This is a genomic window from Allobosea sp. NPDC055594 (assembly GCF_053618995.1).
In genome coordinates, this window is the sequence record NZ_JBSHIO010000001.1 from 1 (window position 1) to 54,422 (window position 54,422).

At 67.6% G+C, this 54,422-nt stretch carries 58 protein-coding genes and 1 tRNA gene (1 of these 59 running past the window's edge); 32 read left to right on the forward strand and 27 right to left on the reverse strand.

The genetic code is table 11. From position 1 onward, the window contains the following. The 4 genes from ACWGRX_RS00005 to ACWGRX_RS00020 all read left to right on the forward strand — a co-directional run. Positions 1 to 1,056: biotin/lipoyl-containing protein (locus ACWGRX_RS00005; RefSeq protein ID WP_452115908.1), on the forward strand; the 1,056-nt coding region annotated here is incomplete at its 5' end. Positions 1,057 to 1,264: 208 nt separating this feature from the next. After that, the gene (locus tag ACWGRX_RS00010; protein ID WP_291648794.1) at positions 1,265 to 1,885 is read left to right on the forward strand and encodes a glutathione S-transferase family protein; all 621 of its coding nucleotides are present in this window, start codon (positions 1,265 to 1,267) and stop codon (positions 1,883 to 1,885) included. A 47-nt stretch (positions 1,886 to 1,932) separates the two neighbouring features. Beyond that, the gene (locus tag ACWGRX_RS00015) at positions 1,933 to 2,445 is read left to right on the forward strand and encodes a hypothetical protein (protein WP_452115909.1); all 513 of its coding nucleotides are present in this window, start codon (positions 1,933 to 1,935) and stop codon (positions 2,443 to 2,445) included. Between the two features lie 307 nt (positions 2,446 to 2,752). Continuing rightward, the gene (locus ACWGRX_RS00020) at positions 2,753 to 3,541 is read left to right on the forward strand and encodes a YdcF family protein (RefSeq protein WP_291640786.1); all 789 of its coding nucleotides are present in this window, start codon (positions 2,753 to 2,755) and stop codon (positions 3,539 to 3,541) included. Here the strand turns inward: ACWGRX_RS00020 and ACWGRX_RS00025 are convergent. Together ACWGRX_RS00025 and ACWGRX_RS00030 are read right to left on the reverse strand one after the other, a co-directional pair. Continuing rightward, entirely contained in the window at positions 3,511 to 3,819 is a 309-nt protein-coding gene (locus tag ACWGRX_RS00025) for a DUF3253 domain-containing protein (protein ID WP_452115910.1), read from the reverse strand. The two genes, ACWGRX_RS00020 and ACWGRX_RS00025, sit on opposite strands and share 31 nt — an antisense overlap. Then, entirely contained in the window at positions 3,816 to 4,577 is a 762-nt protein-coding gene (locus tag ACWGRX_RS00030; RefSeq protein ID WP_452115911.1) for a DUF599 domain-containing protein, read from the reverse strand. The genes ACWGRX_RS00025 and ACWGRX_RS00030 overlap by 4 nt, the downstream gene beginning before the upstream one ends. Positions 4,578 to 4,873: 296 nt before the next feature. Between ACWGRX_RS00030 and ACWGRX_RS00035 the strand changes: the two genes are divergently transcribed. From ACWGRX_RS00035 to ACWGRX_RS00045, 3 genes are all read left to right on the forward strand, one after another. Then, positions 4,874 to 5,284, forward strand: coding sequence for a rhodanese-like domain-containing protein (locus ACWGRX_RS00035; RefSeq protein WP_327520648.1), 411 nt, complete (start codon positions 4,874 to 4,876; stop codon positions 5,282 to 5,284). A gap of 19 nt (positions 5,285 to 5,303) precedes the next feature. After that, positions 5,304 to 5,480 (forward strand): hypothetical protein, encoded by a 177-nt coding sequence (locus ACWGRX_RS00040; protein ID WP_291640793.1) that lies wholly within the window; start codon positions 5,304 to 5,306, stop codon positions 5,478 to 5,480. Positions 5,481 to 5,824: 344 nt separating this feature from the next. Further along, entirely contained in the window at positions 5,825 to 7,621 is a 1,797-nt protein-coding gene (locus tag ACWGRX_RS00045) for an ABC transporter ATP-binding protein (protein ID WP_452115912.1), read from the forward strand. 256 nt (positions 7,622 to 7,877) lie between these two features. Here the strand turns inward: ACWGRX_RS00045 and ACWGRX_RS00050 are convergent, their stop codons facing one another. Further along, positions 7,878 to 8,396 carry a gamma-glutamylcyclotransferase family protein gene (locus tag ACWGRX_RS00050; protein ID WP_452115913.1) on the reverse strand — a complete coding sequence of 173 codons (519 nt, stop codon included), beginning with the start codon at positions 8,394 to 8,396 and terminating at the stop codon, positions 7,878 to 7,880. Between the two features lie 190 nt (positions 8,397 to 8,586). Then, entirely contained in the window at positions 8,587 to 9,759 is a 1,173-nt protein-coding gene (locus ACWGRX_RS00055; RefSeq protein ID WP_452115914.1) for an isovaleryl-CoA dehydrogenase, read from the reverse strand. A gap of 259 nt (positions 9,760 to 10,018) precedes the next feature. Here ACWGRX_RS00055 and ACWGRX_RS00060 point away from each other — a divergent pair, with 259 nt between their 5' ends. Beyond that, on the forward strand, positions 10,019 to 10,981 hold the full coding sequence (locus tag ACWGRX_RS00060; RefSeq protein ID WP_452115915.1) for a hypothetical protein: 963 nt from the start codon (positions 10,019 to 10,021) through the stop codon (positions 10,979 to 10,981). Positions 10,982 to 11,277: 296 nt separating this feature from the next. Here ACWGRX_RS00060 and ACWGRX_RS00065 read toward each other — a convergent pair whose 3' ends face one another. Together ACWGRX_RS00065 and ACWGRX_RS00070 are read right to left on the reverse strand one after the other, a co-directional pair. Beyond that, positions 11,278 to 12,279: a helix-turn-helix transcriptional regulator gene (locus ACWGRX_RS00065; protein ID WP_452115916.1), complete on the reverse strand. Its 1,002-nt coding sequence runs from the start codon at positions 12,277 to 12,279 to the stop codon at positions 11,278 to 11,280. Then, positions 12,272 to 12,589 (reverse strand): hypothetical protein, encoded by a 318-nt coding sequence (locus tag ACWGRX_RS00070; protein ID WP_452115917.1) that lies wholly within the window; start codon positions 12,587 to 12,589, stop codon positions 12,272 to 12,274. The genes ACWGRX_RS00065 and ACWGRX_RS00070 overlap by 8 nt, the downstream gene beginning before the upstream one ends. Here ACWGRX_RS00070 and ACWGRX_RS00075 point away from each other — a divergent pair. Together ACWGRX_RS00075 and ACWGRX_RS00080 are read left to right on the forward strand one after the other, a co-directional pair. Then, positions 12,579 to 13,406, forward strand: coding sequence for an acid phosphatase (locus ACWGRX_RS00075; RefSeq protein WP_452115918.1), 828 nt, complete (start codon positions 12,579 to 12,581; stop codon positions 13,404 to 13,406). The genes ACWGRX_RS00070 and ACWGRX_RS00075 overlap by 11 nt on opposite strands. 74 nt (positions 13,407 to 13,480) lie before the next feature. Then, positions 13,481 to 14,515 (forward strand): DUF1254 domain-containing protein, encoded by a 1,035-nt coding sequence (locus ACWGRX_RS00080; RefSeq protein WP_452116497.1) that lies wholly within the window; start codon positions 13,481 to 13,483, stop codon positions 14,513 to 14,515. Between the two features lie 133 nt (positions 14,516 to 14,648). Here the strand turns inward: ACWGRX_RS00080 and ACWGRX_RS00085 are convergent, their stop codons facing one another. From ACWGRX_RS00085 to ACWGRX_RS00115, 7 genes are all read right to left on the reverse strand, one after another. Continuing rightward, a complete protein-coding gene (locus ACWGRX_RS00085) occupies positions 14,649 to 15,518 on the reverse strand; it encodes an SDR family oxidoreductase (protein WP_452115919.1) in 870 nt (289 codons plus the stop codon). A gap of 92 nt (positions 15,519 to 15,610) precedes the next feature. Further along, positions 15,611 to 16,612, reverse strand: a complete 1,002-nt coding sequence (locus ACWGRX_RS00090) for a CorA family divalent cation transporter (protein WP_452115920.1) — start codon at positions 16,610 to 16,612, stop codon at positions 15,611 to 15,613. Positions 16,613 to 16,860: 248 nt separating this feature from the next. Then, positions 16,861 to 17,802: a glycoside hydrolase family 25 protein gene (locus ACWGRX_RS00095; RefSeq protein WP_452115921.1), complete on the reverse strand. Its 942-nt coding sequence runs from the start codon at positions 17,800 to 17,802 to the stop codon at positions 16,861 to 16,863. 151 nt (positions 17,803 to 17,953) lie between these two features. Continuing rightward, the gene (locus ACWGRX_RS00100) at positions 17,954 to 18,886 is read right to left on the reverse strand and encodes a glycoside hydrolase family 25 protein (protein ID WP_452115922.1); all 933 of its coding nucleotides are present in this window, start codon (positions 18,884 to 18,886) and stop codon (positions 17,954 to 17,956) included. Positions 18,887 to 18,980: 94 nt separating this feature from the next. Beyond that, the gene (gene mgtE / locus ACWGRX_RS00105; protein WP_452115923.1) at positions 18,981 to 20,387 is read right to left on the reverse strand and encodes a magnesium transporter; all 1,407 of its coding nucleotides are present in this window, start codon (positions 20,385 to 20,387) and stop codon (positions 18,981 to 18,983) included. 176 nt (positions 20,388 to 20,563) lie between these two features. After that, positions 20,564 to 20,648 (reverse strand) — tRNA-Leu (locus ACWGRX_RS00110). A gap of 274 nt (positions 20,649 to 20,922) precedes the next feature. Further along, positions 20,923 to 21,192, reverse strand: a complete 270-nt coding sequence (locus ACWGRX_RS00115) for a FliM/FliN family flagellar motor switch protein (protein WP_291640819.1) — start codon at positions 21,190 to 21,192, stop codon at positions 20,923 to 20,925. Between the two features lie 129 nt (positions 21,193 to 21,321). On the opposite strand from ACWGRX_RS00115, the gene lipB reads away from it, so the two are divergent. Next, positions 21,322 to 22,026 (forward strand): lipoyl(octanoyl) transferase LipB, encoded by a 705-nt coding sequence (gene lipB / locus ACWGRX_RS00120; protein ID WP_291640822.1) that lies wholly within the window; start codon positions 21,322 to 21,324, stop codon positions 22,024 to 22,026. A 102-nt stretch (positions 22,027 to 22,128) separates the two neighbouring features. Next, complete coding sequence (locus ACWGRX_RS00125; protein ID WP_452115924.1) at positions 22,129 to 22,314, forward strand: hypothetical protein; 186 nt, start codon at positions 22,129 to 22,131, stop codon at positions 22,312 to 22,314. Between the two features lie 66 nt (positions 22,315 to 22,380). On the opposite strand, the gene ACWGRX_RS00130 is transcribed toward ACWGRX_RS00125, so the two are convergent. Both ACWGRX_RS00130 and ACWGRX_RS00135 read right to left on the reverse strand, forming a co-directional pair. Next, positions 22,381 to 22,698, reverse strand: a complete 318-nt coding sequence (locus ACWGRX_RS00130; RefSeq protein ID WP_452115925.1) for a YciI family protein — start codon at positions 22,696 to 22,698, stop codon at positions 22,381 to 22,383. A gap of 42 nt (positions 22,699 to 22,740) precedes the next feature. After that, positions 22,741 to 23,322, reverse strand: coding sequence for a TetR/AcrR family transcriptional regulator (locus tag ACWGRX_RS00135; RefSeq protein ID WP_452116498.1), 582 nt, complete (start codon positions 23,320 to 23,322; stop codon positions 22,741 to 22,743). 211 nt (positions 23,323 to 23,533) lie between these two features. Here ACWGRX_RS00135 and ACWGRX_RS00140 point away from each other — a divergent pair, with 211 nt between their 5' ends. Then, positions 23,534 to 25,141, forward strand: a complete 1,608-nt coding sequence (locus ACWGRX_RS00140) for a carboxyl transferase domain-containing protein (protein ID WP_452115926.1) — start codon at positions 23,534 to 23,536, stop codon at positions 25,139 to 25,141. 52 nt (positions 25,142 to 25,193) lie between these two features. Here the strand turns inward: ACWGRX_RS00140 and ACWGRX_RS00145 are convergent, their stop codons facing one another. Beyond that, entirely contained in the window at positions 25,194 to 26,159 is a 966-nt protein-coding gene (locus ACWGRX_RS00145; protein WP_291648832.1) for a tripartite tricarboxylate transporter substrate binding protein, read from the reverse strand. A 272-nt stretch (positions 26,160 to 26,431) separates the two neighbouring features. Between ACWGRX_RS00145 and ACWGRX_RS00150 the strand changes: the two genes are divergently transcribed. The 3 genes from ACWGRX_RS00150 to ACWGRX_RS00160 all read left to right on the forward strand — a co-directional run bounded on the left by ACWGRX_RS00150 (position 26,432) and on the right by ACWGRX_RS00160 (position 28,844). Next, entirely contained in the window at positions 26,432 to 26,806 is a 375-nt protein-coding gene (locus tag ACWGRX_RS00150; RefSeq protein WP_452115927.1) for a hypothetical protein, read from the forward strand. Between the two features lie 42 nt (positions 26,807 to 26,848). Further along, positions 26,849 to 27,229 (forward strand): SpoIIAA family protein, encoded by a 381-nt coding sequence (locus ACWGRX_RS00155; RefSeq protein WP_452115928.1) that lies wholly within the window; start codon positions 26,849 to 26,851, stop codon positions 27,227 to 27,229. Between the two features lie 175 nt (positions 27,230 to 27,404). Further along, positions 27,405 to 28,844 (forward strand): FAD-binding oxidoreductase, encoded by a 1,440-nt coding sequence (locus ACWGRX_RS00160; RefSeq protein ID WP_452115929.1) that lies wholly within the window; start codon positions 27,405 to 27,407, stop codon positions 28,842 to 28,844. A gap of 76 nt (positions 28,845 to 28,920) precedes the next feature. Here the strand turns inward: ACWGRX_RS00160 and ACWGRX_RS00165 are convergent, their stop codons facing one another. Next, positions 28,921 to 30,006 (reverse strand): Kelch repeat-containing protein, encoded by a 1,086-nt coding sequence (locus tag ACWGRX_RS00165; protein ID WP_452115930.1) that lies wholly within the window; start codon positions 30,004 to 30,006, stop codon positions 28,921 to 28,923. A gap of 157 nt (positions 30,007 to 30,163) precedes the next feature. Between ACWGRX_RS00165 and ACWGRX_RS00170 the strand changes: the two genes are divergently transcribed. From ACWGRX_RS00170 to ACWGRX_RS00190, 5 genes are all read left to right on the forward strand, one after another. After that, positions 30,164 to 30,925 (forward strand): SDR family oxidoreductase, encoded by a 762-nt coding sequence (locus ACWGRX_RS00170; protein WP_452115931.1) that lies wholly within the window; start codon positions 30,164 to 30,166, stop codon positions 30,923 to 30,925. 111 nt (positions 30,926 to 31,036) lie between these two features. Next, positions 31,037 to 31,747, forward strand: coding sequence for a cation efflux transmembrane domain-containing protein (locus ACWGRX_RS00175; protein WP_452115932.1), 711 nt, complete (start codon positions 31,037 to 31,039; stop codon positions 31,745 to 31,747). Between the two features lie 466 nt (positions 31,748 to 32,213). Further along, positions 32,214 to 33,149 carry a sulfurtransferase gene (locus ACWGRX_RS00180; RefSeq protein ID WP_291648839.1) on the forward strand — a complete coding sequence of 312 codons (936 nt, stop codon included), beginning with the start codon at positions 32,214 to 32,216 and terminating at the stop codon, positions 33,147 to 33,149. A gap of 19 nt (positions 33,150 to 33,168) precedes the next feature. Further along, a complete protein-coding gene (locus tag ACWGRX_RS00185; RefSeq protein ID WP_452115933.1) occupies positions 33,169 to 34,422 on the forward strand; it encodes a YeeE/YedE family protein in 1,254 nt (417 codons plus the stop codon). Between the two features lie 246 nt (positions 34,423 to 34,668). Then, positions 34,669 to 36,654: an acetyl/propionyl/methylcrotonyl-CoA carboxylase subunit alpha gene (locus ACWGRX_RS00190; protein WP_452115934.1), complete on the forward strand. Its 1,986-nt coding sequence runs from the start codon at positions 34,669 to 34,671 to the stop codon at positions 36,652 to 36,654. Positions 36,655 to 36,887: 233 nt separating this feature from the next. Here the strand turns inward: ACWGRX_RS00190 and ACWGRX_RS00195 are convergent, their stop codons facing one another. Together ACWGRX_RS00195 and ACWGRX_RS00200 are read right to left on the reverse strand one after the other, a co-directional pair. Then, positions 36,888 to 37,733 (reverse strand): aminoglycoside phosphotransferase family protein, encoded by an 846-nt coding sequence (locus tag ACWGRX_RS00195; protein WP_452115935.1) that lies wholly within the window; start codon positions 37,731 to 37,733, stop codon positions 36,888 to 36,890. A 3-nt stretch (positions 37,734 to 37,736) separates the two neighbouring features. Next, positions 37,737 to 38,519: an SDR family NAD(P)-dependent oxidoreductase gene (locus ACWGRX_RS00200; RefSeq protein WP_452115936.1), complete on the reverse strand. Its 783-nt coding sequence runs from the start codon at positions 38,517 to 38,519 to the stop codon at positions 37,737 to 37,739. Positions 38,520 to 38,767: 248 nt separating this feature from the next. Between ACWGRX_RS00200 and ACWGRX_RS00205 the strand changes: the two genes are divergently transcribed. Together ACWGRX_RS00205 and ACWGRX_RS00210 are read left to right on the forward strand one after the other, a co-directional pair. Then, positions 38,768 to 39,205 carry a DUF1489 family protein gene (locus ACWGRX_RS00205; protein ID WP_452115937.1) on the forward strand — a complete coding sequence of 146 codons (438 nt, stop codon included), beginning with the start codon at positions 38,768 to 38,770 and terminating at the stop codon, positions 39,203 to 39,205. Positions 39,206 to 39,350: 145 nt separating this feature from the next. Beyond that, complete coding sequence (locus ACWGRX_RS00210; RefSeq protein ID WP_452115938.1) at positions 39,351 to 39,830, forward strand: hypothetical protein; 480 nt, start codon at positions 39,351 to 39,353, stop codon at positions 39,828 to 39,830. A 52-nt stretch (positions 39,831 to 39,882) separates the two neighbouring features. Here ACWGRX_RS00210 and panC read toward each other — a convergent pair whose 3' ends face one another. Continuing rightward, a complete protein-coding gene (gene panC / locus ACWGRX_RS00215; protein WP_452115939.1) occupies positions 39,883 to 40,731 on the reverse strand; it encodes a pantoate--beta-alanine ligase in 849 nt (282 codons plus the stop codon). 276 nt (positions 40,732 to 41,007) lie between these two features. On the opposite strand from panC, the gene ACWGRX_RS00220 reads away from it, so the two are divergent. Both ACWGRX_RS00220 and ACWGRX_RS00225 read left to right on the forward strand, forming a co-directional pair. Continuing rightward, a complete protein-coding gene (locus ACWGRX_RS00220; RefSeq protein ID WP_291648852.1) occupies positions 41,008 to 41,757 on the forward strand; it encodes a VWA domain-containing protein in 750 nt (249 codons plus the stop codon). Beyond that, complete coding sequence (locus ACWGRX_RS00225) at positions 41,754 to 42,482, forward strand: J domain-containing protein (protein WP_452115940.1); 729 nt, start codon at positions 41,754 to 41,756, stop codon at positions 42,480 to 42,482. Before ACWGRX_RS00220 ends, ACWGRX_RS00225 begins: the two co-directional genes overlap by 4 nt. Positions 42,483 to 42,500: 18 nt before the next feature. On the opposite strand, the gene ACWGRX_RS00230 is transcribed toward ACWGRX_RS00225, so the two are convergent. Continuing rightward, positions 42,501 to 44,165 (reverse strand): SPOR domain-containing protein, encoded by a 1,665-nt coding sequence (locus tag ACWGRX_RS00230; RefSeq protein ID WP_452115941.1) that lies wholly within the window; start codon positions 44,163 to 44,165, stop codon positions 42,501 to 42,503. Between the two features lie 327 nt (positions 44,166 to 44,492). On the opposite strand from ACWGRX_RS00230, the gene ACWGRX_RS00235 reads away from it, so the two are divergent. The 7 genes from ACWGRX_RS00235 to rpiB all read left to right on the forward strand — a co-directional run bounded on the left by ACWGRX_RS00235 (position 44,493) and on the right by rpiB (position 50,189). After that, positions 44,493 to 44,837: a phasin family protein gene (locus tag ACWGRX_RS00235; RefSeq protein WP_291639296.1), complete on the forward strand. Its 345-nt coding sequence runs from the start codon at positions 44,493 to 44,495 to the stop codon at positions 44,835 to 44,837. A 217-nt stretch (positions 44,838 to 45,054) separates the two neighbouring features. Continuing rightward, positions 45,055 to 45,471: an ATP-dependent Clp protease adapter ClpS gene (gene clpS, locus ACWGRX_RS00240; RefSeq protein WP_291639370.1), complete on the forward strand. Its 417-nt coding sequence runs from the start codon at positions 45,055 to 45,057 to the stop codon at positions 45,469 to 45,471. A gap of 46 nt (positions 45,472 to 45,517) precedes the next feature. Then, positions 45,518 to 48,034, forward strand: a complete 2,517-nt coding sequence (gene clpA / locus ACWGRX_RS00245; protein ID WP_452115942.1) for an ATP-dependent Clp protease ATP-binding subunit ClpA — start codon at positions 45,518 to 45,520, stop codon at positions 48,032 to 48,034. Between the two features lie 67 nt (positions 48,035 to 48,101). Then, positions 48,102 to 48,317 carry a hypothetical protein gene (locus ACWGRX_RS00250; protein ID WP_291639300.1) on the forward strand — a complete coding sequence of 72 codons (216 nt, stop codon included), beginning with the start codon at positions 48,102 to 48,104 and terminating at the stop codon, positions 48,315 to 48,317. A 210-nt stretch (positions 48,318 to 48,527) separates the two neighbouring features. Continuing rightward, positions 48,528 to 49,274, forward strand: a complete 747-nt coding sequence (locus ACWGRX_RS00255; RefSeq protein ID WP_452115943.1) for an AzlC family ABC transporter permease — start codon at positions 48,528 to 48,530, stop codon at positions 49,272 to 49,274. Beyond that, entirely contained in the window at positions 49,271 to 49,627 is a 357-nt protein-coding gene (locus ACWGRX_RS00260) for an AzlD domain-containing protein (protein WP_291639305.1), read from the forward strand. Before ACWGRX_RS00255 ends, ACWGRX_RS00260 begins: the two co-directional genes overlap by 4 nt. A 112-nt stretch (positions 49,628 to 49,739) precedes the next feature. Continuing rightward, entirely contained in the window at positions 49,740 to 50,189 is a 450-nt protein-coding gene (gene rpiB, locus ACWGRX_RS00265) for a ribose 5-phosphate isomerase B (RefSeq protein ID WP_452115944.1), read from the forward strand. A 133-nt stretch (positions 50,190 to 50,322) separates the two neighbouring features. Here rpiB and ACWGRX_RS00270 read toward each other — a convergent pair whose 3' ends face one another. The 6 genes from ACWGRX_RS00270 to ACWGRX_RS00295 form a co-directional block, all read right to left on the reverse strand. After that, positions 50,323 to 51,213, reverse strand: coding sequence for a sigma-70 family RNA polymerase sigma factor (locus tag ACWGRX_RS00270; protein ID WP_452115945.1), 891 nt, complete (start codon positions 51,211 to 51,213; stop codon positions 50,323 to 50,325). A 14-nt stretch (positions 51,214 to 51,227) separates the two neighbouring features. Continuing rightward, entirely contained in the window at positions 51,228 to 51,686 is a 459-nt protein-coding gene (locus ACWGRX_RS00275; protein ID WP_452115946.1) for a carboxymuconolactone decarboxylase family protein, read from the reverse strand. A gap of 71 nt (positions 51,687 to 51,757) precedes the next feature. Beyond that, a complete protein-coding gene (locus ACWGRX_RS00280; protein ID WP_452115947.1) occupies positions 51,758 to 52,225 on the reverse strand; it encodes a carboxymuconolactone decarboxylase family protein in 468 nt (155 codons plus the stop codon). Between the two features lie 81 nt (positions 52,226 to 52,306). Further along, positions 52,307 to 52,735: an HIT family protein gene (locus tag ACWGRX_RS00285; RefSeq protein WP_291639315.1), complete on the reverse strand. Its 429-nt coding sequence runs from the start codon at positions 52,733 to 52,735 to the stop codon at positions 52,307 to 52,309. A 54-nt stretch (positions 52,736 to 52,789) separates the two neighbouring features. Beyond that, the gene (locus ACWGRX_RS00290) at positions 52,790 to 53,545 is read right to left on the reverse strand and encodes a 2'-5' RNA ligase family protein (protein ID WP_452115948.1); all 756 of its coding nucleotides are present in this window, start codon (positions 53,543 to 53,545) and stop codon (positions 52,790 to 52,792) included. Beyond that, on the reverse strand, positions 53,535 to 54,422 hold the 3' portion of the coding sequence (locus ACWGRX_RS00295; RefSeq protein WP_452115949.1) for a GNAT family N-acetyltransferase. Its footprint extends 354 nt past the window's final position; the window shows 888 of its 1,242 coding nt (coding positions 355-1,242); its start codon lies off the right edge, out of view — the gene reads right to left on this strand; the stop codon is at positions 53,535 to 53,537. Before ACWGRX_RS00295 ends, ACWGRX_RS00290 begins: the two co-directional genes overlap by 11 nt.

Genomic DNA, 54,422 nt, shown 5'->3' on the forward strand with positions numbered 1-54,422 from the left:
GCCTATGGCGAGAAGCTGGCGATCAGCCAGGCCGATGTGAAGCTGAATGGCTGGGCGGTCGAATCCCGGGTCTATGCCGAGGACCCGACCCGCAATTTCCTGCCCTCGACCGGGCGACTGGTGACCTATCGCCCGCCGGCCGAGGGGCGCGACGGCGACGCCACGGTGCGCAACGACACCGGCGTCTATGAGGGCGGCGAGATCTCGATCTATTACGACCCGATGATCGCCAAGCTGGTGACGCATGCGCCGACGCGGGAGGCGGCGATCAGGGCGCAGGCGCGGGCGCTCGACGCCTTCGCCATCGACGGCATCCGCCACAACATCCCCTTCGTCTCGGCGCTGATGCAGCATAAGCGCTGGATCGCCGGCGAGCTCTCGACCGGCTTCATCGCCGAGGAGTTCCCGGAAGGGTTCGCGCTGCCGCAGCCCCAGGGCGAGGTCGCCTTGCGCATGGCGGCGATCGCGATCGCCTGCGACCACCGGATGAACCAGCGCAAGCGCAACGTCTCGGCGCAGATGCAGGGCTGGCGCAAGGTCGAGTTCGAGCGCGCCCGCATCGTCGAGCTCGGGGGCGAGCGTTTCGCGGGCGAGGTCTCCGAAGAAGGCGGGGCGATCGTGATCGCCTTCGGCGAACGTCGCGTCAGCCTCGCCAGCGACTGGCGCCCGGGCGAGCCGGTCTGGCAGGGCACGCTCGACGGTATCGCGATCGCGGCGCAGGTCCGGCCGATCCTCAACGGCTTCGCGCTCGGCCATGCCGGCGCCTATGCCAATGCCCATGTCTACACGGCGCGCGAGGCGCAGCTTGCGGCGCTGATGCCGGAAAAGGCCGCTGCCGACACCGGAAAATTCCTGCTCTGCCCGATGCCCGGACTGGTCAAGGCGCTCTTCGTCAGCCTCGGCCAGGAGGTCAAGGCCGGCGAGCCGCTCGCCATGGTCGAGGCGATGAAGATGGAAAACGTCCTGCGCGCCGAAAAGGACGTCACCATCGCAAAGATCCTCGCCAAGGAAGGTGACTCACTCGCCGTCGACGCCGTCATCATCGAATTCACGTGAGCGCTTCGTCATTGCGAGCCCTCGGGTCTTGCCTTCGGCAAGCCCGAGAACAGGCTCCGCGAAGCAACCCAGAAGCATAAAGCTCTGCCGCCTCTGGATCGTTCGTCGGCTGACCCTCCTCGCAATGACGGGGGCGCCTGACCGCGCCGCTTGCCTTCGTTCGTTCGCCGTCTGATTGTCGCGCCCCCATGAGGCGAAGGTGACGAACATGCTGACGATCTTCGGGCGGATCAGCTCGATCAATGTGCAGAAGGCGGTATGGGCGGCGGGCGAGGTCGGCCAGCCCTTCGAGCGGATCGATATCGGCGGGGCGTTCGGTGGCAACAAGGAGCCGGCCTATCTCGCCAGGAATCCGAACGGCCAGATCCCGACCCTGGAGGATGGCGAGGTCTGCATCTGGGAATCGAACAGCATCGTGCGCTATCTCGCCGCCCGCTACGGTGCCGGCTGGATCTGGGAGGAGGACCCGGCCCGCCGCGCCGATGCCGATCGCTGGATGGACTGGATGCTGGCCGAATTGCAGCCGGCGATGACGCCGGCCTTCTGGGGGCTGATCCGCAAGACGCCGGGCTATACCGAGGCGGCGGTGATCGAGGCCGCGATCGGCCGGACCGAAGCCAAGCTCGACATCCTCGAAGCGCATCTGGCGGGCCGCACCTATCTCGCCGGCGAGCGCTTCGGCATGGCCGACATCACGGTCGCGCCGGGCGCGCATCGCTGGCTGCATATGCCGGTGCCGCAGCGGGAAAGACCCAATCTGGCGCGCTGGTATGCCCAGGTCGCGGCGCGTCCGGCCGCGCGCCCGGCGCTGCCGCTGCCGGTCACGTGAAGTGTCGCGGCCTTGACCGCGCCGCGCCGCCCGTCATGATCGTGACGATGCGTCAGACGACACTCCCCGCCACCGCGTTCCTGCTGGTCTCCGCTGTGCCGGTCCTGGCGCAGGCTCCGGGCAACACTGTGCAGCCGGCCGACCGGCTGCAGATCGCTTCCTGCATGCGCCGAGGCGCGGCAACGACCGCCGCCTGCATCGGTTCGATCGCCGTGCCTTGCGTGCGCGCCGCCAGCGGCGACCGTCGCGATGCCGAGATCGTCTGCGCGAGGCGCGAGGAGGCGGTCTGGCGCGAGCGTCTGACGCTGGCGACGCAGATGCTGGGCCGCTCGCTCGACGCCGGCGGGCGCAGCCAGTTTACAGCACTGCAGCTCGCCTGGGAGGGCTTTGCCGTGCAGAAATGCGCCTTCTATGGCAGCGTCCAGCAGGCGGCCCGCTCGGCCGGGCTGCAGGCCGGCTGCGAATTGCGCGAGGTCGCCCAGCGGGCCCTCGAAGTCGAGCGCTTTGCAGCCGGACGCGGGCGCCGCGTCCCGGCGAGTCCACCGCAGATCATCCGATAGGCCCCCTGCGGAAGGCGGCTACCGCGCCCGCGGAAGCAAGAAATCCCGTAGGCGTCGCTGCCAATGCTCCCTGGTCGTCCCGGGCGTAGCGCAGCGGAGACCCGGGACCCATGCCAGAACCTTCATGGCGAGTGCTCCGGCATGGATCCCGGATCGGCGCGGCTTTGCCGCTCGTCCGGGATGACGCCGTTTCATGTGTGAACGGCGTTGCCATGCGGTCGAGGCGAGGGGGGCGAATATTGGCGCATCGCCATAACCTCCCGTCAGCTTTCATCGGCTATGGAAAGGCCCGCGCAGAAAGGCCGCCATGTTCTTCGCCCTCTCCAAGATCGTCTGGTTTCTGGCTTCGCCGGTGAACCTCGCCATTGGCGGGCTCGCGCTCGCTAGCCTGCTCGCCTTCACGCGTTTCGCCCGGCCGGCGCGCTGGCTCGGGCTGTTCTGCGCCGCGGTTCTGGTCGCGCTCGCCTTCAGCCCGCTGCCGCGCATCCTGATGCGGCCGCTGGAGGACCGCTTCCCGCAGCAGGCGGTGCATTCCGGCAAGGTCGACGGCATCATCGTGCTCGGCGGGGCGATCGGCGTCGCGCGCGAGGACATCGTGCTCAACAATGCCGCGGCGCGGATGACCAAGGCGGTGGAGCTGGCCCGCGCGCATCCCGAGGCGAAACTGGTCTTCACCGGCGGCGGCGCCAATCTGCTCTCGCCGGTGGTCCGGACCGAGGCCGATGGGGCGCGCCTGCTCTTCCTGGCGCTCGGGCTGCCGGAGACCCGCCTCGTCCTCGAGGACAAGTCGCGCAACACGCTGGAGAACGCGGTCTTCACGCGCAGGCTCGTCGATCCCAAGCCCGGGGAGCGCTGGCTGCTGGTGACCTCGGCCTGGCACATGCCGCGCGCCATGGGCGTCTTCCGCCAGGCGGGTTTCGACGTCGAGGCCTTTCCGGTGGATTTCCTCACCGGCGGCGAAAGAGCCGATTTCTTCCGGCCCTATCGCAAGGCGGCGCGCGGGCTCGACATCGCCGACGACGCCTTCAAGGAATGGGTCGGCCTCGTGGTCTATCGCCTCGCCGGCTATTCCAACGCGCTGTTCCCGGGGCCGTAATCCTCGCCCGCTTCCGGCAGGCGCAGACGGTAGACGCCGCGGAAATCTTCGGGATCGACCGGCTTGCCCTTGCGGATGATGACGAGCCTGCCTTCTTGCATCAGGCGAATGGCGAGATGGCGGATCGGCTGCATCAGCGGTCCCCAGCCGTCGGGATGGTCGCCGCCGACAGCGCGCGCCGCATCGGTGGCGGAGATCGTCCGGCCGGAGCCGCGCTCGCCAAGGAGGGTGAAAATCGCCGCTTCCAGGGCGGCGTCGCGGTCCTCGCGCGGGCTCATCGACCGGTCTCCGCATTCGGGGGCTGCGACGGCGCTGGCCGCCGGAAGACGCGGGTGGCGTCGGAAGCGAACTGGCGCCGCCACATCGCCGTCAATACCGCTCCGGTGAAGCCGATGAAGGCGACCGGGCCGAGAAACCAGCCGAGATAGGCGAGGGCGAAGAAGAAGGCGCGCTGGCCGCGGTTGAAATGCCGGCCGGCGGCGATGTTCATCTGGGTGGTCTCGTGCACCGCCTGTTCGATCTCGTCCGGTGTTGCCTGGCGCGGCGAGGGCAGGGCGCCGAGCAGGATCACGCAGTAATTGAACAGCCGGTAGCTCCAGGCGAATTTGAAGAAGGCATAGCCGAAGATCGCGGAAAGGCCGATCACCTTGATCTCCCAGACTGCCGCCGTGGTGGTGCCGGCGAAGGGCAGATCGGCGAAGAGCGCGACGACGCGGTCGGTCGACTGCAGCAGGGTCAGCGAGCCACCGATGGCGATTAGCGAGGTCGAGGCGAAGAAGGCGGTGCCGTTCTGCAGCCCGCCCATCACCTGCGTGTCGACGATGCGGTTGTCGCGCTCCATCGCCTCGCGGATCCAGCGGGCGCGGCGCGAATTCATCACCACATTGAGGCTCCGGCCGGAATGCGGCCCGATCTCGACGGCGTAATGATAGCCGAGCCAGGACAGCAGGAAGAAGGCGAGGGCGATGGTGTCGAGCGTGGTGAAGCCGGCCATGGGTTCTCCCAGATCGCCGCGCATCCGTTCGGACGCGGTCACGGTGATCTATCTCATTGTTATCGCATCGGAGTTTTCCGAGAAGTGGATTCCACTCTTCGGTCCGATGCCGTAGAGCCGGATCCGATCAGACTGAATCGATCTGATCGGTGAATCCGGCTCTCACTTCAAGATCGAGGCCGTTCTGCCGATCAGCTTGCCGTGCACACTGATCGTAACGGGCTCCAGCGGTGCGCAGATTGGCTGCGGGGCCGGCCTGCGGCAAGTGCGATTGACGCGGCCCTGCACAGGCGCCACCTTGCGCGCCGCGCCGGAGACGGGCGCATGGGGAGGCCGGGATGCCGCAGACGATCACCAAGGGCTACAAGGCGCTGCTGGCCGAGGCCGAAGCCAAGGTGAAGACGCTCTCGGTCGAGGAGGCGCAGGCGCTGTCCGGGCGCGACGACACGGTGTTCGTCGATCTGCGCGATCCGCGCGAGCGCGAGCGCGAAGGCAAGATGCCCGGCGCCTTCCATTGCCCGCGCGGCATGCTCGAATTCTGGATCGACCCGGAAAGCCCTTATGCCAAGCCGGTCTTCCAGGAGGACAAGCAGTTCGTCTTCTTCTGCGCCGGCGGCTGGCGCTCGGCGCTGGCGGCGCAGGTGGCGCAGGAGATGGGGCTGAAGCCGGTCGCGCATATCGCCGGCGGATTCGGCGCCTGGAAAAAGGCCGGTGCGCCCTTCGAGGAGCCCGAGCCCAGAAAGGGCTGAGAAGGGCTGAGCGGGCGTCTTGTCGCATTTCCTGATCGTCCTGGCGGTCGTCGCCTTCCTGTTCCGCAAGCCGCTCGGCCGGCTGATCGCCCGGAAGTTTCCGGATCGGGCGAAGCGGCAGCGCGTGCTCGGCACGATCATCGCAGGTTTCCTGCTGGTGATCGGCATCAGGCTGCTCGCACTGTTCTGGAAATAGGCATCTCTCGCGAATCGTCGCGCGCGGGTGACGGTTCATTTCGGCGGGAATGCGAGCGCTTCCTTCCCATGGGCTGCAACCACCCCATGCATCACACGCCGCTTGCACAATAAGCGGGCATGCGGCATTCTGTCTTTCTGGCTCCAACTCATGAAAGGGAGGGCTGAATGCAATTCTTCATCACCGCCACTCCCCCAAAGCGGTCCTTCCACTAGGTCGGACTCGCCCGTGGCCCGCCTCTCCGGCGGCCCGAGCCAATATTTCCATCGATTTTTCTGAAGCCCGCGGCCGCGGTCGCGCTTTATCTTGATTTGGAGCCGGTCTCTCGCTGACCGGATGCTTTCATGTCTCTTTCCTCGAAACCGGGGCGGCGGGAGCCGTTCCGTGCCGTTCTCGGCTTCACTTTTTCACATTGGGCCCGCCAGCCCTGGCGGGTTGCGGGAGTCGTCTTGACGGTGATGGCGGCGACGGCCGCCGATCTGTTCATGCCGCTCTATGTCGGGCGGCTGGTCGATGCCGTCTCGGGCGAGCGCGCGGCCGGACTCGATCTGGCGCTCTGGGCGCTCGGCATGATGATCGCGCTCGGCGCCGGCACGGTGTTCTTCCGGCACCTGTCCTTCGTCGGCATCACCGAGATGACGCTGCGCACCATGGCGGACGTTGCCGGCGAGGCCTTCGCGCGTCTGCAACGCTTCTCGACCGACTGGCACGCCAACAACTTCGCGGGCTCGACGGTGCGCAAGATCACGCGCGGCATGTGGGCGCTCGACCTGCTGACCGATACCGTGCTGATCGCGCTGCTGCCTTCGCTGGTGGTGCTGCTCGGCACCACGGTGCTGCTCGCCTGGCACTGGCCGGCGATGGGCGCGGTCGTACTCGCCGGCGCGGTGATCTACATCGCGGTGACGGTGGCGCTCTCGCTCGGCTATGTCGCGCCGGCGGCGACGCTCGCCAACAGCTGGGATACGAGGCTCGGCGGCGCGCTGGCCGATGCGATCTCGTGCAATCCGGTGGTCAAGGCCTTCGGTGCCGAAGGCCGCGAGGACAGCCGGCTCGGCGGTGTGGTGGCGAAATGGGCGCAGCGTACGCGGCGCACCTGGCTGCGCGGCACGACCTCGGGCACGGCTCAGCAGATCGTGCTGCTGGCCTTGCGCGCGGCGGTGATCGGCCTCGTGATCTGGCTCTGGGCACAGGGGCAGGCGAGCCCGGGCGACGTCGCCTTCGTGCTGACCAGCTATGCGGTGGTGCATGGTTATCTGCGTGATGTCGGCCAGCACATCCACAACCTCCAGCGTTCGGTGAACGACATGGAGGAGCTGGTCGCGATGCACGAGCTGCCCTTCGGCGTGCCGGATCGTCCCGGTTCGACGGCGATGGACGTGACGGCCGGCGAGATCGCCTTCGAGCGCGTGACCTTCCACTATGGGGGCCATGTCGAGCCGCTTTATCGCGACTTCTCGCTGACGATCAAAGCCGGCGAGAAGGTCGGCCTCGTCGGGCGCTCCGGCTCCGGCAAGACGACCTTCGTCAAGCTGGTGCAGCGGCTCTACGACGTCACGGGCGGGCGCATCGCCATCGACGGGCGCGACATCGCGACGGCGACGCAGGCCTCCCTGCGCGCGCAGATCGCGATCGTGCAGCAGGAACCGGTGCTGTTCCACCGCTCGCTGGCCGACAACATCGCCTATGGCAGGCCGGGCGCCTCGCAGGCCCAGATCGAGCAGGCGGCGAAGCTCGCCAATGCGCATGAGTTCATCATGCGCCTGCCCAAGGGCTACGGCACGCTCGTCGGTGAGCGCGGCGTCAAGCTTTCGGGCGGCGAGCGGCAAAGGGTGGCGCTGGCCCGGGCCTTCCTGGCCGATGCACCGATCCTGATCCTGGACGAGGCGACGTCGAGCCTCGACTCGGAATCGGAGGCATTGATCCAGGAGGCGATGGAGCGGCTGATGGAAGGCCGCACCACCATCGTCATCGCGCACCGGCTCTCGACGGTGCGCGCCATGGACCGGATCCTCGTCTTCGACCGCGGCACGGTCGTGGAGGAGGGGCCGCACGAGGCGCTGCTGACGCGGCAGGACGGGGCCTACCGGGCGCTGTTCGAGAAGCAGGTCAGCGAGCTGGCGAAAGGGCTGGTGGCGTAGTGCCTTCCTTCTCCCTCTGCGGGAGAAGGTGGCCCGAAGGGCCGGATGAGGGGTCGCACAGGTCTTCCGTCATGCTCGCCCTTGTGGCGAGCATCCATGTCTTGAACACGGCGTTCGATCCGTGACGTGAAGACGTGGATGGCCGGGACAAGCCCGACCATGACGCGGAAGCGTCGCGCGACCCCTCACCCCAACCCTCTCCCGCAAGGGGAGAGGGGGGCAGCGCGCAGCTGATCCGGCAGGCAGCCTCACTCTCTCACTTCGGCGCGACGGCCCGCGGGCGAACGCCCGGAACTGGGCCGGGCGGCAGCGCCGCGCTGGCATCCTGATTCAGGGACTTCAGATCGAGATTCGGCTTGCTCAGGAACTGAGTCATGCCGGCGACGTAAGTCTCTGGCAAAGCCCAGTCTTTCGCTGCGGCGACGACTTGTTCGAGATAGCCGGGCCTGGGCTTTCCGGGCGAGCCGCTGCGTCCGATATAGATCAGCGCGCGCTTCGCCCCGCCCTCGACGATGACCGGTTGGCTGATCTTGACGTAGAGCCCGCTGGCGAGGTCCTCGAACTTGTCGAGCGTGCGGATATCGCCGAGCGCGCAATCCCAGAGCACGCCATGGACGCTCTCGCGGGGATCGCGGATCACCGTCGCGTAGCCATCCGTGTTGACGATGAAGCGGTGGCGCGGCAACCGGGCGAGGCCGAGCGGTTTTGCGCGCGGGCAGCGCTGCGCCATGCCGGCGACGTCCATATTGAGGCCATAGGCGAAATAGAGGGGCATCGTCCTGTCCGCTCATCATGGAGCGCGGGGAACCCCTCTCCCGGATGGGAGAGGGGCAGGGGTGAGGGACCGCCGCTGGTTGGCGTGGCGATGCGGAACCGTTGCGCCTTCTACTGAGAGGGCAGGCCCTCATCCGGCGCTCCGCGCCACCTTCTCCCATCCGGGAGAAGGAAGAAAGCGTCGAGCCCCGTCATTTCGTCTTGTTGAACAATTCCCGCCCGATCAGCATGCGGCGGATCTCGCTGGTGCCGGCGCCGATCTCGTAGAGCTTGGCGTCGCGCAGCAGGCGGCCGGTCGGGTAGTCGTTGATGTAGCCGTTGCCGCCGAGCAACTGGATCGCGTCGAGGGCGAGCTGCGTCGCCTTCTCGGCCGCGATCAGGATGGCGCCGGCGGCGTCCTCGCGGGTGGTTTCGGCCCGGTCGCAGGCCTTGGCGACGGCGTAGACATAGGCCTTGCAGGAGTTCATCGCGACATACATGTCGGCGACCTTGCCCTGGACGAGCTGGAACTCGCCGATCGACTGGCCGAACTGCTTGCGCTCGTGGATATAGGGCAGGACGATGTCCATCGCCGCCTGCATGATGCCGAGCGGACCGGCCGAGAGCACGACGCGCTCATAGTCGAGCCCGCTCATCAGCACGTTGACGCCGCGCCCGACCGAGCCGAGCACATTCTCCTCGGGAACCTCGCACTCCTCGAAGACGAGCTCGCAGGTGTCGGAGCCGCGCATGCCGAGCTTGTCGAGTTTCTGATGGGTCGAGAAGCCCTTCATGCCCTTCTCGATCAGGAAGGCGGTGATGCCCTTCGGCCCGGCCTCCGGATCGGTCTTGGCGTAGACCACCAAGGTCTCGGCGATCGGGCCGTTGGTGATCCACATCTTGTTGCCGGTCAGGACATAGCGGTCGCCCTTCTTGACCGCCCTGGTCTTCATCGAGACGACGTCGGAGCCCGAGCCCGGCTCGGACATGGCGAGCGCACCGACATGCTCGCCGGAGATCAGCTTGGGCAGGTACTTCTTCTTCTGCGCGTCGTTGCCGTTGCGGGCGATCTGGTTGACGCAGAGATTGGAATGGGCGCCGTAGGAGAGGCCGACCGAGGCCGAGGCGCGGCTGACCTCCTCGATCGCGACGCAATGCTCGAGATAGCCGAGGCCGGCGCCGCCATATTCCTCCGGAACGGTGATCCCGTGCAGGCCGAGCGCGCCCATTTGCGGCCAGAGATCACGCGGGAACTGGTTCGTCCTGTCGATTTCCTCGGCGCGCGGGGCGATCTTCTCCTGCGCGAAGGCATGGACGGTGTCGCGGATCGCGTCGGCGGTCTCGCCGAGGTCGAAATTGAACGGGCGCGGCGCGTTGGCGAGCATGGTGACCTCCCGGCTGGAAACAGGCGGGGCGCTGCCGCGCCCCTTTCCAGCGTTATAGCGCGCGCCAGGCGAGCAAGTCAGCTTGCGGGAGCCGGCAGTTGGTTCTGCGCCGATGCGCAGGCGCTCGCGCGAATGGGACCGGCGATGCGGTCCTCCAGCTTCTCGGCGAAGCAGCCCGCTGCTATCCTGAGGGCGATGGCCGTGCCTGAGCGCGATGTCGTGCGCGTCGATTTGCTTGTTCTCCGAGACAGGTGATCAAATGGCGATCCGTGCTTCCATCCTCGAGCCCAATTACGACTCGTTCTTCGATCCCGCAGGGCCGGGGCGACCGGCGCAGATCCGCATCAGGTTGAAGGTGACGCTCGTCCCGCTCGATCCCTCGACCGCGTGGGCCAGGACGGGCCACGGCGCCAAATTGCCGGGGACGCGACCGGGACCGGCGCCGCCATCGCATCTCGCAGCGAACCAGGCCGCCATCAAACGGGGCAGTGTCATCGATGCGAGCAGCCAGCCCGTGCCTTGCCGGAGTTGGCTCGCCAGCGAATGGCAGGCCTTTACCCCGCGCTTCAAGCACACGGTCGAAAATGCCTGGAACAACCAGATGGTGTTCCTGCCGGTCGAAAAAGGCGACACGCTGAGCGACGCCGAGTTCAAGCAGCTGATCGGCAACCCGAAAGCGCCGGCGCATGTCGTGGGCGTGCTCGAAGTCGATCTGCAGCCGGCCGGCGCGGACAGCCACGCCATCATCGAAGTCGCGCATCTGGCGAATCCGGGCGATACCTTTCGCGATCGGATGACCCGCATCACCGACGAGAGCGTGCTGTTCACCGTGAACCGCTTCACCGCAGGGCGCGCGCGCGGAATTGGTGGCGAGACCGGCCAGATCGCTGCGGCCCATGAGGTCGGCCATTGGCTGCGCAATCCCGGAACCAAGGTCTTCGACCATGTTGATCGCAGCTACGCGCTGACCCTGCCGCGCGCGCAGCAGGACAATGCGCAATATGGCCGCACGCTGGGGCGATATTATTCGATGATGGGCGGCGGAAGCGTGGTGACGAACCATGATGCCACGCCATGGCTAGCGCGATTGCGCCGGCACACGCCGATGAAGCTCGGCTGGGTGTATGTGCATCGCCTGCATTTCCGCTGGAGTCCGCAAGACGTGTCGGCACGTCAGAAGCGCATCCTGCTCGCCGCGCAGTTCATGCCGAAGATCGCCTGAGCGGAGGGCAAGGGACCCGCAGCTCCGTCGGACAGGGCGCTGGGCTTGTTCAATGCCGGCTTCGCCTCGGGGCCGTTCCCGGCGGGCTCCTGTTGCAGCCGATTACCTTGCGCGGCTCGAGTGGCCGCTAGATCGCCGCGCGTCCGTTCGGACGCGGGCACGGCGATCTATCTCATTGTTATTGCATCGGAGTTTTCCGAAAGGTGGAGTCCACTTTTCGGTCCGATGCTATCGACCGTACCGCATCACGGCAATCACTCCGCCGCCCGAACGGGATCGCGCTCAACGCAACCAGTTCAGCCCAGCCTCGACTGCTCGCGGAACTGACGCGGCGTGACACCCGTCATACGGCGAAAGGCGCGGCTGAAATGGGCGGGATCTGAGTAGCCGGAGGACAGGGCGACGTCGATGATCCGGCAATCGGTGTCCTGCAACAGCCCACTCGCATGCTCGTACCTGACGGTGTCGAGTATGTCCGAATAGGTCAGGCCGAGATCGGCGAGCTTGCGTTGAAAGGTTCGGGGAGAAAGGCCGGCAATCCCGGCGACGTCGGCGAGGGCGGTTCTGCCATCGTCGAGATAGGCCGGCAGCATCAGCTTGAGCAGCTGGACGATGCCATAGGCCGCAGGGGCGTCCTCGCGATCCTGCGGCGCAGGGAGGCAAGCCGCCGACCGGTTGGAGAGGCCAAGGAGCGACACCGGCAGGCTGACCCAGGCGGCATGCTGGTTCGAGAGAAACCGGACATTCGGCCATGCGGCGCGTGTCGCGCGGCTCGGCGCATAGGACGATTCGAAGGCGATCGCCGCCGGCATCCAGTCCGGCCCGGCGAATTGCCTGGTGATGTGGATCGGGAAGATGTTCTGGATCCACTGCGCATGCTTCAGATGCAGCAGCCCCTGTGTCCCGGCGAGCCTGCTGCAGATTCGCACGTGATCATCGTGGTGCTCGATCCACATGCTCAGAATCGTATCTTCCCGTGACGCCCAATGGCAGGCGTGTCGCAGCGCGACGAGCAGCGTCGGGGCGTGGGTGATCAGGACCCGGGTCTTTTCCCTCAGATGGGAAAAATGCAGGCGCTGTGCGGCGAGAAAGCCGAAATCCTCGATGCCCTGGGAGCGCTGTGCGGTTTCCACGAAGCGCAGCGCCGGCAGGAGCGGAATGTAGAGCTCGCTCTTGTCCTCCAGAGAGGATGGCAGCCGGGAGTTCTCCAGGAGCGTGTCGGTCGGCGCGCCGATATCGTCGAGGATGCTGACGAAAGGGAGCAGAAACTGGCCGCGCGTCAGAGGGATGTCAGCCATTCGACCTCGCCGCGATCATCAGGGTGACGCCTTCCGCCAGGCCGGCTTTCGGGGATTCGCCGCCGGCGAACTTGGAGCATAGCGGCTCGCGGTTGTCGCGAAATGGCAAGACCGGCGCTCTGCCCATGAGCGAAATGAGCGCGACGGAGTTCGCCTGCCGGTTCGTGCGGAATCGGCGGGGTGCTGGCACTCCGGCGGTTTTTCCTGTGAGGTGACGCGGCACGGTCCCGCCTGGCTGCGACATGCCGATTCTGACCGGGCTGTTCGTGAACTCGGCGATGTCGAAAGGGATGGCAATCGTGACTGGCAATACGGTATGCGCCGCGGCTGTTTCCGCGCTTGCCCTGCTCGCACTTGGGGGGCATTCCCCCGCGCAGACCGGCGAGGCCCGGCCTAAGGTCACCGATCCGCATTTCAAGATCGCGCCGGGCTATCTGAAGCAGTCCGACTTGCCGAACAGCCTGCTCCTGCTCGGCTCACCCCCCGAAAAGGACTCGGCTGCCCTGGCCCGGGACGAGGAAGCGCGCAAGGCGACGATCCCCCTGCGAGACAGCGCGCGCTGGAAGCTCGCCTTCGCCGATGCCGATCTTGCCTTTCCGCAGGCTGCCGACAATTTCTCCTGCGCGATGGGCGTCAGGATCGACGCCGAGCAGACGCCGCGCCTCTACGCGATGATGCAGAAGACGCTCTCGGATTTCGGCCTCTCCACCTATGGCGTGAAGAACAAGTACAACCGGGTCCGTCCCTTCGTGGTTCACGGCGAAGCGACCTGCCGGGCCGATCAGGAGGCGATTCTGCGTGGCGACGGCTCCTATCCATCCGGTCATACCGCTGCTGGCTGGGGCTGGGCTCTCGTCTTCGCGCAGATCAATCCCGAGCGCTCGAACGCGCTGCTCCAGCGCGGTCTCGAATTCGGGCAAAGCCGCGTGATCTGCAACGCCCATTGGCAGAGCGATGTCGATGCCGGGCGGATCATGGGCGCGGCGACCGTGGCTCGGCTGCAGACCGACCCGGCCTTCCTTGCCGATATCGAGGCCGCGAAGGCCGAGATCGAGGCTGCGAAGGCGAAGCGGATGGGCCCGGCGCCGGATTGCGCTGCCGAGATCGCGGCGCTGTCCGGGCAATAGTCGATTACCAGCCGGTGCCGCGCGCGATCGAGATCGCCTCGCCCGGCGCAATCCTTGAAAGAAGAGGTAATTCCATGTTCCGATTGGTTGGGGTTGGTCTCGTGCTCGCATCGGCCGCGCTGGCGACCGGAGTGTTCGCCCAGGAACGCGGCGGCAAAGTGCCGGTAACCGTCGATAATTTCATCCGCGCCGAGACCGACCATTACCTTGCGGCGAACGCAAAAACGCTGGGCGGGCTGGGCAGGTTCCAGCACTCCCGGGAGCCGACGGCGATCGACAAGCAAACGGTCATTCGCATGAACCGGGATACGCTCTATTCGTTTGCCGTGTTCGATCTTGCCGCCGGCCCGGTAACGCTCTCGCTGCCCGACGCCGGCAAGCGCTACATGTCGATGATGGTCGTCGATCAGGATCACTACCTGCCGATCGTCGCCTATGGCACGGATCCGGTCGTGCTGACCCAGGAGGCGGTCGGCACGCGATACGCGTTCGTTGCTGTCCGGACGCTGGTCGATCCCAACGATCCGAAGGATCTCGAGGCGGTCCACACGCTTCAGGACGCCATCAAGGTCAGTCAAAAGGCGCCGGGGAAGCTCGAGCTTCCGAACTGGGATGAGGAGAGCCTCACGAGTGTTCGCAATGCGCTGCTCGGGCTGGCAAAATACCAGACGTCGTTTCGCGGCTCCTTCGGAGCCCGTGGCCAGGTCGAGCCGATCCAGCATCTGATCGGCACGGCCGCCGGTTGGGGCGGCATTCCGGACAAGGATGTGATCTACGCGAGTTTCACGCCCGCGAAGAACGACGGCAAGACGGTCTATACGATCAATGTGCCGAAGATCGTTCCTGTGAAGGGTTTCTGGTCGGTCAGCGTCTACAATCCAGAGGGGTTCTTCGAGAAAAACCCCTACAATGCCTATTCGATCAACAACATCACCGCGAAGAGAAGCGAGGATGGCTCCGTGACCGTCCAGCTCGGCGGCTGTGACGGCAAGATCCCGAACTGCCTGCCGATCGTCGAGGGCTGGAACTATACGGTGCGGCTCTATCGCCCCGAGCAAGCCATCCTCAGCGGCAAATGGGTGTTCCCGGACGCGAAAGCCGCAAACTGAGCCTCGACGGACCGCCATGCGGGGATGGAGAGGTCGGTTGTCCGCCATGGCAGTCGTCCGTGGCGGGCAGCGCCCTGACTGGTCGATCGTGCAGCCCAAATGGCTCCGTGCCGGTGGCGGGCGGCCTGTGCGGCTAAGCCGACAGGACCCGTTCAGCGAAGAGTTCGGGCCGGGCTGCTGCGATCCTCCAGTCGATCTCGCCACCGAAGAGTTCGGCAGCAAGGCTGCAATCGAGGGCGCTGTAATGGGGCCGGCGGACGGTGCCGCCGAACTCCGCCATCGGAACCCGCACAAGCGCTGGCGTTTGCCGCCCGGCACGATGCAGCGCCTCGAATGCGGCGGCGACCCAGTCGGCGCGTGATACGGGCGGCGATCCGGCGATGTGCAGCGTTCGTGGCGTGGCTTCGCCGGCGCTGATCCGGCCGGCCAGCGCCAGCAGGCGCTCGGCGAGCGGGACGATCGGCGTCGGCGAGCCGATCTGATCGTCGGCGACGCGGACGGTCTCGGTGTCGCCCCGCAACAGGGTCGCGATAAAATCCTCGCCATCGCCGAAGAGCCAGGCCACACGGGCGATGCAGGCCCTCTCGCTTGCGGAGAGGACGTTGCGCTCGCCCTCGGCCTTCATGCGGCCATAGCTGTTGACGGGCGATACCGGATCCGACTCGCGCCAGGGCCGCAGGGTCTCGGCCCCGAAGACATAGTCGGTCGAGATCTGGATCAGGGGCAGGCCGCGCTCCGCGCAGGCTCGTGCGATATCGCCCGGCGCTTCTGCGTTGACGGCGCGCGCGCGCTCCGGCGCGGTGTCGGAATCCTGGACGCGGCTGAGCGCGGCGGCATTGATCACGACAGCCGGGCGCAGCCGATCGAGCGCGGACCGGACGGCAGCGGGATCGGTGATGTCGAGTTCCCGGCTCGACAGGCCACGAACGCCCTGGCCTCCGACTTGCGACAAAGCGCGCCCGAGCCGTCCGCCGCCACCGGTGACAAGCACATTGCTACGCACAAGCTTTCTCCCGTGCCCGGCTCCCACTCCCGCAGATCCTACGCGGACCATCGGTAAAGGTTCGCTTTCGCCGGAGCAGGCCCTCGCGCCACTCAACCGATCACGTTTCGGCGCTTGAGCAGCCAGAAGACCGCGCCCGCCGCCAGCCCCGACAGGCCGAGAATATAGAGCCAGCCGAACTCGGTCTCGAGGAAGGGCAGGGCCTTGGTGTTGACGCCGAAATAGCCGGTGACCAGCGTCGCCGGCATCAGCGTCGCGGTCAGGATCGAGAGCACGTAGAGATGGTGGTTGGTCTGGGCGCTGAGACGGGCGGCGATCTCGTCCTGTAGAAGCCTTGCGCGCTGCTGCACGAGCTGGACGTCGCCCAGCATGGTGTCGACGCGGTGAAGCAGCCTTGCGGTCGCGCTCCTGACCTTCTCCGGCGCGGCGCGGGCGGTCGCAGTCTCCTGGAAGCGGCGGAACAGTTGGTGCAGACCGTTGAGCTGGCGATGCAGCCTGACCGTGCGCCGGCGGATCGCGCCGAGCTTGCGCGCCTCGTCGCCGATCCGGTCGTCGATGATGTGGTCCTCGATCGAGTCGGCGTCGTCGGCGAGGCGGTTCACATCCTCGGCGACATCCTCGATCACGAATTCGATGACGCGCTCGAACAGCATTTCGGGGGAGGTGGCGCGAAAGCCCGCCTCCAGCGTGTCGCGGGTCAGCCGCGTCGCCTGCAGGGCCTGGCGGCGGCCGGTGATCAGGAAGCGCTCGCCGACGATCCAGTGCATCATGCCCCAGTCATCGGCGAGGCTGTCGACCTCGCGGACCTGGTCATAGGTGATGCCCCAGACGAAGTCCGGGTCGTGATAGAGCCGCTGATGCTCGTCCTGCGACAGGAAGACGGCCTGCGCCTCGAGCGGCAACTCGCTGCGCTCGGCGATCCATTGCTTGGTGCGGCTGTGGACGAGATCGAGATGGAGCCAGACGAATTTGGCGCCGTCGAGGGCGAGCGCGGGGGCCCGGTCGCGCGGCACGAGGCTGGCACGGCCCTCATCGTCGAAGCGATAGGCCCAGATGAAACCGGCCTGGCACTGGATATCCTGAAGTATCGACACGCTGCTTCCGGCTGACGGGATGTCCGCCAGCATCAGCGCCCGTCATATGACGGTTTCGCGACAGTCCGCCTGGCATGTCTGCAAACGAGAGCCTGTTGATCGAACTCGGACACGCTGCCGTCATTCTGCGCGAGCCGCGAGGCGGCGCAGACCCGGAGTCCATCGTAGGATACCGAGATCTACGATGGACTCCGGGCCGAGCTTCGCTCGCCCAGGATGAGGGAAGCCACCTGTGAGAACGGCAGGCTCTAGTTTCGCTTGATCGAGCCCGTGCTGGCGACCTGACGCGTCAGTAATGCCTTTGGCGGCCGCGGGGCCGGCACCAGTGCCGGTGGCGTACCGCGGGCGAGCTTCGTCTCGACGGCCGCGGGGCGTGCGGCCGGTTTGGGCGACGCGACCTTCGGCTCGCCGCCACGCCATTGGCGCGCGCCGATGTCGAAGCGGCCCTCACGCCAGGCGGTGAATTCGCGCTCCGTGCCGAAGAAGGCATTGCGGTCGACATCGCCGGTGATGCCGGGCACGCGGCCGGTGGCGGTGAATTGCCAGAATTCCCACTGCTTACGCTCATAGCGATGGCGCAGTGGCGCCGCGGTCGAGCGCAGCCAATAGGGGTGGTTGTTGAACTCGCCTTCCAGCACGTCCTCGTGGAAGGTGATGTCGGTGTAGATGATTGGCTTCTTGCCGGTGTGCTCCTGCAGGCCTTTCAGCATCTCGCGGATCTTGGCGAGCGCCTTGGCGCGCGGCATCTTCTTGCCGCAGGCTTCCGAATGCCCGTTCCACTCGACATCGAGCACTGGCGGCAATGCGTCGGCGTCGCGCGGGATGTGGCGTTTCATCCAGCGCACCTGATCCTTGGCCGGACGGCACCAATAGACGAAGTGGTAGGCGCCGCGCGGCACGCCGGCCTTCTTGGCGCCTTCCCAGTTCTTGCGGAAACTCGGGTCGATATGGTCACCGCCCTCGGTCGCCTTGATGAAGGCGAAGCGGGTGCCGGCGTCCTTGACCCTGGCCCAGTCGATGTCGCCCTGCCAGCGCGAGACGTCGATGCCCTGGATCGAGCGCCGGCGGGCGTCGCTGACGCCGGCATGCGGGCTGGAATCGCCCTTTTTCGGGTAGAGCGCCTGGGCGGGCGTGGCGCAGAGCAGGCCGAGCCCTGCCGTCATCAGTAGGCGGTAGCCAAGGCCGGGCATGCGCCGCTTTCCTGAACTGCTTTCAGCGCGGCGCGCCATACGGTCCTCCCTGTGTCCAGGCAGGATAGGCCGTCGCCGGGTTAAGAGGTGGTTAGCATTCGAGCGAGCGGCTTCAGCCTTGGTTAACCGGTGGGGCGCTGCCGCCGCCGGCTCACTCCGCCTCGGCTTCGCCCCGCTCGGCGGTCTGGCCGAGGCTCGCCGGATGGAACCGCGATGCCGCGACCGGGGCGGCCGCGCCCGGCAGCGTCGCGACCGGAGGATGTTCGGGGCCGGGGGTCGGATTGGGAGGGACGCCACGTTCGCGCGTCCAGGTCCGGGTGCCGATGTCGAAGCGGCCCTCGCGCCAGCCGGCGAACTCGCCTTCGTTGCCGTAGAAGGCGTTGCGGTCGACATCGCCCTTGATGCCGGGGATGCGGCCGGTGGTGGTGAATTGCCAGAACGACCAGCGCCGGTTGTTGTAGCGCGCCTCGGGCTTGGCCGCGGTCGAGCGGATCCAGTAGGCGTAGTCGTCGAGCTCGCCTTCCAGCACGTCCTTGTGGAAGGTGATGTCGGTGTAGATCACCGGCTTCTTGCCGGTGAGCTGCTCGAGCTCGGTCAGCATCAGCCGGATCTTCTCCAGCGCCAGCGAGCGCTCGACCTTTTTCGGGCAGGTCTTGGAATGGCCGTTCCACTCGACGTCGAGCACCGGGGGCAGGGCGTCGGGATCGTTCGGGATCTGCTGCTTGAACCAGACCGCCTGCTCATGGGCCGGACGGCACCAGTAGACGAAGTGATAGGCGCCGCGCGGCACGCCGGCCCGGCGCGCGCCCTCCCAGTTCCTCTGGAAAGCCGGATCGATATGGTCGCCGCCCTCGGTCGCCTTGATGTAGGCGAAGCGGGTGCCGGCGGCCTTGACCGAGGCCCAGTCGATCTCACCCTGCCAGCGCGAGATGTCGATGCCCTGGATCGGATACCGGCGCGCCGCCTCGACCCCCGGATGGGGGCGCGCATCGCCCTTGCTCGGATAATGGTCCAGCGCCACGCAACCACCCAGCACGACGAGCGCGGCAGCGAGGACGAGCGAGGCTGAAAATCGGTGTGGCATGCGGCGGGGCGTCATCCTCGGCAAGATTGCGGAGAAATCTTGACGCCCGGTTTACGTTACCGGTTTTTCTTCCGCCGTCGCGGCTTTCCTTGGGTCAGCCCAGGCGCAGCAGGATCGTCGCGATGCCGAGGAAGGAGAAGAATCCGACGACGTCGGTGACCGTGGTGACGAAGGTGCCGGACGAGATCGCGGGGTCGATGCCGGCCTTGTCGAGCGCGAGCGGCACGACGACGCCGGCGAGCGCCGCGACCACAAGGGTCGCGACCATGGCGAGCGCGATCACCACGCCGAGCATCAGATTGCCGAACCAGAAGCCGGAGACCGTGCCGGTGATCACCGCGAAGGCGACGCCGTTCAACAGGCCGACGATCATCTCGCGCCGGAAGAAGCGCGCCCGGTTCCAGCTGCCGAGCTGACCGGTGCCGAGGGCGCGGATCGCCACCGTCATGGTCTGGGTCGCGGCATTGCCGCCCTGGCTGGCGACGATCGGCGCGAGCACGGCGAGGGCGACCAGCTTGGAGAGCTGGGCCTCGAACATCGCCATCACCGAGGCGCTGATGAAGGCGGCGATCAGGCTGATGAAGCGCCAGCGGAAGCGGCTCAGCGCGACCTCGCGGACCGGGTCGGAGAGCTCTTCGTCGGCATCGACGCCGCCGAGCTGCTTGACGTCGTCGTCCGCCGCATCCTCGATGACGTCGACGACGTCGTCGATGGTCATCACGCCGACGAGGCGGCCGCTCTTGTCGACGACCGGGGCGGCGACGAGATCGTAGCGCTGGAACATCCGCGCCACGTCCTCGAGGTCGTCATCGGCCTGGACGATGCGGCGGTCGTCCTCGATCAGATCGGCGATGCTGACCGGCCGCTTGGTGCGCAGCAGCCGGTCGAGCCGGACCGTGCCGACGAAACGGTGGCCGGGGTCGGCGACGAAGATTTCGAAGAAGCGCTCGGGCAGGTCCTGCGTGTCGCGCAGATAGTCGATGGTTTGGCCGACGGTCCAGAAGGGCGGCACGGCGATCAGCTCGGCCTGCATGCGCCGGCCGGCCGAGCCCTCGGGATAGTCGAGTCCCTGCTGCAGCACGCTGCGCTCGGCCGGGCTCAGCCGGTCGAGAATCTCCTTCTTGTCGGCCTCGTCGAGGTCCTCGAGGATGTAGACCGCGTCGTCGGTGTCGAGTTCGCGCACGCCCTCGGCGACCGTTTCCGGAGAGAGCTCGTCGAGAATCTCCTCGCGGACGGCGTCGTCGACCTCGGTCAGTGCGGTGAAGTCGAAATCGCCGCCGAGCAGCGAGATCAGCTTCGGCCGTTCCTCGCTGTCGAGCGCTTCGAGCAGGCCGCCGAGATCGGCCTCGTGCAGGTCGCCGACGAGATCGCGCAGCGTCGTCAGGTCCGAGAGCAGGACGGCCTGCGAGACCTGCTCGACGAATCCCTCGTCCATGACGCCGTCTTCGTCGCGGATCGGCCGCGCCAGCTTTTCGTTGGGAGCGCTCTCGGCTTCCACCATCGGTCCGGCTCCAGGATTCGAGGCTGGGGATTCGCTTGCAGGCGGCGAGCCGCCCTTGTGTCAGCGGCGCGCCCTCGTGGCAACGCGGCATGACCGTTTCGCGACGAAAACACGGCATCCGCAACGAAAAACGGCGACCCTTGCGGATCGCCGTTCCCGGGGCATCAGCCCAAATTTGGTGCGGTCAAGAGGACTCGAACCTCCACGGGTCTCCCCGCTACCACCTCAAGGTAGTGCGTCTACCAATTCCGCCATGACCGCAGCGGCTCGAAGCTCGGCCGCGCAGTGGCGGTGAACTCCGAGAGCGGCGTGGGTCTACCAAATGGAATCTCAGGCCACAAGAGGCTGTGAAGGAAAATCGGGATAAGTTTCGGCGGCTAACGCCGGGCTCCGGGAAAACCGGTCTCTTTCAGCGTGAAACAGGCGGAAAAGCGCGAGAATGGGCGGTTCAAAGGCCGTTTCCGGCAGGCGGGGCGCTGGGGACAACCCCTGAAGGCGAGGCCGGGGGCGCCCAGCGCTGTGCAATGCGCGCGATTCAGGCGGCTTCGGCGACGGTGTCGAGCGTGAACACGGTCGGGCGCTTCAGCATCTCGGTGATCTCGACCGAGATTCGGGTGCCGCTGACGACGACATGGCCCTTGGCGAAGGGGTGGTTGTTGGCGAGAATCTGGACTTCGTCGGTCTCGCTGGCATTGAGCTCGATGATCGCGCCGCGGCCCATGCGCAGCAATTTGTAGATCGGCATCTGGGTCGAACCGAGCACCACGGTCAGCTCTATCGAGACGAGATCGAGATCAGCCTTCAAAATCCGCCTCCGGGGACCTACTTCACAACGATTCTACGAACTTGCCAGCGACGTGGAAAACGGCGCATGAGCACGGCACGGCAAGGGCGAGCCGGTTACCGAGAGTTGAACGGACAGGGTTAATCCAAGGTGAAGACGCGCGAGGCGCTGGCGGTTTCTTTCCTGCCCGAGGCAGGTTCGCCGCCGGTCGAATGGGTGATTGCCGAGGCTCCGGTCGGTTACGAGGCCGCCGTCGCCGAAATGGAGGCACGGGCGGCGCTGATCGCCGACGGGCTTGCGGCCGAGCGGGTCTGGCTGGTCGAGCATCCCGCGCTCTACACCGCCGGCACCTCCGCGAAGGACGAGGACCTGTTGGCGCCGGGGCGATTCCCGGTGCACCGCACCGGCCGGGGCGGGCAGTTCACCTATCACGGTCCCGGCCAGCGGGTCGCCTATGTGATGCTCGACCTGAAGCGCCGCGAGCCCGACCTCCGGCGCTTCGTCGCCGCGCTGGAGGCCTGGCTGATCGGCACGCTCGATCAGTTCAACATCCGCGGCGAACGGCGCGAGGAGCGCGTCGGCGTCTGGGTGCGCCGCCCGGAGAAGGGCGCCGAGGTCGAGGACAAGATCGCCGCGCTCGGCATCCGCGTCCGACGCTGGGTCTCGTTCCATGGGATTTCGCTGAATGTCGAGCCGGAGCTCTCGCATTTCGACGGCATCGTGCCCTGCGGCATCGCCGGCCATGGCGTGACCTCGCTGGTCGATCTCGGCCTGCCGCTGACCATGCCGGAGGTCGACAGCGTCCTGCGGGCGCAGTTCGAGCATGTCTTCGGCCCGACCGTCCTGCCCGGTTGAGGTGCTGCGGCGGTCGCGGGCGCTGTTCACGTCCCGTTGACCATGCCCGCCCATCCTGGCCCCATCAGAGAATTCTTGAGGATGAAGATGAGGACATTTCTGTTGGCGGGCTGCCTGGCGGCCCTGCTGGGCGCCTGCACGACCACGGATCAGCGCATCGCCGGGGCTGCGGCAGGCGCGGGTACGGGGGCGCTGATCGGCGGGCCGATCGGGGCGGTCGCGGGCGGCGCGATCGGGGCCGTCTCGGCGCCGACGGTGACCCGCTCGGTCAGGCGCATGCGGGATTAGTCGCCATTCCCAGGTGGCCGGACTTTCCGGCGGCCTGAACTCCGCCGGGGAGCGCGATCGTCCTTTTCACCGGCTGGCGATCCCGGCAGACGCACCGCCGCCGAGGAGGAAAGCGAGGCGCTCATCGGCCTTGCCGGGTGTGATCGAGAGAATCTCGGCCTCGACGACGCGTTCCGCGACGAACGGGTCTTTGCTTACGCGGACCTGAAGCTCGGGCAGCGTCGTCGCATGCGCCAGGATCGCGCCGCCGAGCTTCGGCTGGAGGCTGCCGGCGAGCAGGAAGACGCCGTCGGCGAAGCCGCGTGCGAGCCAGGCGTTATGTCCGCCCATCAGTTCGGCGGCTCGGTCCTTCTCGCCGGAGAATCTGAGCAAGATGACAAACATGGCTGCGACCTCTCCAGGAAAACGACGGGGAATGGCCGGGCATCACGCGGCCGGTATGGGGCGATATTGCGCATCCAGCCAGGCGTGCATCCGTGCGACCTCGCCGCGGACGAACGTCTCATCCCGGAAGGCGCTGGCGAGCGTCGCGACGCCCTGGCTCTGGACCAGGAGCTGCATGGCAAGCGTATCGGGGTCGGCCGTGCGGCCGAGCCTGGCGAATTCGCGGGCCAGCCAGTCACGGAACAGCGTGAAGACCTCGCCGGCCCGGGGGTGGGCGAAATGGTCGAGCTTCGCCATCTCGTTGCAGAGCGTGCCGACCGGGCAGCCATGGGCCATGATCTTCGCCCGGTTGGCGATCAGCATGTCGATGAAGCTGCGGATGCGGGCTGCCGGGTCGTCGTCGCCATCCGCCCATTGCGCCAGCATGCGGCCGGTATTGGCGAGACGCTGCTCGATCACGGCGTCGAGAATCTCGTCCTTGGTCTTGAAATGATAGTAGAAATTGCCGCGCGAGAGACCGATCGGCGCGGCGATGTCGGCGAATGAGGTATGGGCGAAGCCGCGCTCGTAGAACAGCCGGTCGGCCGTCTCGACGATGCGTTCGCGGGTCGTCCTCTCGGTCACAGCCTTCAACCGCGTATCGATCCGGTGCGTTTCCATGAGTGTAGGTCAATCGTCCTAATTCTGTCTAGGACAAATGTCCAACGCGACCGCGCAGGGCCATGGCGCGGTCCGGCCCGGCTTTGCGCACGGCGCATCTGGGCGCGGGCGCCGGTTGGCGTTTTTCGCGCGCCGCGCCATAACCCCGAGGAGAGATTTCGCCAGGGAGCGCGTCGTGCCGGTCATCGAGAGCAAGGTCGACCTGAATTCGGCCGAGACGCGCGCCAATGCCGAGGCCTGGGCCGCGCTGCGCGGCGAGCTGCAGGAGCGGCGCGCCACCGCAGCCCTCGGCGGCAATGCCCGCTCGCGCGAGCGCCACACCGCGCGCGGCAAGCTGCTGCCGCGGGAGCGCGTGCTGCGTCTGCTCGATCCGGGCTCGGCTTTCCTCGAGATCGGCTCGCTCGCCGCCTATGACATGTATGAGAAGGATGTGCATGGCGCCGGCATGATCGCCGGCATCGGCCGTGTCGCCGGCCGCGAAGCGATGGTGGTCTGCAATGACGCCACCATCAAGGGCGGCACCTATTATCCGATGACGGTGAAGAAGCATCTGCGGGCGCAGGAGATCGCCCGCGAGAACAATCTGCCCTGCATCTACCTCGTCGATTCCGGCGGCGCCAACCTGCCGCACCAGACCGAGGTCTTCCCGGACCGCGAGCATTTCGGCCGGATCTTCTACAATCAGGCGACATTGTCCGGGCTCGGCATCCCGCAGGTCGCGGTGGTGATGGGCTCCTGCACCGCCGGCGGCGCCTATGTCCCGGCGATGTCGGACGAGACGATCATCGTCAAGAACCAGGGCACGATCTTCCTCGGCGGCCCGCCGCTGGTGAAGGCGGCGACCGGCGAGGTCGTCTCGGCCGAGGATCTCGGCGGCGCCGACGTCCATGCCCGGCTTTCCGGTGTCGCCGACCATTATGCCGGCGACGACACCCATGCGCTGGCGATCGCCCGGCGCATCGCCGGCAATTTCAACAGCGTCAAGCGCCCGGACATCGACATCGCCGAGAGCGTCGAGCCGCTCTATGCGGCGGACGAGCTCGAAGCGGTCGTGCCGACCGACCTGAAGAAGCAGTACGATATCCGCGAGGTCATCGCCCGGCTGGTCGACGGTTCGGAGTTCGACGAGTTCAAGCGCCTCTACGGCACGACGCTGGTCACCGGCTTTGCCCGCATCCACGGCATCCCGGTCGGTATCATCGGCAATAACGGCATCCTGTTCTCGGAGAGCGCGCTGAAGGGCGCGCATTTTATCGAGCTGTGCTGCCAGCGGCGGATTCCGCTGCTCTTCCTGCAGAACATCACCGGCTTCATGGTCGGGCGCGATTTCGAGACGCGCGGCATCGCCAAGGACGGCGCCAAGCTCGTCACCGCCGTCGCCTCGGCACGGGTGCCGAAGATCACGGTGCTGGTCGGCGGCTCGTTCGGCGCCGGCAATTACGGCATGTGCGGGCGGGCCTATTCGCCGCGCTTCCTGTTCTCATGGCCGAACTCGAAGATCTCGGTGATGGGCGGCGAGCAGGCGGCGAGCGTGCTCGCGACGGTGCGCGGCGACAATCTCGAGGCGGCCGGCAAGCCCTGGACTGCCGAGCAGGCCGAGGCCTTCAAGGCACCGATCCGCGACCAGTTCGAGGCCGAGGGCTCGCCCTATTACGCGACGGCCCGGCTCTGGGACGACGGCATCATCCTGCCCTCGGAGACGCGCCGGGTGCTGGCGCTCGCCTTCTCGGCCTGTCTCAACGCCGAGATCCCGCAGACCCGCTTCGGCGTCTTCAGGATGTGAAAAAAGGCGCGACGGTTTCCCGCCGCGCCTTCGGTCCCGCGGAATCCGGGGCTTAGTTCTTGGCGAGTCCGAGTTCCTTCAGCACGGCGTTGCCGCGTTCGCCGAAGGTCTTCACATAGGCCTGGAGCTCGGCCGGCGTGTCCCAGACCGGGGTGATGCCGCGATCGGCCATGCCCTTGCGGACGTCCTCGCGCTTCATCGTACGCTCGGCCGCCTCGTAGAGGATCTTGCGCCGATCGGCCGGGACGCCCTTCGGTGCGGCGATGGCGAACCAGTTCTGATAGGTCCAGTCGAGACCGGCCTCCTTGGCGCTCGGCACGTCCGGGAAGTTCGGGTGCCGCTCCTCGGTCATCAGCAGGATGGTGCGCACGCGCCCGCCATCCAGCATCGCCTTGGCCTCGATCGGAGAGCCGGTGAAGGCGCTGATGCCGCCGGCCGCGAGGTCCTGCAGGGCAGGTGCGCCGCCATTGCTCGGCACCCAGCGGATCTGATCGGCCGGCAGGCCCGCCGCCTTCATCAGCCCGCCTGCGGCGACATGCCAGGAGCCGCCCATGCCGGTGCCCGAGGAGGTGAAGGTGCCCTTCGGGCTCTCCTTCACCGCCTTGATGAAGTCGGCGATCGTCTTGTAGGGCGAATCCATCTTCACCGTCACGCCAGCCGGAATCAGCGAGACGCGCGAGAACATGTCGATGCTCTCCGGCGTCAGGTCGCCGAGGCCTAGCGTCTTGAAGAAGGAGATTTCCGGGCTGGCGCCGCCGATGGTGTAGCCGTCTGCCGTCGCCGTCGCGATGGCGGTGTGGCCGGTGACGCCGCCGCCGCCGGTGCGGTTGATGACGGTGACCGGCTGCTTCAGCTCGGCCTCGAGCCCGTTGGCGAAGATCCGCATCACCGCATCCATGCCGCCGCCGGCTGCCCACGGCACGATCAACTGAACCGGGCGGTCCGGAAAGGCGAAAGCCGGGCCGGCGGCGAGCGCCAGCGTTGCCATGGCCAAAGCGGCCCTGCGGAAATTCTTCATGGTCGACCTCCCGTATGTGGCGATAATTCTTGTATGCAATTTCTAGAACGGTCGCGCCTTGTCGACAAGTCGGTATGCGGAATTTTGTATGCAGGATAAGGAGGCGATGCGATTGCGCGTCGCCCTGCAGTATTCTGGCTGGTTATCCGAGCGCGGCCGCGCCGGGATTGTCCTCAGGTACAATAGCGCGACGATCCGGATCGGGCGCCATCTTCAGATGTCTGCGGCCCCGCGAGCCGGGCCATGGGGATCGAGACTGCGGGCGGCTCTACGTGACGGGCGTGGCCCGTCGTGCCACCGGCGCACCCGGCCCATGGAGCGTGTTCTCGCCCGTCGATTTCGCCATCACGCGGTACCCGCGCTTGCTCCGGGAGGGGCTGCCGATGTGGATTCTGATGTACGTCTTTTCGTACTCCGTCAGCCCGGTCGCGACGAGCGACCGCGCCGAGTGGCGGCTTCAGCCGACGGTCGTCTTCCAGGAGTTCACCAGCGAGGATCGGTGCCGGTCGGCAAAGTCTAAGCTGGAGGAGAGCCTGAAACAGGCGGGCGTGAAGCTGAAAAGCGCGCTCGGCGACCTCCAGGCAGTCGGCAAGATCGGCCCGCAGGAGATCATCATAGCCTATGACGTCGACTGCCTTCCGAAGTAGCTTTCGGCCGCGGCCGTCCACCTCACCGCGGGGAGAAACGGGATGCTTCAGATCGATCTTCTCGGTGACGAAGGCATCGTGGTCCTGACGCCGCGCGGGGCGCTGGAAAGCGACGATTTCGAGCGCCTGTCGGGCGTGGTCGATCCCTACCTCGCCGCGAATGGCGCACTCAAGGGCCTCATGGTCGATGCTGCCTCGTTCCCTGGCTGGGACGGCATCGGGGCGCTGATCTCGCATGTTAAGTTCGTCATGGGCCACCACAGCAAGGTCGCGCGCGTGGCCGTGGTTTCGGACAGCGAGCTTCTCAAGCTCGCCCCCCATGCTGCGAAGCACTTCGTGGCGGCGGAGGTCCGCCAGTTTCCATCGGGAGACAAGGCGCGCGCTCTGGGATGGCTGAAGGGTGCTGTGCCCGTTCAGCCTTAGGCGGCGCCGTTGCCCGCAGCATGCGGCGCCCGCGATCTGCCTGGGCCTGTGAACCCGCCTGCAACCGCGCTCCCGGCCGCCGCCGGTTCTGTGAGCTACATCACGGAACGGCGTTCGAAACGGGGGCAGGTTTCGGCGGCAGGGGGCGCAACCACGCATTAGGGGAGGAGAGCCTATGTCTTCCCACAAGCTCACGACACTGGCGGCCGGACAGAAGAGCATCGCGACCGCGGCGATCGAGGCGCTGGCTTCGCAGCTGCGCGGCAGCATCCTGGACGAAAGAGATGCAGGCTATGACGAGGCGCGCGCGATCTGGAACGGCATGGTCGATCGCCGGCCCGGCCTGATCATCCGCTGTGCCGACGTCGGCGACGCCGTCAGCGCCGTCCGCTTCGCGCGCGACCACGAATTGCTGGTTTCGGTGCGGGGCGGCGGCCATGGCATCGCCGGAAACGCGGTCTGCGACGGCGGTCTGATGATCGACCTTTCGCAGATGAAGTCGATCCGCGTCGATGCCGCCGCGCGGCGCGCCTGGGTCGCACCCGGCGCGACGCTCGCCGATCTCGACCGGGAAACGCAGGCCTTCGGGCTGGTGGTGCCGACCGGTATCAATTCGACCACCGGCATTGCCGGGCTGACGCTCGGCGGCGGCTTCGGCTGGCTGACGCGGAAATTCGGCCTGACCTTGGACAATCTGGAGTCGGTCGAGGTGGTGACTGCCGATGGCGAGCTCCGGCGCGCCAGCGAGACGGAGAATCCCGAGCTGTTCTGGGCGCTGCGTGGCGGCGGCGGCAATTTCGGGGTGGTGACGGGCTTCGTGTTCCGGCTGCACAAGCTCGGAAACGAGGTGTTCTCCGGCCTCGTCGTGTATCCGATGAGCGCGGCGGAGGCGGTGCTGAAGGCCTATCGGCAGGCGCTCGAAGTCTCGCCAGACGAGCTGACCTGCTGGGCGGTGATGCGTCAGGCGCCGCCGCTGCCGTTCCTGCCGGCGGAGTGGCACGGCAAGGAGGTGCTGATCCTCGCCATGTGTTGGTGCGGCGACATGGCCGAGGGCGAGAAGGCGACAGCCCGGTTGCGTTCGATCGGAAAGCCGATCGTCGACGTGGTGAGCCCGCACCCGTTCACCGGCTGGCAGCAGGCCTTCGATCCGCTGCTCGCGCCCGGCGCCCGCAACTACTGGAAGAGCCACGACTTCGCCGAGCTCTCGGACGCGACGATCGGGCTCCTGACCGGCGCCATCGGCCGTCTGCCCGGCCCGGAATGCGAGGTCTTCATGGCGCATGTCGGCGGCGCGGCCGGGCGGGTGGCGAAGGACGCGACGGCGTTCCCGCAGCGCAGCTCGCATTTCGTGATGAACGTGCATGCGCGCTGGCGCGAGAAGAGCGACGACCAGAAGTGCATCGGCTGGGCGCGGGAACTCTTCGAAGCCGCAAGACCCTATTCGGTCGGCACGGCCTATATCAACTTCATGCCTGCCGACGAGGGCGACCGCGTTCGGCAGGCCTATGGTGCGAGCTACCAGCGCCTCGCCGAGCTGAAGCGCCGCTACGACCCGTCGAACCTGTTCCGCATGAACCAGAACGTGACGCCGGTTGCGGGGCGGCGGGCGGCGTGAGCCCCGCTGCCTGAAAGACTAGACAAAGAGACAGGCCGGTCCCGGCAAAAGGTGGCCGGCCTGGACAGCTGGCCTGTCAGGCCAGACTGAATGCCTCGTGGATTGCGCTCTGAACGCCGCCGCCCATCACCGGGCCGCCACCGGCGACATGGATGGCGTCGCCGACCAGGGCGGCACCGAGGCCGTGCCGCGGGGTCAGCATCGGGGCGTACTGCTCCCAGCCGTCGCTGGCGGGGTCATAGGCCTCCATCTGGCCGAAGACGCGGTTGGTGCCTTCGCCGCCCATCACGAAGACTTTTCCGCGATAGAGCACGGCGCCATGGCCGGAACGGGCGGTGGGCAGCGGGTTGCGCGGCGTCCATTTGTCGGTCGCCGGATCATAGGCGTGATGCAGGTTGGAATTGGTGTGGAAGCTATCGACCCGCCCGCCGATGACATGGATCAGCTTGCCGATGGCCAGCGTGCCGGTGTGGTCGCGTGCCGTCGGCATCGGCGTCCGCTCGCTCCAGGCGTCGGTCTTGGGATCGTAGACGCGGTGCCAGTTGACCGAGGTCTTGGCGTCGGTGGTGTCACCGATCGCGCCGCCGATCGCATATAGCAGGCCGTTCAGCCCGACGATGGCGGCCGAGCCGACCGGGCGGGGCAGGGGCGCGATCTCGGCCCATTTGTCGGTCTTGGGATCGTAGACGAAGCAGCGTGGATGCGGCTTGCGGTTCTGCTCGAGGAAGCCGCCGATGGCGTAGAGCCTGCCGTCGAGGAAGGCGACGCCGACATGGTTGGCGCCCTGCGGCAGCGGCGCGCCGTCGCTCCACTTGTCGGCCTTCGGATCGTAGACATGGTGATAGGGCCGGTCGGTGCGCTGCTCGCCATAGCCGCCGACGATGTGCATGCGCTCGTCATGCGCGGCCGCCCAGGCCATTTCCGAACGAGGCAACGGCAGCAATGCCTTAGGCTGCCAGCGGCCGGGACTGGCAGCCTTCGGCGCGGGGGAATCGAAGACGTTCTGGCTCTCCGCCAAGGCCGGCTTCGGGATGCGGCCGGGCTGGTTCAGCCGCTCGTAATGACCGCCATGATGCTCATGGCCGGGTTGCTGGGCCAGCGCCGGCGCGGCAAGGCTCGCGGCTCCTGCTGCGATGAAACCGCGACGGCTCAGGCTGGTCATGACGCTTCCTCCCTCGCTAGAAGAGTAAGGCAGACGTAGCGTCAGGCAAGTGAAAGGGCGGAGCCGGTCTGCTGGAAAAGCAGTTCCGCATACTGCATACGCTGCTATGGTCCTGCCGCCTGAAACGGTTGAAAACACGGGAAACGCGAGGATACGCATGTCTGGGCACAACAAGGTCGCCATCATCACCGGTGCCGGTTCCGGCGTCGGCCGGGCCGTCGCCATCGCCTTCCTGAAGGACGGCTACCGCACCGTGCTCGCCGGGCGCCGCGCCGACGCGCTGGAAGAGACGATCAAGCTGTCGGGCGTCGATGCCGCGCAGGCGCTAGCCGTGCCGACCGACGTGACCAATCAGGATTCGGTCAAGGCGCTGTTCGCCAGGACCAAGGAGAAATTCGGACGGCTCGACGTGCTGTTCAACAATGCCGGCGTCAATGCTCCGGGCGGCATCATGCTCGAGGACCTGTCGCTCGCCGACTGGCAGAAGGTGGTCGACACCAACCTGACCGGCCCGTTCCTGTGCACCCAGGAAGCCTTCAAGCTGATGAAGGACCAGCAGCCGCAAGGTGGCCGCATCATCAATAACGGCTCGATCTCGGCCCATGCGCCGCGGCCGAACTCGGTCGCCTACACCGCGACCAAGCACGCCATCACAGGCCTGACCAAGACCTCGTCGCTCGATGGGCGCAAATACGACATCGCGGTCGGACAGGTCGACATCGGCAATGCGCTGACCGAGATGGCGCAGCGCATGACCACCGGCGTGCCGCAGGCCGACGGCTCGATCAAGGTCGAGGCGGTGATGGATGTCGGCCACGTCGCCTCGACGGTGCTGCACATGGCGAGCCTGCCGCTCGAGGCCAACGTGCTCACCGTCACGGTGATGGCGACCAAGGCCCCCTTCGTCGGCCGCGGCTGAGGCTGCTTGACCGACCCGCTGTCGTCATGGTCGGCCTCGTGCCGACCATCCACGTCTTGCGACGGGCGGATTTTCCGCGACACTGGGCGAGGCGGCTCTGGAGCGCCTCGCATGTCGGCTTTCGATGGGCTTCGACGGCCTGAAGACGTGGATGCCGGGGACAAGCCCGGGCATGACGGGGAAGGCACTCGCAATCAGGGCGAGCCCGGTCATGCCGCCCCCGTGGCTCCCAGTGTGGAGCGGGCCTATCGGCTGACGATCTGGGCGATCGCGCTCGGCATCCTGATCTTCGCGGCCCTCGTCGTCGCCTGGGCGCTCGCCATCGGCAATAGTCAACTCCTCAAGGACGGCGTCGACTGGGTCTACGACGTCGCGCTCTACGGCATCGCGGCGCTGGTCTTCGGTCGCGACGGGCGGGCGGAGAAGCTCGCGGCGCTCGGGATCGGTGCGGTGATGGCGGTCGCCGGGCTGCACACGCTCTACGATCTCTGGGACAAGATCCTGCGGCCGCGGCCGATCGAGCTCTTCACGCTCGGCTTCTCGGCGGGAAGCGCGATCCTGATCGCCTATCTGATCGTGCTCGCGCTCTGGCGCTTCCGGCGCGAACCCAACCCTGTGATCAAGGCGACTTGGCTGTCCTCCCGCAACGACACGATCTCGACCACCGGCTTTGCGCTGGTCGGGCTTGCGGCAAGGCTCGCACCGGTGCGCTGGCCGGAATACCTGCTCGACCTCGTCGTCGCCGGCCTCTGCTTCCAGGCGAGCTGGGCGATCTGGCGCTCGGTCAGACAGCCGTCGGACCGAGACGAAGTCTCGCCCTGAAGCATGCTGATTTTGCACGGGAACACACCGTCATCCCGGGCTTGCCCCGGGATCCATCGAAGGACGCCGGAGCCCTATGATGGATCCCGGAGCTGCGCGGCTTACGCCGCTTGTCCGGGATGACAGTGTGGTTCCGAGAAAACCCTGCTGCCTTTGAAGCAACAAGGCCGTCGTCCCGGGCGACCGGAGGGAGGCCCGGGGCCCATATGCCTGAGCCTCCTAGGAAAGGCTCCGGAATGGACCCCGGGTCTGCGCTGCGCTCCGTCCGGGATGCCCCTGTCAGGGGGGTATGAGAAGAAATTTCTCCCCCAACCAAGGTCGTACGACTGGCTTCTTCCGCCTTGATAGCAAACAAAAAAATCCTGTCCGGCTTCTCTTGGGCGGGGTGTGGCGAAATCATGACGGCTCCGAATTTCAAGCCGATCCAGCCCGCGAAAACCGGCCGGTCGGCAGCAAGGAGCCGAGAATGTCCGTGATATCCCTTCTTCGCCGCGGCGCCCTGGCGCTGGCTGCGGGCCTCCTGGCCAGCACCGCCGCCTTCGCCCAGTCGGGGCCGCTGGTCACCACCGAATGGCTCGAAAAGAACCTAAGCGATCCCAAGGTGCGCATCGTCGAGGTCAGCGTCGAGCCGGGCGTCTATGAGCGCGGCCATATCCCGGGCGCCCAGAACGTCGTCTGGCACACCGATCTCGTCGAGACCGTCTCGCGCGACATTGCGAGCCCGGAGAAATTCCAGGCGCTCGCCCGCAAGCTCGGCGTCGACAAGGACACCACCGTCGTCCTCTACGGCGACAGCAACAACTGGTTCGCCGCCTGGGGCGCCTGGGTGTTCGACATCTACGGCCTGCGCGACAATGTGAAACTGCTCGATGGCGGCCGCAAGAAGTGGGAGCTGGAGAAGCGCCCGGTCGCGACCAACCCCGTTGCCGTCAAGGCCTCGGCCTTCACCGTCGCCGAGCCGAACCGCAAGCTGCGCGCCCGCCTGACCGATGTCGTCGCGACCGTCGAGAAGAAGTCGGACGCCCGCATCCTCGACATCCGCTCGCCCGACGAGTTCTCCGGCAAGATCATCGCGCCGGCCGGCTTCCAGGAGCTGGCGCTGCGCGCCGGCCATATCCCTGGCTCGGTCAACGTCGCCTGGGCCCGCGCGGTCAACCAGGCCGACGGCACGATCAAGCCGGTCGAGGAGCTGAAGAAGCTCTATGCCGAGGCCGGCATCGACGGCTCGAAGCCGGTGATCACCACCTGCCGCATCGGCGAGCGCTCGAGCCACACCTGGTTCATCCTCTCGCGCGTGCTCGGCTATCAGGTCGCCAATTATGACGGCTCGTGGACCGAATACGGCAATGTGGTCGGCCTGCCGATCAGCAACCCGGCCGGCACGGTCTGGACCGGCAAGTAAGCGGCGGCGCTCCAGAGCCATGAGCATTTCCGACGATGGCGGCGCGCTCGACTATGAGCAGGCGCGCCGGCAGAGCGGGGCGGCGGAGGCGAGCACGCTTCCGCCGCTGCGCCTTTTCCTTGCGGCCGCCGTCCTGATCGGCCTCGCTGCGGCAGTCCAGCTCGTCGGCCGCCATGCCGAGCCGGCGGCGCAGCTCCAGCTCTCGTTGATCCTCGGCGTCGCCTTCGGCTTCGTGCTGCAGCGCTCGCGTTTCTGCTTCTTCTGCACCTGGAAGGACTGGCTCGACAGGCGCGATCCGCAGGGGCTGCTCGGCATCGTCACCGCACTCGCGGTCGGCCTCGTCGGCTACACGCTGATCTATGGCGCCTGGCTGCCCGACCCGTCGGGGACGCGCCTGCCGCCGACGGCCCATATCGGGCCGGTCGGCCCGGCGCTGCTGCTGGCGGGGCTCGCCTTCGGCGCCGGCATGGCGATCTCCGGCTCCTGCATCAGCGCTCATCTCTACCGGCTCGGGGAGGGCTCGCCGACCTCGCCCTTCGCGCTTATCGGTGCGGTCGGCGGCTTCATCCTCGGTTTCCTCAGCTGGAACCCGCTCTATCTCGGCACGATCTCGGAATCGCCGGTGCTCTGGCTGCCGCGCCAGCTCGGCTATGGCGGGGCGTTGCTCGCCGGGCTCTTCGTGCTCGGGGGGCTTGCCTATTGGCTGCTGCGCACCGGCCGGCGCGCCGCAGCCCCGGACGCGCCAGCTGCCGCTGCCGATCCGCTGGCCGCGATCTTCCTGCGGCGCTGGCCGTCCTGGCTCGGCGGGCTCTTCGTCGGGCTGATCGGCATCGCCGCCTATTTGCGCCTCTCGCCGCTCGGCGTCACCGCCGAGATCGGCTCGCGCTCGCGCCAGCTCGCGGCGCATTTCGAGCTGCTGCCGTCGCGCCTCGAAGGGCTCGACAGTTTTCGCGGCTGCGCCACTGCGATCCGCGACGCGCTGCTGACCCCGAACGGCCTGTTCATCGCCGGCATCGTCGCCTCGGCTTTCGCGGCGGCGCTCGCCGCCGGCGAGTTCAAGCCGAAGCGTCCGGGTGGAGGCCATGTGCTGCGCGGGCTGATCGGCGGGGCGCTGCTCGGCTGGGGCACGGTGATTGGGCTCGGCTGCACGGTCGGCACGCTGCTCTCCGGCATTTCGGCGGGGGCGGTCTCGGGCTGGGTCTTCGGCATCGGGCTACTCGTCGGCACGACGCTGACGCTGAAGCTCGGGCGGCGGCTGGGGCTGCTGGCCTGAGGCTCGGCGTCATTCCGGGGCGCGCCGAAGGCGCGAGCCCGGAACCCATGAACACCACCTTCCAGAATGGGGCACGTCGAGGCCGGCGGTCTGCCTGGCTGCGCCGTGTCCATGGGTTCCGGGCTCTTCGCTGTGCGAAGCCCTGGAATGACGAAGAGGTGCAAGCGCCCATCCGCACCCTGCGCAACATGGCGCAGACAAGGGCCGCGGCTGGGCTATAACGGGGCATCGGTTCGAGGATGTCCCATGTCGATTGCCGCAAAACTGCCCTCCATCCTGATCGCCAATCGCGGCGAGATCGCCTGCCGGGTGATCCGCACCGCCAGGCGGCTCGGCCTGCGCACCATCGCCGTCTATTCGGACGCCGATGCCGAGGCGCTGTTCGTCGAAATGGCCGACGAGGCCTACCGGATCGGCCCGGCGCCGGCCCGCGAGAGCTATCTCGATGCCGACAAGATCCTCGCGGTGGCGAAGCAGGCCGGCGCGGCCTGCATCCATCCGGGCTATGGCTTCCTCTCCGAGAATGCCGACTTCGCCGATGCCTGCGCCGCCGCCGGCATCGTCTTCATCGGCCCGCCGGCCTCGGCGATCCGGGCGATGGGTTTGAAGGACGCCGCCAAGGCGCTGGTCGAGAAGGCCAATGTCCCGGTCGTGCCGGGCTATCACGGTGCCGAGCAGGGCGTCGATTTTCTCAGCAAGGAGGCCGAGCGCATCGGCTATCCCGTGCTGATCAAGGCGGTCGCCGGCGGCGGCGGCAAGGGCATGAAGAAGGTCGACCGGGCTGAGGACTTCGCCGATGCGCTCGCCAGCGCCCAGCGCGAGGGCAAGAACGCCTTCGGCGATGCGCGCGTGCTGGTCGAGAAATACGTGCTCTCGCCGCGCCATGTCGAAATCCAGGTCTTCGGCGACAGCCATGGCAATGTCGTCCACCTCTATGAGCGCGATTGCTCGCTGCAGCGCCGCCACCAGAAAGTCATCGAGGAAGCCCCGGCGCCGGGGATGACGCCTGAGGTGCGCGCCGCCATGGGCAAGGCGGCGACCGAGGCGGCGCGCGCGGTCGGCTATGTCGGGGCCGGCACGGTCGAGTTCATCGCCGATGGCCGCGAGGGGCTGAAGGCTGACCGCTTCTATTTCATGGAGATGAACACCCGTCTCCAGGTCGAGCATCCCGTCACCGAAGCGATCACCGGGCTCGATCTCGTCGAGCTCCAGCTCAAGGTCGCGGCCGGCGAGCCGCTCGGCTTCGCGCAGGAGGATGTCCGCGCCGAAGGGCACGCCGTCGAGGCGCGGCTCTATGCCGAGGACCCGGAGAAGGGCTTCCTGCCCTCGACCGGCAAGCTCTGGGCGCTGCAATTCCCGCAGAGTGAGGACATCCGCATCGACACCGGCGTCGAGGCCGGCGATTCCGTGACGCCGCATTACGATCCGATGATCGCCAAGGTGATCGCCCATGGCCGCACCCGCGACGAGGCGCTCGACCATCTCGCCTTCGCGCTCGGCGAGACCATCGTCGCCGGCCCGCGCACCAATCTCGCCTTCCTGAAGAAGCTGGCCGAGGCCGAGGGCTTCCGGAAGGGGCCGTTCGACACCGGCTTCATCGACCGCAACATCGCGGCGCTCGGGGCCGAGCCGCAGCCGCTCGACGCGGCCGCGGTCGCGGCTGCCGCCTTGCAGCTCGAGGAGGAGCGCCAGCTCGCCGGGCTCGAGGCCGCCGCCGTCCGGGCGGAAGGGGAGGCGCGCTCGCCCTGGCTCGACGCCGACGCCTTCTCGCTGATGCCGCGCCCGGCGCTCGGCCTGCCGCTGCTGGTCGATGGCGAGCGCATTGAGGCGAAGATCGAATGGAGCGGCGACGATGCCCGCGTCTCGCTGCCGGGCCATCCTTTGGCCGAGGGCGAGCATGAGGTGACGTTGGCGCGGGCCGAGGGCGGCACCTATCTCGCGCTGCACCGCGGCCGGCAGACGGCGGTTTCGCTGTTCGACCCGTTCAGCGTCGATCTCGATGCGGTCGGCGGCTCGGGCGGCGTCATCAAGGCGCCGATGCACGGCAAGCTGATCGCGCTCTTCGTTCGGGCGGGCGAGGCGGTCGTGAAGGGCCAGCGCCTCGCCATCGTCGAGGCGATGAAGATGGAACACGTGCTGACCGCCCCGCGCGACGGCACGGTCACCGAACTCGGCGCCGAGCCGGGCGCGCAGGTGGCCGAGGGTGCGAAGGTCGTCGTGCTCGGAGAGTGAAGGGATCGCGATCACCAGGCGATCCCCCATCCGACGAAGAAGGCGCGGGGAACCCTCTCCTGTAAGGAGAGGGCAGGGTGAGGTGTTGGCGGCAAGACCAGTTGCGTGAGCCTTCTCCGCGCGGTCGGGTTCAGGCCAACGTTTCCGCTCCGAACACCTCACCCCTACCCCTCTCCTTCCAGGAGAGGGGATCCCGCGCCAATATGCTCGGCGCGGCGCGCGGAACGAGGGTGCTAACCCGCATCCAGCGCCACGACCGCCCTTGCTGCCACGGCAAAATTGATCTCCGCCAGCGGGTCCTCATCGCCGAGGAACCAGGCGGCCGAGAGTCCGCACCAGGCCAGGATCCATTTCAGCAGGCGTTCGCGCTCCAGCCCGGATTTCGCCAGCACGATCTCCAGCCGGCGCTCGAAGCGGCCGGGCAGGGTGGCGACCGGCGGCTCGGGATCGGCGAGATCGGGGTCGCAGAACAGGATCGTGTATTCGAAGGCGCGGTCGCCGATGACGCATTTCGGGTCGATGGCGAGCCAGCCGCGCGCGCCGAAATCGAGCACATTGTCATGGTGCAGGTCGGCATGCAGCGGCAGGATCTCGCGCTGCGCCGCGAGCAGCTCCCGGGCTGCCGCAGCCGAGCGGGCGAGGATGCCGCCACGCTCCCGCGCCATAGGGAAGAGGTCGGCGAACCAGGTTTCGAGCGGGATCAGGCCTGACGGCGCCGGACCGCGCGGCTTCTGCAGGGTGGCGATGGCGTCGCAGAGGATCGCGGTCGCCGCGTCGTCGCCCTCCGCACCGCTGCGGGCCATGGCGGCGAGCGAGCGCGGGCCGGTGGCGCGCTCGATCAGCATGGCATCGCCTGTGTCGGAGCGGGCGAGCAGGCGGGTGGCGCCGTCGCCATTCCAGTATTCCAGCGGCAGGTAGCCAAGGCGCTCGTCGGGCGCGTCCGGCAGCTTCAGCATGGCCGGCTCGTCGCCGCGCCGGACCGGCAGCAGGCGGCTGGAATGGGTGGTGATCGGCGCGCCATCGGGAACGAGCCCCCAGCGCGCCAGCCAGGGGGCGTATTCTGCGGACTGCGCGGTCACCTCTCAGCTCATCTGCGAGCGGTTGCGGCCGATCAGCGGGTACTGCTCGGCTTCGTAGATCTGGCCGGAGACCGGCGCGCTGTCATCCGAGAGCCAGAAGGCGGTATGGGCGGCGATTTCCTCGGGCTGCATCAACCGTCCGGTCGGCGCGAACAGGGCGGAGACGTCCTTCTCCCAGCCGGGTTTGCGGCCATGGCGCTGCTGCGTCGCGTCCTCGTTGGCGGTGAAGGTCCAGCCGACATTGAGCTGGTTGACGCGGATCCGCTCGCTGCCGAGCGCGTCGGCGAGATTGCGCGTCATGGTCGTCAGCGCGCCCTTGGACATCGAATAGACCGTGAGGTCGGACTGGCCGCAGAGCGCGTTGATCGAGCCGACGGTGACGATGGCGCCGCCCGATTTCTGCAGGCGGAAGGCGCGGATCGCGGCCTCGGCGCAGAGCAGGGGCGCGCGGGTGTTGATGGCGAAGACATGGTCGAAGAAGGCTGCGGTGCTCTCGCCGATGACGCCGCGCGGATAGATGCCGGCATTGTTCACGAGCCCGTCGATGCGGCCGAAGGCCTTGCAGGTCGCGTCGACCAGCGCTTGGGCCGTCGCGGGCTCGGCTAGGTCGCCGGCGACACCGTGGCAGGCGGGGCCGAGCTTGCCGCAGGCGGCCTTGACCTCGCTTTCCTCGCGGCCATGAACCAGCACTTTCGCCCCTTCGGCCAGGAGCCGCCGCGCCATGGCGTAGCCGATGCCGGTCGAGGAACCGGTGACGAGAATGGCCTTGCCTTGCAGTCCGCGCATGTCGTGCCTCCGTTCGGGTCGCTGGCCTTGTAACCTGCGGCAGCGGCGCCGTCATGGCCGTGCTGTCGATGCCAGGAGCCGAGCAGACGGCGCCGGCGCTCGCCAGCGGCAGCGCCTGTCCCGCTCATTCCGACCGCCGCCCGGCAAAGCTGCGGGTGAATATGTCGCGCCCGCCGGGGGCGGCCGGCTTGTGGGAAAAGGCCTGCCGCCTCTGGCCCGGCCGCGCCGGCGGGACTAGGTTGCCGGCCATGCCGCTTCATCTGCTCAAGCTCTGCGTCGGTGCCGAGTCCATCAGCGATCTCGAGGAATGGATCGCCGAGCGGCAGGCGCAGCGCCGCGCCCACGGCGAGCCGGAAGAACAGCTCCACACCACCCGGATGGTGCCGAAGCGGATCGAGGAGATCGTCTCGGGCGGCTCGCTCTACTGGGTGATCAAGGGCCAGCTCTGCGCCCGCCAGCGGCTGATCGATATCCGCCCCTTCACCGACGCCGAGGGGATCGGGCGTTGCCATCTGGTGATGGAGCCGCTGGTCGTTCCGGTCGAACCCCGGCCATACCGGCCTTTCCAGGGCTGGCGCTATCTGCAGGACAAGGACGCGCCGCGCGACATCGACGGCCGCAGCGGCGATCTCGGTGCCATGCCCGAGCAGATGCGGCGCGAGCTGGCGGAACTCGGGCTGCTGTAGCGCGGGCCCCGCAGCCGCGCGATACCGGGCATGCCGGCCGCGGCAGAGTACGGTATTTGACTCTCGCTGCGCGACTCAGGCGTTCTCGGGCCGGAGGCCGCCGAGGGCGGTACTCCGCGACGACAGCCTGGGGGAAACAACGATGATGCCGATCCGCTTTGCCGCTGCGGTCCTGGCCGCATGTGTCGCCATGCCGTTTCAGGGCCTGGCGGCGATGCCGCTCTCTTCCGCCGCTCCGCTTGTCTCGGCTGCGGCACCCGATCTCGTCGTCAAGACCAGCGGCGCGGTCGTCCGGAGCGGCGCTGCCGTCGGCCCGCGGGGCGGCGCTGTGGCGGGGCGCAGCTATGCTGCCCGCGGGCCGCAGGGCAATGTCGCCGTGGGCAGGAGCACCACGGTGGTACGTCCGGGCCGCCGGCCGCCCGCCGCTGCGGGCGCGGTTTGGGTTCGCCCGACGAGCTACTGGTGGCATCCGGGCATGGCCGTCGTCTCCGGAGCGGCGATCGGCTTCGTCGCGGCCACGGCGGCCACGGCCTATGCGACCTCGCCGGCGCCGGCGCCGGGCTATTGCTGGTACTATACCAACCCCGAGCGCACCCAGGGCTTCTGGGACGTCTGTCCGCGCTGAGCGCTTCGCGCGGCGCCTCCCCGGCGAGGCGCCTGCCGGTCCCGGCCCGGTCTCACACCCCGATATTGTCGATCAGCCGCGTGCCGCCCAGCCTCGCCGCCACGAGGATCCGGATCGGGCCATCGGCGAGCGAGGTCACGGGGGCGAGCGTCTGCGCGTGACGCGCCTCGAGGTAATCGAGCTCGAAGCCGGCAGTGATGATCTCGCTCTGGGCCTCGCCGACGGCGCGGAACAGGTCGTCGCGGTTGCGCAGCCGTGCCGCCAGCGCCTGCATGACGCGGTGGAGCAGCGGCGCCAGCGCCCGCTCCTCGGAGGAGAGGTAGCGGTTGCGCGAGGACATGGCGAGGCCGTCGGGCTCGCGGAAGGTGGCGAGCGGCACGATCTCGATGCCGAGATCGAGATCGGCGGCCATGCGGGTCACCACCTTGAGCTGCTGGTAGTCCTTCTCGCCGAAGACCGCGAAATCGGCCCGGCTCTGGGTGAAGAGCTTGCAGCAAACCGTTGCGACGCCTTCGAAATGGGTCGGCCGGAAGCGGTCGTCGAGGCCGACGGCTGCCGGTCCGAGCAAGAGGACGCGGCTGGCGAAGCCAGGCGGATACATCTCCTCGACCGGCGGGAAGAAGATCGCGTCGGCGCCGACCTCGGCGAGTTGCGCCCGGTCGCTCTCGAAGGTTCGCGGATACTTCTTGAAGTCCTCGTGCGGGGCGAACTGCGTCGGGTTGACGAAGATCGAAACGATGACGTGTTTCGCGTGCTTCTGCGCCTCGGCCACCAGCGCGATATGGCCCTGATGCAGCGCGCCCATGGTCGGCACGAGCGCGACCTTCTCGCCAGCGGCGTGCCATCCGGCTACCGCGGCGCGCATCGCCTTGACCGACTCGAAAACCGCGACCTGTGACATGCCATCCTCCCGCCGGACCGTTTCGTGACCGGTCTGACCCACGAAGCGGTCATCCCGGGCGTAGCGAAGCGAAGACCCGGGATCCATGCCGGAACCCTTCTCGGAAAAGTTCGGGCATGGATCCCGGATCGGCGCGGCTGAAGCCGTTTGTCCGGGGTGACCAGGCCCAATTCAGTCCAGACGCACAACGCTAGCGGCAGGACGGGTAGCAAATGCCGGCGGCGCGGCCAATATCTTCGGAAGAGGCGAATCCCGGCGAGCGACTTGGCGAGGGACATGGCGAACGAAGACGGCAAGGCAGTAGGCAAGGCGAGGGAGACGCGACCGAGCGAGGGCGCGGCGCGCTCGAAGCCCGGCGAGATCGACCGCTTCCTCGGGGCGGCGAAGCAGCTCGCTCCGCTCGCGACCGGTCAGGCCGGCCGGCTGGTCTTCGCGCTCGACGCCACGATGAGCCGCCAGCCGAGCTGGGATCTCGCCTGCTCGCTGCAGGGCAGGATGTTCGAGGTCGCCGACAGGACCGGCGGTCTCGCTGTCCAGCTGGTCTATTTCCGCGGCCTTGCCGAATGCCGGGCCTCGGGCTGGATCGGCGAGCCGCGGCGCCTGACCGGTCTGATGAACGGCATCGCCTGCCAGGGCGGGCAGACCCAGATCGGCCGCGTGCTGGCCCATATCCGCGACGAGGAAAGGCGGGTTCCGATCCGCGCCTTCGTCTATGTCGGCGATGCGATGGAGGAGGAGGTCGACAGGCTCTGCGCGCTCGCCGGCGAGCTCGGCCTGCGCGGGGTACGCGGCTTTGTCTTCCAAGAAGGCTTCGACCCGGCGGCGAGCGCGGCCTTCGCCGAAATCGCGCGGCTGACCGGCGGGGCGCATGCGCGCTTCGACGTCAACGCCCCGAACTCACTGCTCGAATTGCTGCGCGGTGCCGCGGCCTATGCCAGCGGCGGCCGCGAGGCGCTGCTGCGGCTGGCGGGCGCGAGCCCGGCCGCCCAAGGTTTGCTGACGGCGATGGAGGGCCGCAAATCGTGACGCTGCTCTACGGCATCGCAGCCGTCATCCTGGTCTGGTATTTTTCAAAGCTCTTCGCGGGTGCCGACCCGAAGAAACTGGTCAGGCTCGGCAAGGTCGTCGGCGGCACGGCGGCGCTTGCCGTGGCCGGGCTGATGATGCTGCGCGGGCGCCTCGACATGGCGATCTTCATGGGCGGCCTTGGCGCCTGGCTGTTCGGCTGGAGCGCCTATGGGCCGGGCGGGCTCAAAATGCCGGATTGGGCCAAGGACTGGGGCGGAACGAAATCCGCAGGCCGCTCCAAGGTCGCTTCGGTCCTGCTCGCCATGGAACTCGACCATGACAGCGGCGGCGTCACCGGAAAGGTGCAGGCCGGCGGTTTCGCCGGCCGCGATCTGGACGAACTCAATCTCGGCGAGCTCGGCGTGCTGATGCGCGAATGCCTCGCGACGGACCCGGACGGGGCCCGGCTGCTAGAGGCTTATCTCGACCGCCGGGCGCCCGGCTGGCGTGAAGACGCTGATCGACACCGAGACCCGGGGCAGGGCCGCGCGCCTGGCGCGGGCGCGATGACGGATCAGGAGGCCTACGAGATCCTGGGGCTTCAGCCGGGCGCGGGGGAGGAGGCGGTTCGCGAGGCCCATAGGGCTTTGATGAAACGCATCCATCCTGACGCCGGGGGTACCAGCGGCCTTGCCGCCCGCGTCAATCAGGCCAAGGATACCTTGCTGAAGAAACATGGCTGAGTTCCTTCCCTGGTCCGGTTAGCCGCGGGTCGCGAAGCAGGCGAAGCCGCCGCGCTTGAGCTGGGCGCAGGCCTTCTCGGCGTCCTTGGACTCCTCGAAGCCGGCGAAGCGAGCGCGATAGAGGGTGGTGCCGCGCGACTCGACCTTCTGGGTGAAGGGCGATGCGTCGGCGAGCGGGCCGGCAGCCTTGGCGCGGGCCCGGGCAAGGATGTCCCTGGCCTTCGATTCATCGTCGGTGGCGCCGAGCTGGATCACCCATTTCGAGGCCGGCGCGGCCTTTTCCACGGGGCGCGCGGCGGGCTTGGGCTCGCTCGCCTCGATCTTGCGCGGCTCGGGCTGGGCCAACGCGACCTGGGCGGCGGGCGCCGGCTCGGCGACCTTGGCGATCGAGGAGGTGGTGTCGACATTCGCCGGCGGGCGCAGGACCTTGCCATCGGCGGCGGGGGCGCCGATCGACCAGCGCATCGCGGACGGGGTCGTCGTGGCGCTGACCGGGCGCATGCCGGAGAGCTGCAGCGGCTGGCCGGCGCTGGCCGAGATCGCGCGCGGCGGCGCGATCGGGGTGGTGGTCGGCGTCGCCGCATAGGCGCGGGCGGCGGCGGGCAATTCGGGCTCGATGCGCGGGCGCGGCACCGGCATCGGGGCCGGCTCGGGCGCCTGGGCGACGACAGCCTGCGCGGCGGCGGCCTGGGCGATAGCCGCCGGCCGGGCCGGCGGTTCCGGCGCGACGGCGGGCGCCGCGATGCGGGCGCGTTCCGGTTGCGGCTCGGGCGCTTCGGCGACCATCGGGGCGCTGCGGCCGCCGCTGGTGGCGCGGGGCAGGGCGGCGACCACGAGATCGGCCATCACCTTGTCGCGGGCGGCGCCGGAGCGGCCGCCGAGCACCACGGAGACGACATGGCGGCCATCGGCCTTGGCCGAGGTCATCAGGTTGAAGCCCGAGGCCCGGGTGTAGCCGGTCTTGATGCCGTCCACACCCTCGATGCGGCCGAGCAGCTTGTTGTGGTTGCGGTAGGCGCCGCCGGCATAGTTGAAGACGCGCGTTCCGAACATCGGATAGTAGCGCGGGAAGCGCTCCTGGATGGCGCGGGCGAGGATGGTCAGATCGCGCGCCGTCGTGATGTTCGGCGGATCATGCGGCAGGCCGTGGGCGTTGTAGAAGGTCGTGCGGCTCATGCCGAGCGAGCGGGCGCGGGCGGTCATCATCCGCGCGAACTCGTCCTCGGAGCCGCCGACATTCTCGGCGACGGTGGTCGCGACGTCGTTGGCGGATTTCGTGATCAGGGCGAGGATCGCGTCCCGGACGGCGATCGTCTCGCCCGGCTCGAAGCCGATCTTCGACGGCGCCTCGCGGGCGGCGTTGGCCGAGACCCTGAGCGGGGAGTCCATGCTCAGCCGGCCGCGCTCGAGCTGCTCGAACAGCAGATAGAGCGTCATCACCTTGGTGATCGAGGCGGGGATGCGCGCCGCATCCTCGTTGACCGCGTGCAGGGTGCGGCCGCTCTTGGCGTCGACCACCATCGCGGCATAGGGCGGGGCGTAGCCGCCGCTGACCTGGCGCCGCTTCTTGCGGGCCGCCTCAGCGGGGGAAGCCGTCGCGACCAGGGTCACGGCAGCGACACTCACCAGACCGATGAACGCGAACCAGCGTCCGCGCCCGGTACCAACGCAACCAGAAGCCATGAAACCCGCCTCAACTCGACACTACAGCCCCCGCAGCGCCTGAAACTCGACGTGGCGGGAAGGACACACTCAGAGAGGTTAGAGCGATGCGGTTACGGAGGTGTTAAGCCTGCCGGCCGGTCCTCGGTATGGCTGCGAACCATTCCCTCGACGGGCTGGGCAGCTTTGCATTTGATGCATTGCAATGCGTTCTTGACTTTTATGTTGCGCTGCACAATATGAAGGCGGTCCCCGGTGATGAGCGTTTCATCCGACCTTGGGGCGAGGAACCTGGGCCGCAAGGCTCGCCAGCAAGAGGCGGCGTCCCCGAGGCGCTGTGGGAAAAACATGATCCAGCAGTTCGAGACCATCCAGAAGGCCTCCAAAGAGAACGTCGACGCCGCTCTGAAGTCGTTCGGCGCCACCTCGAAGGGCGTCCAGACGCTCGCCGTCGAGGCTACCGACTATGCCAAGAAGTCGTTCGAGGCCGGCACGGCCGCGATCGAGAAGCTCGCCGGCGTCAAGACGCTGGACAAGGCCATCGAGATCCAGAGCGACTACGTCAAGACCGCTTTCGAGGGCTATGTCGCCCAGGTCACCAAGATGGGCGAGCTCTTCTCGGCCATCGCCAAGGACGCCTACAAGCCGTTCGAAGGCATCGTCGCCAAGTCGGTTCCGACCCCGGCCAAGTGATCTGCACGGCATGAGCCGAAGGCCGGCATCGCGCCGGCCGCAGCGACGCGATCTACGAAAGCCCGGCCAAAGGCCGGGCTTTTTGCATGGCCGATACAGGTTGTGGGCGTTCGTGCGGAACGGGCTGGCGAAGCCGGCGCGACGCCTGTAAATTCTCGGGCGAAGCACTATCTTGGGGTCTAGCGCCGAAAGAGAACTCTTGAGCCAAGCAGCCATCATGCCGATCGAAACGGACCTTCCTGCCGGCGCCCGCCCGGTGGAGCGCCTCGGCCGGATCGAGCCCCGGCTGGCGAGCAAGCCGCGCCCGCCGGCGATCCCGGTGGATGGTGGCCGGGACGGCAGCGGCACCGGCGCCGCGGTCCTGACCCGGACGCGCACCCGCAAGCCCAATCTCTACCGCGTCCTCATCCTCAACGACGATTACACGCCGATGGAATTCGTCGTGCATGTGCTGGAACGCTTCTTCAACAAGGACCGGGCCGAGGCGACGCGGATCATGATGCATGTCCACCAGAACGGCGTCGGCGAATGCGGCGTCTTCACCTACGAGGTCGCCGAGACCAAGGTGACGCTGGTGATGGATCTCGCCCGCAAGCACATGCATCCGCTGCAATGCGTGATGGAGAAGAAGTGATCTTGAACGCCACCATTTCCCGAGAACTGGATCAGGAGCGCTGACCGTGCCGAGCTTCTCGCGCAGCCTCGAACAGGCGCTACACCGGGCCCTCGCGCTCGCCAATGAACGCCATCACGAATACGCCACGCTGGAGCACCTGTTGCTGGCCCTGGTCGACGACCAGGACGCCGCCGCGGTGATGCGGGCGTGCAGCGTCGATCTCGACACGCTGCGCCGCAATCTCGTCGACTATATCGACGCGGAGCTGACCAATCTCGTCACCGACGGGCGCGACGATTCCAAGCCGACGGCGGGCTTCCAGCGCGTGATCCAGCGCGCGGTGATCCATGTCCAGTCCTCGGGCCGCGAGGAGGTGACCGGCGCCAATGTGCTCGTCGCCATGTTCGCCGAGCGCGAGAGCCACGCCGCCTATTTCCTGCAGGAGCAGGACATGACCCGCTACGACGCGGTCAACTATATCAGCCACGGCATCGCCAAGCGCCCCGGCGCCGGCGAGACGCGCGCCGTGCGCGGCGCCGACGAGGAGCCGGAGCAGCAGCGCGAGCAGCGCTCCGATTCCGGCAATGACGGCGACAAGGACAAGAAGAAGAAGGAAAGCGCGCTCGAAGCCTATTGCGTCAATCTCAACCGCAAGGCGCGCGACGGGCGCATCGATCCGCTGATCGGCCGTGAGGCCGAGGTGCAGCGCACCATCCAGATCCTCTGCCGCCGGCAGAAGAACAATCCGCTGCTGGTCGGCGAGCCCGGCGTCGGCAAGACCGCGATCGCCGAGGGGCTGGCGCTGAAGATCATCCGCGGCGAGGTACCCGAGGTGCTCGAGGACGCGACGGTGTTCTCGCTCGACATGGGTACGCTGCTCGCCGGCACGCGCTATCGCGGCGATTTCGAGGAACGCCTCAAGCAGGTGATGAAGGAGATCGAGCAGCACCCGAAGGCGATCATGTTCATCGACGAGATCCATACGGTGATCGGCGCCGGTGCGACCTCGGGCGGTGCGATGGACGCCTCGAACCTGCTGAAGCCGGCGCTGGCCTCGGGCTCGCTGCGCTGCATCGGCTCGACCACCTACAAGGAATACCGCCAGTATTTCGAGAAGGACCGGGCGCTGGTCCGGCGCTTCCAGAAGATCGACGTCAACGAGCCGTCGATCCCGGATACGATCGAGATCCTGAAGGGGCTGAAGCCCTATTTCGAGGAGTTCCACAAGCTGCGCTACACCAACGACGCCATCAAGGCGGCGGTGGAGCTCTCGGCGCGCTACATCCACGACCGCAAGCTGCCGGACAAGGCGATCGACGTGATCGACGAGACCGGCGCCTCGCAGATGCTGGTGACCGAGGCCAAGCGCAAGAAGACGATCGGCGTCAAGGAGATCGAGGCGGCGATCGCGACGATGGCGCGCATCCCGGCCAAGACCGTCTCCAAGGACGATGCCGAGGTGCTGCGCAATCTCGAGACCACGCTGAAGCGCACCGTCTACGGCCAGGAGAAGGCGATCGAGGCTTTGTCCTCCTCGATCAAGCTCGCTCGCGCCGGGCTTCGCGACGGCGAGAAGCCGATCGGCTGCTATCTCTTCGCGGGACCGACCGGTGTTGGCAAGACCGAGGTCGCGCGTCAGCTCGCCTCGTCGCTGGGCGTGGAGCTCGTGCGCTTCGACATGTCGGAGTACATGGAGCGTCACACCGTCTCGCGGCTGATCGGCGCTCCTCCCGGCTATGTCGGCTTCGATCAGGGCGGGCTGCTGACCGACCAGATCGACCAGCACCCGCATTGCGTGCTACTGCTCGACGAGATCGAGAAGGCCCATCCCGACCTGTTCAACATCCTCCTGCAGGTGATGGACCACGGCAAGCTGACCGACAATAACGGCAAACAGGTCGATTTCAGGAACGTCATCCTGATCATGACCACCAATGCCGGGGCCGCCGATATGGCCAAAAACGCCTATGGCTTCACCCGCACCAAGCGCGAGGGTGACGACCAGGAGGCGATCAACAAGCTGTTCGCGCCGGAATTCCGCAACCGGCTCGACGCGACGATCTCCTTCGGCCATCTGCCGAAAACGGTGGTGGCGCGGGTCGTCGACAAGTTCGTGCTGCAGCTCGAGGCCCAGCTCGCCGACCGCAACGTCACGATCGAGCTCTCGGACGAGGCGCGCGACTGGCTGGTCGAGAACGGCTATGACGAGGCGATGGGCGCGCGCCCGATGGCGCGGCTGATCCAGCAGACGATCAAGACGCCGCTCGCCGACGAGGTGCTGTTCGGCAGGCTGAAGAATGGCGGCGCGGTCAAGGTCGTGGTCGTCCAGTCCGAGACCGGCATCAAGGTGCTCGGCCTCGAATTCCCCGACGGGCCGGCCAAGCCCAAGCCGGAGAAGGATGTCGCTGCCGCGGCCGAGAAAAGGACGCCGCGCAAGCCCCGCGCCAAGGGGGGCGCCAAGGCCAAGGCCGGCCCGACCGGCAGCCTGAAGCGCGGCCCCAAGCCGGATGCGCCGGTCTCGCCGCCGAAGGCGACGGGCAGCGTCCGCACCGTCCCGAAAGTCCCGTTGACGAAGGCCTGAGACCGTGTGGTTCCGACGCAAATCCGAGAGCGCATGGGCGCAGGATGGTGAAGCCACGGCTACGGCAGTGGCCGCCGCCGCGCCGAAGGAGAAGCTCGGCTGGTTCGAGAAGCGCGCCCGCCGCCGCCGGCGCCGCATCGTCTTCGAGGAAGTGCTGGGCTGGATCCTGGTCCCGGCATTCTTCTATCTGGGTTGGCTTGCCTATCAGGCCGTTGGCGGCGTGCCGAAGGAGATCGTCGACTTCGGGAACGAACTGCTCGGGCTGGCGCTGAAGAGCTTCTGACCGCGCCGTCGCTTGCGCCCGGCGCAGGTCCGAAGCGCGGCAAGGCCTCTGCCCCGCCGTGGCGGGAATGCGCATTAAGCATTCCTCGCTGGCCGGCCCGGCCTGCGCATGTCCGGTTCTTCGAGCGTCCATGAGTCAGCCTCCTCCCGAGCCGCCGCTCTCGATGCGCGCGCGAGCGCCGATCCGGCCGCGCTTCGGCGTGGTGTCCGCATGAGCTCGGCCGGCCGCTGGCAGCGGTTTCGCCCGGCGCTGATCGGCTTCCGCGATGCGCTGATGCTGCCGGCCTGGGTCGTCGGCCTCGGCCTGGTCGGCGTCGGCTCGCTGGCGCGCGATGTCGGATACCCCGTCGAGGTGGCGGTGCTGTCGACCCTGCTGGTCTGGGCCGGGCCGTCGCAGGTGCTGTTCTTCGCTTCGATCGCCGCCGGTGCCGCCTGGAGCGCGATCGCGCTGGCGATCGGTTTTGCCTCGCTGCGCTTCCTGCCTATGACGATCGCGCTCCTGCCGCTGCTGCGCCGGCCGGGGCAGGGCGTCGGCATGCAGATCCTGCTCTCGCACTATGTCGCCGTCACCGCCTGGACCGAGGCGCTGCGCCGCCTGCCGGCACTGCCGCCGGAGCAGCGGCCGAGCTATTTCCTCGGCTTCGCCAATGCGCTGATCCTTGTCTCGGCGCTCTGCACCTATGCCGGCTACTATCTCGCCGGCGCGGTGCCGGTTCCCATCGCGGCCGGACTTCTCGCCCTGTCGCCGATCTTCTTCATGACATCGCTGACGGTCGGGGTGCGTGGCTTCAGCGACGGGCTCGCCATCTTTCTCGGCCTCGCGCTGTCGCCGGTCGCGAGCTGGGCGATCGGCGGCGGCTTCGATCTGCTCGCCGCCGGCCTCGTCGGCGGGACGATCGCCTTCGCGGTGCAGCGCTGGCGCCGTCGTGCGATGGCAGGCGCAAAGGCCGGGACATGACGGCGCCGATCGCTTTTCTCGACGGTCCCTGGTGGCCTTATCTGGCGCTGCTGCTCTTCGCGGTGATCCCGACCGAGATGTGGCGCTGGCTCGCGGTCGCCTTTGCCCGCCGCCTCGACGACGGCTCTCCCTGGCTGGAATGGGTGCGGCTGGTCGCGACGGCGTTGCTCGCGGGCGTCGTCGCCAAGCTGATGCTGACACCGCCCGGCGTGCTGGCCGATGTGCCGCTGCTCGTTCGCCTTGCCGCAATCGCTGTCCCGGTCGCGATCGTGCGCCTGACCAATCGCAGGGTGATGCTGGCGGTGGTCGCGGCCGAGGCGGTGCTGATCGGCGGGGCCTGGTGGCTGATATAGTGCGGCATCGCCACTTGTCTCGGCGAGCGCGGATCGAAGATCCGCCGCCCTGCAACACAACCGGTTTCAGCCATGAAGCCGCACCGCCCTCCGAAAACGGGACGCGTTCTCCATGTCAGCCAGCAATCGCATCGTGCTTTCCAGCGATCATGCCGCGATCCAGTTCCGGCAGGCCATCGCGGCTCATCTCGCGGCACTGGGCTGGGTGGTGGTCGACATCGGACCGTCGAGCCCGGAAAGCACGCCCTATCCCAGGCATGGCGAGGCGGCGGCGCGGCTCGTCGCCTCCGGCGAGTGCCGGTTCGGCATCATTCTGTGCGGCACCGGCCAGGGCATCATGATGGCGGCGAACAAGGTGAAGGGCATTCGTTGCGGCGTCTGCGCCGACACGTTTTCGGCCCGGATGATCCGCCAGCACAACGACGCCAACATGCTCTCGCTCGGTGCGCGCGTGGTCGGCGAGGGGCTCGCGCTCGATATCGTCGACGCTTTCCTCTCCGCCGAATTCGAGGGTGGCCGGCATGCGACGCGGGTCGCGATGATCGAGGCGCTTGAGGGCTAGCGCTCTCCTCGTTCCGGAGACACTGGCTCGGCTCGGGTCGTGAGCGAGGCTGGAGCACCGGAGCCCCAGGATGGTTTCCGGCGTTTCGCTTCGCGCCAGCCGGAATGACGGTGAAAGTTGATCGACACTTGTCCTATGCGTCCGAGAGGTCGAGATGCCTGAGCTTGTCGGGATTGCGCACGATGTAGATCCCCTGTACGCGCCCGTCGCGGATATCGAGCGCGGTCGCCTGCAGGGTCTCGCCGCGTTCGAGGCTGAGATAGCCGGGCAGGCCGTTGATCAGCACCGGCTTGAACAGGGTGGTCGGCTTGTCGCGGTGGGCGAGCTTGGCGTTGATGCCGGCGAAGAAGCGCGAGACCCGGTCGATGCCGTAGAGCGGGTTGATCACCGCCAGAACCTTGCCGCCGCCATCGCTGTGGAAGGCGACATCCTGCGCCAGCAGGGCCTGGAGATCGCTCGGATCGGCCTTGTGGGCCGCCTTGAAGAAGGCGTCGACGAAGCGCTTCGCCTCAGCCGGGTCGACCTTGTTGCGCGGCGGCATGTCGATGCGGACATGCTCGCGCGCCCGCTTGGCGAGCTGGCGACAGGCGCTCTCGCTGCGGTCGATGGTGCGGGCGATCTCGGCGAAATCCATCTCGAAGATGTCGTGCAGCAGGAAAGCGGCCCGCTCGAGCGGGGAGAGCCGCTCCAGCGCCAGCATCAGCGCTATCGGCGCATCGAGCCCGGCATCGGCCGGCGTCTCGCCGCCGAGCGCCTCGACCAGCGGCTCCGGCAGCCAGGAGCCGACATAGAACTCGCGGCGGCTGCGGGCCGATTTCATCTGGTCGAGGCAGAGCCGCGTCACGATGCGCGCCAGGAAGGCGCGTGGTTGCGCGATCTCTGCCCGCTCGCTCTCGCGCCAGCGAAGCCAGGCCTCCTGCACGATATCCTCGGCATCGCTGACCGAGCCGAGCATGCGATAGGCGAGGCGGGTCAGGAAGCGGCGATGGCTGTCGAACGGGTCGGCCGCAGGCGCTGAGGTCATCGCGGGTTCCGTCCTCAGGCCACGACCGCCCGGTCGTTCGGATGGGCCGAGCGGAAGCCGATGGCGATGCGGTTCCAGCTGTTGATCGTGGCGATCAGCATGGTGAGCTTCACCGTTTCCTCCGGGCTGAAATGGCGCTGCACCTCTTCATAGACCTCGTCCGGCGCGTGGGTCTGCGAGACCAGCGTCAGCGCGTCGGTCCAGGCGAGGGCGGCGCGCTCGCGCGGGCTATAGAGCGCCGACTCGTGCCAGGCGTCGAGCAGGAAGAGTCGCGCCGGGCTCTCGCCCTCCTTCATCGCGTCGGCGGAGTGCATGTGCAGGCAATAGGCGCAGCCATTGATCTGCGAGGCCCGCATCTTCACCAGATGGATCAGGCTGTGTTCGAGCCCGCTCTCCTTGAGCGTCGCTTCGAGCGCGATCAGCGGCTTCATGGTGTCGGGTGCGGCGACATAGGGGTTCAGGCGCTTGGTCATGGCGGGGTCTCCGCAGGAGGGAAAAGCCCGGCCGGTGCGAAGCCGCGCCCGGCCGGCTGTACGAGTGCCGCTCAAGCCCCGGCTGTCTCGCGGCGACGATCCTGCGGATGGCGGGTGCGGAAGCCGGCATTGATCCGGTTCCAGACATTGATCATGCCGATGGCGACGGAGAGATCGACGATCTCCTTCTCGCTGAAATGCTCGCGTAGTTCGGCGAAGGCCTCGTCGCTCGGGCTGCGCTCGGTGAGCCTTGTCAGCTCCTCGGTCCAGCGCAGGGCGGCGCGCTCACGCAGGGTGTAGAGCTCGGATTCTTCCCAGGCGCTGAGCAGGGTGATGCGGGCCTCGCTCTCGCCGGCCTTGCGAGCATCGGCCATGTGCATGTGCAGGCAATAGGCGCAGCGGTTGAGCTGCGAGGCGCGGATCTTCACCAGCTCTTGGAGGCTATGTTCCAGCGGCGACTGGTTCACATAGTCCTGCAGGCCGCGCATGGCCGCGTAGGCGTCGGGGGCGATCTGGAAGGCGTTGAGGCGTTGGGTCATCCCGGTCTCCATCATTGGCTGATGCAGACCAGGACGAGGCAGCGTGCGGGCGCGTGACATGCGCCGCGAAATTTTTTCGGGTCAGGCGTCCTTGAGCGCGGCGCGGAGCTTCTCGGCGGCCTCGGTCAGCTCCTCGGGCTTGGCCATCACGCTCGCCGGCGGCTTCATCGCGATACCGTCATGGCGCGGGATGACGTGGACGTGGAGATGGAAGACGACCTGGCCGCCGGCGCTCTCGTTGAACTGCTGCACCGTGATCCCGTCCGCCGCGAAAGCCTTCATCCCGGCCCGGGCGATGCGCTGCGAAACCTGGGCGACATGGGCGAGATCGGCCGGCGCGACATCGAGCAGGTTGCGGGCCGGGTTCTTCGGGATGATCAGGGTGTGGCCGGGCGCGCGCGGCATGATGTCGAGGAAGGCCAGCGCCTTGTCGTCCTCATAGACGCGGTGCGCCGGCAGTTCGCCGCGCAGGATCCTGGCGAAGATGTTGTTCTGGTCGTAGGCGGTCATGGCGGTGTTCCTGTCTTGGGCTGGCGGAAGCTGGAGGCCGCTGCGGGAGAAAGGTCAAGCCGGGGATGCGCCGCCGAGCGGCAGCGTCTCGGTGATCCGGCTGTCGAGCACGAGATCGTCGCTGGCGCCCATCAGCCAGAGCGCATCGACTCGCAGGCGCAGCAGGGGCTTCTCCCACCAGCGCGCCAGCAGCGCGGCGAGGGCTTGCGTCTCCTGCGGGTCGAGATCGTCGATCAGGTTGTAGTAGCCAAGGAGATAGAGGTCGCCGGCCGGGCGACCGAAGACCTGCTGGATCTGCTGGAACGGGTTGAGGCCCGGCGCCTGCTGCGGATAGGTGCGCAGATAGAGCCGCCCACGATTGACGTTGCCGGAGAACAGGCCGCGCAATTCGACCTCGAAGGGCGCGATGGCGGCAAGCCGGGCGCGGATCTCCGGAGCGATCACGGGACACTCGCCGCGGCCGAGCGAACCGACGATGGTGGCGTGCAGGCGTGCGGCGCGCTTCGGCAGCAGATCCCAGGCGATCTTGCCGGCGAAGGAGGCGGCGCGCAGCTCGGCCTCGAGCGCGCGCCAGGCCGGCGAAGCGGCCGGCGCGTCCTCCGGAACCGGCATCACCAGCGAGAAGATCTCGGCATGGCGGCCCATTTCGTAGCCGCGACCGTCGAGCCGCGGGATCACCCGTGGATGCTCGGGCGCCAGCAAAGGCAGATGGGCGAGGCGGTAGCTCTCGTCGAGCGAGAGCGGTGTCGAGAAATCGGTCAGGCTGCGGCGATAGCCGAGCGTGTCGTCTGCACAGAACTCAGTCGGCAAGGTCGGCTCCGGATCTGAAGGGCAGTTCGGCTTCGAGCGCCAGCTTCGCGGCGGCGATCTCACGGCGCTCGCCGGGCAGATAGGCGGCGACGGCACGCGCCAGACCGGGATCGGCGAGGAAATGGGCGGAGCGGGTGATCACCGGCCGGTAGCCGCGCGCCAGCTTGTGCTCGCCCTGGGCGCCGGCCTCGACACGCACGAGCTTGTGCGCGATCGCATAGTCGATGGCCTGGTGGTAGCAGAGCTCGAAATGCAGGAAGGGGTGATCCTCGATGCAACCCCAGTTGCGGCCATAGAGCGTGTTGCCGCCGCGGAAATTGATGGCGCCGGCGATGTTGCGCCCGGCCCGGCGCGCCAGCACCAGCACGACGCGCTCGCCCATGCTCTTGCCGATCTCCGAGAAGAAGCGGCGGTTGAGATAGGGCCGGCCCCATTTGCGCGAGCCGGTGTCCTCGTAGAAGGCGTGGAAATCGTCCCAGACGCTTTCGGTCAGGTCGGAGCCCGAAAGTACCGAAACCTCGATGCCGGCGGAGAGCGCCTCGCGCCGCTCGCGCTTCAGCGCCTTGCGCTTGCGCGAGGCGAGGAGGGCGAGGAAGTCGTCATAGCTGGCAAAGCCCTCGTTCCGCCAATGGAACTGGATGTCGTGACGTTCGAGATAGCCGGCCTCCAGCAGCGCCGCCATGTCCTTTTCCTGCGCGAAGGTGACGTGCACGGAGGAGCCGCGGACCTGTTCCCGCAGGGCCTCCAGGCCGGCGATCAGCGCCTCGCGCGCCGCGTTCGCCTGCGCGCCGGGAGCGACGAGCAGGCGCGGCCCGGTCGCTGGGGTGAAGGGCGCGGCGACCTGGACCTTCGGATAGTAGCGGCCGCCGGCGCGCAT

What these genes read in the sequence shown, in the direction of transcription:
- ACWGRX_RS00010 (WP_291648794.1), top strand. Translation starts at nt 1,265, where the DNA reads ATGCTGACGATCTTCGGGCGGATCAGCTCGATCAATGTGCAGAAGGCG.
- ACWGRX_RS00015 (WP_452115909.1), top strand. Translation starts at nt 1,933, where the DNA reads ATGCGTCAGACGACACTCCCCGCCACCGCGTTCCTGCTGGTCTCCGCT.
- ACWGRX_RS00020 (WP_291640786.1), top strand. Translation starts at nt 2,753, where the DNA reads ATGTTCTTCGCCCTCTCCAAGATCGTCTGGTTTCTGGCTTCGCCGGTG.
- ACWGRX_RS00025 (WP_452115910.1), bottom strand. Translation starts at nt 3,819, where the DNA reads ATGAGCCCGCGCGAGGACCGCGACGCCGCCCTGGAAGCGGCGATTTTC.
- ACWGRX_RS00035 (WP_327520648.1), top strand. Translation starts at nt 4,874, where the DNA reads ATGCCGCAGACGATCACCAAGGGCTACAAGGCGCTGCTGGCCGAGGCC.
- ACWGRX_RS00045 (WP_452115912.1), top strand. Translation starts at nt 5,825, where the DNA reads ATGTCTCTTTCCTCGAAACCGGGGCGGCGGGAGCCGTTCCGTGCCGTT.
- ACWGRX_RS00050 (WP_452115913.1), bottom strand. Translation starts at nt 8,396, where the DNA reads ATGCCCCTCTATTTCGCCTATGGCCTCAATATGGACGTCGCCGGCATG.
- ACWGRX_RS00055 (WP_452115914.1), bottom strand. Translation starts at nt 9,759, where the DNA reads ATGCTCGCCAACGCGCCGCGCCCGTTCAATTTCGACCTCGGCGAGACC.
- ACWGRX_RS00060 (WP_452115915.1), top strand. Translation starts at nt 10,019, where the DNA reads ATGGCGATCCGTGCTTCCATCCTCGAGCCCAATTACGACTCGTTCTTC.
- ACWGRX_RS00065 (WP_452115916.1), bottom strand. Translation starts at nt 12,279, where the DNA reads ATGGCTGACATCCCTCTGACGCGCGGCCAGTTTCTGCTCCCTTTCGTC.
- ACWGRX_RS00080 (WP_452116497.1), top strand. Translation starts at nt 13,481, where the DNA reads ATGTTCCGATTGGTTGGGGTTGGTCTCGTGCTCGCATCGGCCGCGCTG.
- ACWGRX_RS00095 (WP_452115921.1), bottom strand. Translation starts at nt 17,802, where the DNA reads ATGCCCGGCCTTGGCTACCGCCTACTGATGACGGCAGGGCTCGGCCTG.
- ACWGRX_RS00100 (WP_452115922.1), bottom strand. Translation starts at nt 18,886, where the DNA reads ATGCCACACCGATTTTCAGCCTCGCTCGTCCTCGCTGCCGCGCTCGTC.
- mgtE (WP_452115923.1), bottom strand. Translation starts at nt 20,387, where the DNA reads ATGGTGGAAGCCGAGAGCGCTCCCAACGAAAAGCTGGCGCGGCCGATC.
- ACWGRX_RS00130 (WP_452115925.1), bottom strand. Translation starts at nt 22,698, where the DNA reads ATGTTTGTCATCTTGCTCAGATTCTCCGGCGAGAAGGACCGAGCCGCC.
- ACWGRX_RS00145 (WP_291648832.1), bottom strand. Translation starts at nt 26,159, where the DNA reads ATGAAGAATTTCCGCAGGGCCGCTTTGGCCATGGCAACGCTGGCGCTC.
- ACWGRX_RS00155 (WP_452115928.1), top strand. Translation starts at nt 26,849, where the DNA reads ATGCTTCAGATCGATCTTCTCGGTGACGAAGGCATCGTGGTCCTGACG.
- ACWGRX_RS00160 (WP_452115929.1), top strand. Translation starts at nt 27,405, where the DNA reads ATGTCTTCCCACAAGCTCACGACACTGGCGGCCGGACAGAAGAGCATC.
- ACWGRX_RS00165 (WP_452115930.1), bottom strand. Translation starts at nt 30,006, where the DNA reads ATGACCAGCCTGAGCCGTCGCGGTTTCATCGCAGCAGGAGCCGCGAGC.
- ACWGRX_RS00170 (WP_452115931.1), top strand. Translation starts at nt 30,164, where the DNA reads ATGTCTGGGCACAACAAGGTCGCCATCATCACCGGTGCCGGTTCCGGC.
- ACWGRX_RS00175 (WP_452115932.1), top strand. Translation starts at nt 31,037, where the DNA reads ATGTCGGCTTTCGATGGGCTTCGACGGCCTGAAGACGTGGATGCCGGG.
- ACWGRX_RS00180 (WP_291648839.1), top strand. Translation starts at nt 32,214, where the DNA reads ATGTCCGTGATATCCCTTCTTCGCCGCGGCGCCCTGGCGCTGGCTGCG.
- ACWGRX_RS00185 (WP_452115933.1), top strand. Translation starts at nt 33,169, where the DNA reads ATGAGCATTTCCGACGATGGCGGCGCGCTCGACTATGAGCAGGCGCGC.
- ACWGRX_RS00190 (WP_452115934.1), top strand. Translation starts at nt 34,669, where the DNA reads ATGTCGATTGCCGCAAAACTGCCCTCCATCCTGATCGCCAATCGCGGC.
- ACWGRX_RS00200 (WP_452115936.1), bottom strand. Translation starts at nt 38,519, where the DNA reads ATGCGCGGACTGCAAGGCAAGGCCATTCTCGTCACCGGTTCCTCGACC.
- ACWGRX_RS00205 (WP_452115937.1), top strand. Translation starts at nt 38,768, where the DNA reads ATGCCGCTTCATCTGCTCAAGCTCTGCGTCGGTGCCGAGTCCATCAGC.
- ACWGRX_RS00210 (WP_452115938.1), top strand. Translation starts at nt 39,351, where the DNA reads ATGCCGATCCGCTTTGCCGCTGCGGTCCTGGCCGCATGTGTCGCCATG.
- panC (WP_452115939.1), bottom strand. Translation starts at nt 40,731, where the DNA reads ATGTCACAGGTCGCGGTTTTCGAGTCGGTCAAGGCGATGCGCGCCGCG.
- ACWGRX_RS00220 (WP_291648852.1), top strand. Translation starts at nt 41,008, where the DNA reads ATGGCGAACGAAGACGGCAAGGCAGTAGGCAAGGCGAGGGAGACGCGA.
- ACWGRX_RS00230 (WP_452115941.1), bottom strand. Translation starts at nt 44,165, where the DNA reads ATGGCTTCTGGTTGCGTTGGTACCGGGCGCGGACGCTGGTTCGCGTTC.
- ACWGRX_RS00235 (WP_291639296.1), top strand. Translation starts at nt 44,493, where the DNA reads ATGATCCAGCAGTTCGAGACCATCCAGAAGGCCTCCAAAGAGAACGTC.
- clpS (WP_291639370.1), top strand. Translation starts at nt 45,055, where the DNA reads ATGCCGATCGAAACGGACCTTCCTGCCGGCGCCCGCCCGGTGGAGCGC.
- ACWGRX_RS00255 (WP_452115943.1), top strand. Translation starts at nt 48,528, where the DNA reads ATGAGCTCGGCCGGCCGCTGGCAGCGGTTTCGCCCGGCGCTGATCGGC.
- ACWGRX_RS00260 (WP_291639305.1), top strand. Translation starts at nt 49,271, where the DNA reads ATGACGGCGCCGATCGCTTTTCTCGACGGTCCCTGGTGGCCTTATCTG.
- rpiB (WP_452115944.1), top strand. Translation starts at nt 49,740, where the DNA reads ATGTCAGCCAGCAATCGCATCGTGCTTTCCAGCGATCATGCCGCGATC.
- ACWGRX_RS00270 (WP_452115945.1), bottom strand. Translation starts at nt 51,213, where the DNA reads ATGACCTCAGCGCCTGCGGCCGACCCGTTCGACAGCCATCGCCGCTTC.
- ACWGRX_RS00275 (WP_452115946.1), bottom strand. Translation starts at nt 51,686, where the DNA reads ATGACCAAGCGCCTGAACCCCTATGTCGCCGCACCCGACACCATGAAG.
- ACWGRX_RS00280 (WP_452115947.1), bottom strand. Translation starts at nt 52,225, where the DNA reads ATGACCCAACGCCTCAACGCCTTCCAGATCGCCCCCGACGCCTACGCG.
- ACWGRX_RS00285 (WP_291639315.1), bottom strand. Translation starts at nt 52,735, where the DNA reads ATGACCGCCTACGACCAGAACAACATCTTCGCCAGGATCCTGCGCGGC.